The sequence below is a fragment of the Bacillus sp. NPDC093026 genome, from assembly GCF_044754665.1.
In the GTDB taxonomy this organism is placed as follows: domain Bacteria; phylum Bacillota; class Bacilli; order Bacillales; family Bacillaceae; genus Bacillus; species Bacillus maqinnsis.
Genome location: NZ_JBIVPN010000003.1, coordinates 227338 through 284249 on the forward strand (window position 1 = coordinate 227338; position 56912 = coordinate 284249).

The 56912-nt window shown below is 39.9% G+C and carries 66 protein-coding genes (2 of these 66 only partly in view); 63 read left to right on the top strand and 3 right to left on the bottom strand.

The window, feature by feature from the left end; translation table 11 throughout:
• Nucleotides 1–4, bottom strand: the 5' end (the start) of a protein-coding gene (locus ACIQCE_RS10225) for a ferredoxin (protein ID WP_008361239.1). 245 nt of this gene lie to the left of the window's left edge; the window shows 4 of its 249 coding nt (coding positions 1–4); it begins with the start codon at nucleotides 2–4; the stop codon falls past the left edge of the window.
• 269 nt (nucleotides 5–273) lie between these two features.
• On the opposite strand from ACIQCE_RS10225, the gene ACIQCE_RS10230 reads away from it, so the two are divergent.
• The 17 genes from ACIQCE_RS10230 (at nucleotide 274) to fni (ending at nucleotide 16265) form a co-directional block, all read left to right on the top strand.
• Nucleotides 274–1323, top strand: a complete 1050-nt coding sequence (locus ACIQCE_RS10230) for a YpbB family protein (protein WP_400494783.1) — start codon at nucleotides 274–276, stop codon at nucleotides 1321–1323.
• Entirely contained in the window at nucleotides 1316–2824 is a 1509-nt protein-coding gene (locus tag ACIQCE_RS10235) for a RecQ family ATP-dependent DNA helicase (protein WP_400494785.1), read from the top strand. Before ACIQCE_RS10230 ends, ACIQCE_RS10235 begins: the two co-directional genes overlap by 8 nt.
• A complete protein-coding gene (locus tag ACIQCE_RS10240; protein WP_400494787.1) occupies nucleotides 2821–3462 on the top strand; it encodes a CPBP family intramembrane glutamic endopeptidase in 642 nt (213 codons plus the stop codon). The genes ACIQCE_RS10235 and ACIQCE_RS10240 overlap by 4 nt, the downstream gene beginning before the upstream one ends.
• Nucleotides 3407–4162: a LysM peptidoglycan-binding domain-containing protein gene (locus tag ACIQCE_RS10245; protein WP_400494789.1), complete on the top strand. Its 756-nt coding sequence runs from the start codon at nucleotides 3407–3409 to the stop codon at nucleotides 4160–4162. The genes ACIQCE_RS10240 and ACIQCE_RS10245 overlap by 56 nt, the downstream gene beginning before the upstream one ends.
• 64 nt (nucleotides 4163–4226) lie before the next feature.
• Nucleotides 4227–4679: a DUF2663 family protein gene (locus tag ACIQCE_RS10250; protein ID WP_400494792.1), complete on the top strand. Its 453-nt coding sequence runs from the start codon at nucleotides 4227–4229 to the stop codon at nucleotides 4677–4679.
• An 84-nt stretch (nucleotides 4680–4763) separates the two neighbouring features.
• On the top strand, nucleotides 4764–5552 hold the full coding sequence (locus ACIQCE_RS10255) for a metallophosphoesterase (RefSeq protein ID WP_400494794.1): 789 nt from the start codon (nucleotides 4764–4766) through the stop codon (nucleotides 5550–5552).
• Between the two features lie 164 nt (nucleotides 5553–5716).
• Nucleotides 5717–6295, top strand: a complete 579-nt coding sequence (locus ACIQCE_RS10260; RefSeq protein ID WP_353855391.1) for a genetic competence negative regulator — start codon at nucleotides 5717–5719, stop codon at nucleotides 6293–6295.
• A gap of 195 nt (nucleotides 6296–6490) precedes the next feature.
• Entirely contained in the window at nucleotides 6491–7765 is a 1275-nt protein-coding gene (locus tag ACIQCE_RS10265; RefSeq protein WP_353855392.1) for a Glu/Leu/Phe/Val family dehydrogenase, read from the top strand.
• 114 nt (nucleotides 7766–7879) lie between these two features.
• Nucleotides 7880–8851: a YpdA family putative bacillithiol disulfide reductase gene (locus ACIQCE_RS10270; protein WP_400494797.1), complete on the top strand. Its 972-nt coding sequence runs from the start codon at nucleotides 7880–7882 to the stop codon at nucleotides 8849–8851.
• Between the two features lie 151 nt (nucleotides 8852–9002).
• On the top strand, nucleotides 9003–9659 hold the full coding sequence (prsW, locus tag ACIQCE_RS10275) for a glutamic-type intramembrane protease PrsW (protein WP_400494799.1): 657 nt from the start codon (nucleotides 9003–9005) through the stop codon (nucleotides 9657–9659).
• Nucleotides 9660–9854: 195 nt separating this feature from the next.
• Nucleotides 9855–10697 (top strand): spore cortex-lytic enzyme, encoded by an 843-nt coding sequence (sleB, locus tag ACIQCE_RS10280; RefSeq protein ID WP_400494992.1) that lies wholly within the window; start codon nucleotides 9855–9857, stop codon nucleotides 10695–10697.
• Nucleotides 10698–10713: 16 nt separating this feature from the next.
• Nucleotides 10714–12063 (top strand): germination protein YpeB, encoded by a 1350-nt coding sequence (ypeB, locus tag ACIQCE_RS10285; protein WP_400494801.1) that lies wholly within the window; start codon nucleotides 10714–10716, stop codon nucleotides 12061–12063.
• A gap of 102 nt (nucleotides 12064–12165) precedes the next feature.
• Complete coding sequence (locus tag ACIQCE_RS10290; protein WP_400494803.1) at nucleotides 12166–12813, top strand: flagellar brake protein; 648 nt, start codon at nucleotides 12166–12168, stop codon at nucleotides 12811–12813.
• A gap of 63 nt (nucleotides 12814–12876) precedes the next feature.
• Entirely contained in the window at nucleotides 12877–13059 is a 183-nt protein-coding gene (locus tag ACIQCE_RS10295; protein ID WP_400494805.1) for a DUF5359 family protein, read from the top strand.
• Between the two features lie 71 nt (nucleotides 13060–13130).
• Nucleotides 13131–13808: a (d)CMP kinase gene (gene cmk / locus ACIQCE_RS10300; protein ID WP_400494807.1), complete on the top strand. Its 678-nt coding sequence runs from the start codon at nucleotides 13131–13133 to the stop codon at nucleotides 13806–13808.
• 223 nt (nucleotides 13809–14031) lie between these two features.
• A complete protein-coding gene (gene rpsA, locus ACIQCE_RS10305; RefSeq protein WP_353855401.1) occupies nucleotides 14032–15183 on the top strand; it encodes a 30S ribosomal protein S1 in 1152 nt (383 codons plus the stop codon).
• A gap of 14 nt (nucleotides 15184–15197) precedes the next feature.
• Complete coding sequence (gene fni, locus ACIQCE_RS10310; RefSeq protein ID WP_400494809.1) at nucleotides 15198–16265, top strand: type 2 isopentenyl-diphosphate Delta-isomerase; 1068 nt, start codon at nucleotides 15198–15200, stop codon at nucleotides 16263–16265.
• Between the two features lie 15 nt (nucleotides 16266–16280).
• Here the strand turns inward: fni and ACIQCE_RS10315 are convergent, their stop codons facing one another.
• Nucleotides 16281–16412 (bottom strand): YpzI family protein, encoded by a 132-nt coding sequence (locus ACIQCE_RS10315; protein ID WP_400494811.1) that lies wholly within the window; start codon nucleotides 16410–16412, stop codon nucleotides 16281–16283.
• A 127-nt stretch (nucleotides 16413–16539) separates the two neighbouring features.
• On the opposite strand from ACIQCE_RS10315, the gene ACIQCE_RS10320 reads away from it, so the two are divergent.
• The 36 genes from ACIQCE_RS10320 to ypjB all read left to right on the top strand — a co-directional run bounded on the left by ACIQCE_RS10320 (nucleotide 16540) and on the right by ypjB (nucleotide 48295).
• Nucleotides 16540–17133, top strand: a complete 594-nt coding sequence (locus ACIQCE_RS10320) for a YphA family membrane protein (protein WP_400494994.1) — start codon at nucleotides 16540–16542, stop codon at nucleotides 17131–17133.
• Nucleotides 17130–18014 (top strand): YIEGIA family protein, encoded by an 885-nt coding sequence (locus ACIQCE_RS10325; protein ID WP_353855404.1) that lies wholly within the window; start codon nucleotides 17130–17132, stop codon nucleotides 18012–18014. Before ACIQCE_RS10320 ends, ACIQCE_RS10325 begins: the two co-directional genes overlap by 4 nt.
• Nucleotides 18015–18020: 6 nt before the next feature.
• A complete protein-coding gene (locus tag ACIQCE_RS10330; RefSeq protein WP_353855405.1) occupies nucleotides 18021–18215 on the top strand; it encodes a capping complex subunit for YIEGIA in 195 nt (64 codons plus the stop codon).
• Between the two features lie 161 nt (nucleotides 18216–18376).
• Nucleotides 18377–19687: a ribosome biogenesis GTPase Der gene (der, locus tag ACIQCE_RS10335; protein WP_400494814.1), complete on the top strand. Its 1311-nt coding sequence runs from the start codon at nucleotides 18377–18379 to the stop codon at nucleotides 19685–19687.
• Nucleotides 19688–19701: 14 nt separating this feature from the next.
• Nucleotides 19702–20739: an NAD(P)H-dependent glycerol-3-phosphate dehydrogenase gene (locus ACIQCE_RS10340; protein ID WP_353855406.1), complete on the top strand. Its 1038-nt coding sequence runs from the start codon at nucleotides 19702–19704 to the stop codon at nucleotides 20737–20739.
• 268 nt (nucleotides 20740–21007) lie between these two features.
• Nucleotides 21008–21211 (top strand): DUF2768 domain-containing protein, encoded by a 204-nt coding sequence (locus ACIQCE_RS10345; protein ID WP_400494816.1) that lies wholly within the window; start codon nucleotides 21008–21010, stop codon nucleotides 21209–21211.
• Nucleotides 21212–21229: 18 nt separating this feature from the next.
• Entirely contained in the window at nucleotides 21230–21955 is a 726-nt protein-coding gene (locus ACIQCE_RS10350) for a hypothetical protein (RefSeq protein WP_400494818.1), read from the top strand.
• Nucleotides 21956–22161: 206 nt separating this feature from the next.
• A complete protein-coding gene (spoIVA, locus tag ACIQCE_RS10355; protein WP_353855409.1) occupies nucleotides 22162–23640 on the top strand; it encodes a stage IV sporulation protein A in 1479 nt (492 codons plus the stop codon).
• Between the two features lie 374 nt (nucleotides 23641–24014).
• Complete coding sequence (gene hbs / locus ACIQCE_RS10360) at nucleotides 24015–24293, top strand: non-specific DNA-binding protein Hbs (protein WP_400494821.1); 279 nt, start codon at nucleotides 24015–24017, stop codon at nucleotides 24291–24293.
• A gap of 193 nt (nucleotides 24294–24486) precedes the next feature.
• A complete protein-coding gene (gene folE / locus ACIQCE_RS10365; protein WP_400494823.1) occupies nucleotides 24487–25056 on the top strand; it encodes a GTP cyclohydrolase I FolE in 570 nt (189 codons plus the stop codon).
• A gap of 24 nt (nucleotides 25057–25080) precedes the next feature.
• Complete coding sequence (gene mtrB, locus ACIQCE_RS10370; protein ID WP_353855411.1) at nucleotides 25081–25311, top strand: trp RNA-binding attenuation protein MtrB; 231 nt, start codon at nucleotides 25081–25083, stop codon at nucleotides 25309–25311.
• Between the two features lie 119 nt (nucleotides 25312–25430).
• Entirely contained in the window at nucleotides 25431–26198 is a 768-nt protein-coding gene (locus ACIQCE_RS10375; protein ID WP_400494825.1) for a heptaprenyl diphosphate synthase component 1, read from the top strand.
• A gap of 3 nt (nucleotides 26199–26201) precedes the next feature.
• A complete protein-coding gene (locus ACIQCE_RS10380; protein ID WP_400494828.1) occupies nucleotides 26202–26906 on the top strand; it encodes a demethylmenaquinone methyltransferase in 705 nt (234 codons plus the stop codon).
• 24 nt (nucleotides 26907–26930) lie between these two features.
• Nucleotides 26931–27893 carry a heptaprenyl diphosphate synthase component II gene (gene hepT, locus ACIQCE_RS10385; protein WP_400494830.1) on the top strand — a complete coding sequence of 321 codons (963 nt, stop codon included), beginning with the start codon at nucleotides 26931–26933 and terminating at the stop codon, nucleotides 27891–27893.
• A gap of 124 nt (nucleotides 27894–28017) precedes the next feature.
• Nucleotides 28018–28464, top strand: coding sequence for a nucleoside-diphosphate kinase (ndk, locus tag ACIQCE_RS10390; protein ID WP_400494832.1), 447 nt, complete (start codon nucleotides 28018–28020; stop codon nucleotides 28462–28464).
• 147 nt (nucleotides 28465–28611) lie between these two features.
• Nucleotides 28612–29385, top strand: a complete 774-nt coding sequence (locus ACIQCE_RS10395) for a CheR family methyltransferase (protein WP_400494834.1) — start codon at nucleotides 28612–28614, stop codon at nucleotides 29383–29385.
• A gap of 75 nt (nucleotides 29386–29460) precedes the next feature.
• Nucleotides 29461–30633 carry a chorismate synthase gene (gene aroC, locus ACIQCE_RS10400; protein WP_400494836.1) on the top strand — a complete coding sequence of 391 codons (1173 nt, stop codon included), beginning with the start codon at nucleotides 29461–29463 and terminating at the stop codon, nucleotides 30631–30633.
• Nucleotides 30633–31724, top strand: a complete 1092-nt coding sequence (gene aroB, locus ACIQCE_RS10405; protein WP_400494838.1) for a 3-dehydroquinate synthase — start codon at nucleotides 30633–30635, stop codon at nucleotides 31722–31724. The genes aroC and aroB overlap by 1 nt, the downstream gene beginning before the upstream one ends.
• Nucleotides 31721–32104: a chorismate mutase gene (gene aroH, locus ACIQCE_RS10410; protein WP_400494841.1), complete on the top strand. Its 384-nt coding sequence runs from the start codon at nucleotides 31721–31723 to the stop codon at nucleotides 32102–32104. Before aroB ends, aroH begins: the two co-directional genes overlap by 4 nt.
• Before the next feature lie 234 nt (nucleotides 32105–32338).
• A complete protein-coding gene (gene trpE, locus ACIQCE_RS10415; protein ID WP_400494843.1) occupies nucleotides 32339–33886 on the top strand; it encodes an anthranilate synthase component I in 1548 nt (515 codons plus the stop codon).
• A complete protein-coding gene (gene trpD, locus ACIQCE_RS10420) occupies nucleotides 33858–34880 on the top strand; it encodes an anthranilate phosphoribosyltransferase (RefSeq protein WP_400494845.1) in 1023 nt (340 codons plus the stop codon). Before trpE ends, trpD begins: the two co-directional genes overlap by 29 nt.
• Nucleotides 34873–35625, top strand: coding sequence for an indole-3-glycerol phosphate synthase TrpC (trpC, locus tag ACIQCE_RS10425; protein ID WP_400494847.1), 753 nt, complete (start codon nucleotides 34873–34875; stop codon nucleotides 35623–35625). Before trpD ends, trpC begins: the two co-directional genes overlap by 8 nt.
• Nucleotides 35622–36290 (top strand): phosphoribosylanthranilate isomerase, encoded by a 669-nt coding sequence (locus tag ACIQCE_RS10430; RefSeq protein ID WP_400494850.1) that lies wholly within the window; start codon nucleotides 35622–35624, stop codon nucleotides 36288–36290. Before trpC ends, ACIQCE_RS10430 begins: the two co-directional genes overlap by 4 nt.
• Nucleotides 36271–37479, top strand: coding sequence for a tryptophan synthase subunit beta (gene trpB, locus ACIQCE_RS10435; RefSeq protein ID WP_400494852.1), 1209 nt, complete (start codon nucleotides 36271–36273; stop codon nucleotides 37477–37479). The genes ACIQCE_RS10430 and trpB overlap by 20 nt, the downstream gene beginning before the upstream one ends.
• Nucleotides 37466–38269 carry a tryptophan synthase subunit alpha gene (gene trpA, locus ACIQCE_RS10440; protein ID WP_400494855.1) on the top strand — a complete coding sequence of 268 codons (804 nt, stop codon included), beginning with the start codon at nucleotides 37466–37468 and terminating at the stop codon, nucleotides 38267–38269. The genes trpB and trpA overlap by 14 nt, the downstream gene beginning before the upstream one ends.
• Before the next feature lie 11 nt (nucleotides 38270–38280).
• Nucleotides 38281–39378, top strand: coding sequence for a histidinol-phosphate transaminase (gene hisC / locus ACIQCE_RS10445; RefSeq protein ID WP_400494858.1), 1098 nt, complete (start codon nucleotides 38281–38283; stop codon nucleotides 39376–39378).
• 116 nt (nucleotides 39379–39494) lie between these two features.
• Nucleotides 39495–40610, top strand: coding sequence for a prephenate dehydrogenase (locus ACIQCE_RS10450; protein ID WP_353855427.1), 1116 nt, complete (start codon nucleotides 39495–39497; stop codon nucleotides 40608–40610).
• An 11-nt stretch (nucleotides 40611–40621) separates the two neighbouring features.
• On the top strand, nucleotides 40622–41908 hold the full coding sequence (aroA, locus tag ACIQCE_RS10455; RefSeq protein ID WP_400494861.1) for a 3-phosphoshikimate 1-carboxyvinyltransferase: 1287 nt from the start codon (nucleotides 40622–40624) through the stop codon (nucleotides 41906–41908).
• 291 nt (nucleotides 41909–42199) lie between these two features.
• Nucleotides 42200–43471 (top strand): tetratricopeptide repeat protein, encoded by a 1272-nt coding sequence (locus tag ACIQCE_RS10460; protein ID WP_400494863.1) that lies wholly within the window; start codon nucleotides 42200–42202, stop codon nucleotides 43469–43471.
• Nucleotides 43472–43545: 74 nt separating this feature from the next.
• Complete coding sequence (locus tag ACIQCE_RS10465) at nucleotides 43546–44085, top strand: ReoY family proteolytic degradation factor (protein WP_400494865.1); 540 nt, start codon at nucleotides 43546–43548, stop codon at nucleotides 44083–44085.
• A gap of 61 nt (nucleotides 44086–44146) precedes the next feature.
• A complete protein-coding gene (locus ACIQCE_RS10470) occupies nucleotides 44147–44593 on the top strand; it encodes a YpiF family protein (protein ID WP_400494867.1) in 447 nt (148 codons plus the stop codon).
• Nucleotides 44594–44737: 144 nt separating this feature from the next.
• Nucleotides 44738–45244 carry a ubiquinol-cytochrome c reductase iron-sulfur subunit gene (locus ACIQCE_RS10475; protein ID WP_191095835.1) on the top strand — a complete coding sequence of 169 codons (507 nt, stop codon included), beginning with the start codon at nucleotides 44738–44740 and terminating at the stop codon, nucleotides 45242–45244.
• A gap of 2 nt (nucleotides 45245–45246) precedes the next feature.
• Nucleotides 45247–45921, top strand: a complete 675-nt coding sequence (gene qcrB / locus ACIQCE_RS10480) for a menaquinol-cytochrome c reductase cytochrome b subunit (RefSeq protein WP_353855432.1) — start codon at nucleotides 45247–45249, stop codon at nucleotides 45919–45921.
• 40 nt (nucleotides 45922–45961) lie between these two features.
• Nucleotides 45962–46729 carry a menaquinol-cytochrome c reductase cytochrome b/c subunit gene (locus tag ACIQCE_RS10485; RefSeq protein ID WP_353855433.1) on the top strand — a complete coding sequence of 256 codons (768 nt, stop codon included), beginning with the start codon at nucleotides 45962–45964 and terminating at the stop codon, nucleotides 46727–46729.
• A 103-nt stretch (nucleotides 46730–46832) separates the two neighbouring features.
• Nucleotides 46833–47426: a lipoprotein heptaprenylglyceryl N-acetyltransferase LhaT gene (gene lhaT, locus ACIQCE_RS10490; protein WP_400494871.1), complete on the top strand. Its 594-nt coding sequence runs from the start codon at nucleotides 46833–46835 to the stop codon at nucleotides 47424–47426.
• 65 nt (nucleotides 47427–47491) lie between these two features.
• On the top strand, nucleotides 47492–48295 hold the full coding sequence (gene ypjB, locus ACIQCE_RS10495; RefSeq protein WP_400494873.1) for a sporulation protein YpjB: 804 nt from the start codon (nucleotides 47492–47494) through the stop codon (nucleotides 48293–48295).
• 30 nt (nucleotides 48296–48325) lie between these two features.
• Here ypjB and ACIQCE_RS10500 read toward each other — a convergent pair whose 3' ends face one another.
• Nucleotides 48326–49198, bottom strand: coding sequence for a YitT family protein (locus tag ACIQCE_RS10500; protein ID WP_400494875.1), 873 nt, complete (start codon nucleotides 49196–49198; stop codon nucleotides 48326–48328).
• 137 nt (nucleotides 49199–49335) lie between these two features.
• Between ACIQCE_RS10500 and ACIQCE_RS10505 the strand changes: the two genes are divergently transcribed.
• From ACIQCE_RS10505 to panD, 10 genes are all read left to right on the top strand, one after another.
• Entirely contained in the window at nucleotides 49336–49671 is a 336-nt protein-coding gene (locus tag ACIQCE_RS10505; RefSeq protein ID WP_353855437.1) for a nucleotide pyrophosphohydrolase, read from the top strand.
• Between the two features lie 5 nt (nucleotides 49672–49676).
• Nucleotides 49677–50480, top strand: coding sequence for a 4-hydroxy-tetrahydrodipicolinate reductase (dapB, locus tag ACIQCE_RS10510; protein ID WP_400494877.1), 804 nt, complete (start codon nucleotides 49677–49679; stop codon nucleotides 50478–50480).
• Nucleotides 50481–50497: 17 nt separating this feature from the next.
• Nucleotides 50498–50917: a methylglyoxal synthase gene (gene mgsA, locus ACIQCE_RS10515; RefSeq protein ID WP_353855439.1), complete on the top strand. Its 420-nt coding sequence runs from the start codon at nucleotides 50498–50500 to the stop codon at nucleotides 50915–50917.
• A complete protein-coding gene (gene bshB1 / locus ACIQCE_RS10520; RefSeq protein WP_400494879.1) occupies nucleotides 50904–51608 on the top strand; it encodes a bacillithiol biosynthesis deacetylase BshB1 in 705 nt (234 codons plus the stop codon). Before mgsA ends, bshB1 begins: the two co-directional genes overlap by 14 nt.
• Before the next feature lie 2 nt (nucleotides 51609–51610).
• Nucleotides 51611–52756, top strand: a complete 1146-nt coding sequence (gene bshA / locus ACIQCE_RS10525; RefSeq protein ID WP_353855441.1) for an N-acetyl-alpha-D-glucosaminyl L-malate synthase BshA — start codon at nucleotides 51611–51613, stop codon at nucleotides 52754–52756.
• Complete coding sequence (locus ACIQCE_RS10530; protein ID WP_400494882.1) at nucleotides 52749–53936, top strand: CCA tRNA nucleotidyltransferase; 1188 nt, start codon at nucleotides 52749–52751, stop codon at nucleotides 53934–53936. The genes bshA and ACIQCE_RS10530 overlap by 8 nt, the downstream gene beginning before the upstream one ends.
• Complete coding sequence (locus ACIQCE_RS10535) at nucleotides 53924–54907, top strand: biotin--[acetyl-CoA-carboxylase] ligase (protein WP_400494884.1); 984 nt, start codon at nucleotides 53924–53926, stop codon at nucleotides 54905–54907. The genes ACIQCE_RS10530 and ACIQCE_RS10535 overlap by 13 nt, the downstream gene beginning before the upstream one ends.
• Nucleotides 54908–55102: 195 nt before the next feature.
• Nucleotides 55103–55942: a 3-methyl-2-oxobutanoate hydroxymethyltransferase gene (panB, locus tag ACIQCE_RS10540; RefSeq protein ID WP_400494886.1), complete on the top strand. Its 840-nt coding sequence runs from the start codon at nucleotides 55103–55105 to the stop codon at nucleotides 55940–55942.
• Nucleotides 55939–56805: a pantoate--beta-alanine ligase gene (gene panC, locus ACIQCE_RS10545; RefSeq protein ID WP_400494888.1), complete on the top strand. Its 867-nt coding sequence runs from the start codon at nucleotides 55939–55941 to the stop codon at nucleotides 56803–56805. Before panB ends, panC begins: the two co-directional genes overlap by 4 nt.
• Nucleotides 56798–56912: the beginning of an aspartate 1-decarboxylase gene (panD, locus tag ACIQCE_RS10550; RefSeq protein WP_400494891.1), read on the top strand. It continues 269 nt past the right edge of the window; the window shows 115 of its 384 coding nt (coding positions 1–115); the start codon lies at nucleotides 56798–56800; the stop codon falls past the right edge of the window. Before panC ends, panD begins: the two co-directional genes overlap by 8 nt.

A 56912-nucleotide genomic window follows, 5' to 3' on the forward strand; every position in this document is an offset into this window, starting at 1 on the left:
CCATGTTAAAAAAATACCTCCCAGATTGTTCGATGGAACAAATGGTTTAACCTTTTTAAGTTTCAACGATAAAAAACCAATTTCCTCAAACCTTATTGTAATGATTTTAAATTCACATTTCAACTGTAAAGTGATTGAGAATGCTTATCACATAAGGGTTTGTTCATAACTTTCCCCGATAAATGGAGTTTAAACATTTCTTCTTCTTTGAAATCTGTTAAAATAAAGGGAGAAAATATTCGATTTTTGTCAGGAAGACAGGTGCTTTGATGAATGACGATTCATTACTTGGATGTCATGTTGATGGACAGCGTACATAAATTGAACGGTGAACGCTCCATTAGTGCTGTCTACCACCTTTTTAAAGGAAAAAAATCATCACAAACGATACAGGATGCAAGTTTGTTTCAGCTTTCCAACTATTTTGGCTGGTATCCTCATTTTACACGTGATCAGCTTGAGCACTCAGTTCGTAAACTCGAAGATGAACACTTCATATGCAAAACAGGAGATACGTACAGCGTAACAGATGCAGGGAAAATGATGTTAAGCCAGCAGTTTTTAAATAAACCTATGCCTGCTTATTTTCACGGTGCTCATTATCAAGACAAGGCGAAAACGCTATGGATGAGACTGTCTTTACTTGTACAGGTGCTCTCACACCATGCAGCAGGCTCTTATCAATATGTGCCGATTCAAAGAGATGTATCGGTTCAAAGCTGGACCAAAACATTCTTAAAACAATATCATAAGAAAAAGCTTTCGCAAGATCTGCATCATGAACTGGAAAGACTTCTCATGCGTTTGAGTGATCAAGAAGCACTGATTTTTGTGTATTCTCTGACATCAAATGAAAGAATCGGACGGACGTATCAGCAAATAGCCGAATGGATGAACGAAGATGTGTGGTACGTATACGTTCTTTTTTGGAATGTGCTCCACTATTTTATTCAATCTGCACAAAAAGGTGAGGCAGCGATCATGAAACGGATGTTGAGTGATCTTGAGAATAAGCGTGTTTTAACGAATTCTACACATAAAACCCTTGAACTTGTACAAAAAGGGTTCAGCATTGATCAAATTGCTCAAATTCGTTCATTGAAAAAGGCTACGATTGAGGACCATATTGTGGAACTGTCCATTCATGAGCCAAACTTCTCCATAGAACCCTATGTCAAACTAGATGAACAACAAGCGATCCATGATGTGGCGGATAGACTTCAAACGAACAAAATGAAGCTCATTAAAGAAAAACTTGAGCATAAATATTCTTATTTTCAAATACGGTTGGCGCTGACAAGGATGGTGAAAGCAAATGGATAAGCTTCATCAGACACTGGTTCGATATTTTGGTTATCATACGTTTAAAACTGGACAAAAAGACATTATTCAAAGTGTACTCGACCAAAAAGACACAGTGGCTATGCTGCCAACTGGTGGTGGTAAGTCGCTTTGCTATCAAATCCCAGGCTATATGACAGACGGGCTAGTTCTCATCATCTCGCCCCTTTTATCGCTTATGGAAGATCAAGTGGAACGAATGAAGATGCGGGGAGAAAAACGGGTTGCAGCTCTAAACAGTACACTGTCCTTTCATGAGAGACAGCATATTATTCGGCACCTCGCTTCTTATAAATTTTTATTTGTAGCACCAGAGGCACTCATGTCAGAGAAGTTGTTAGAACAACTTAAATCTATGCATATTGGTCTTTTTGTAGTAGATGAAGCCCACTGTATATCCGAATGGGGGCATGATTTTCGTCCAGAATACTCCAAATTGGGAGAATGGAGAGAGGCGTTAGGTCATCCGGTGGCACTAGCGCTAACGGCAACAGCGACAAAACAAACACTCATGGATACAGTGCAAACCCTGCGTTTACAGCACCCAGACTTTCATATTCATTCCGTAAATCGACCCAATATTGCACTGATAAAAGAAGCGTATGAAACAAAAGAAGCAAAAGAGAAACGAGCGATTGAGCTTGTTGATACCCTTCAAGGCCCAGGACTCATTTATTGCCCAACTCGCCAAATGACTGAAGATTTAGCCTCGTTAGTCAAAAATCAGACTCACGAGAAGGTAGAGTTTTATCACGGCGGGATGGATGCAGGCGATCGTATGTTGATTCAACAGCAATTTATCAATGGACAAATTGATCTCATTTGCTGTACAAGTGCTTTTGGAATGGGAATTGACAAAGCGGATATCCGCTTTGTCATTCATATGAGCCCACCGCAATCAATTGAAGCCTTTATGCAGGAGATTGGAAGAGCGGGACGGGATGGACAGGAAAGTGTCAGCATTCTTTTATATACAGAAGAGGATGCAGATATTCAGAGCCATTTGATTCAATCAGAAGGTTTTGACGATTCAGAAATTGATTTTTTCTTAGATCAATTAAGACAATCGCCTACTATAGACGAAAGAAAATGGCGTGAACAATTAATGAAAGCAGGGCTTCAGGAGACACGTGCAAGGATGCTTACGCATTATTATATGATGCATCAAGACGATCTGCCTCATTTACTTGTGAAACGTGTGAAACAGAAGCTACAAGACAGACAAACAGAGAAGCGAAGAAAAGTGTGGCAATTTAAAGAACGAATCATTGATCGTGGCTGCTTTAGACAATCTTTGCTATCATACTTCTATGAACAGCAAGATCAGACCGACAGCAGCTCCTTACAAAACTGTTGCTCGTCTTGCGGCCTTGATCTCTCTGATTACGAAAAGAAAGATGAACAATTGGAGCTGAATGAAATGAAACATTGGAAAACGGTGCTCGATCGTATGTTTCATCCGACAAAAGAGGCGCAGCATTGATTGAACAACATCGCCAAATCATACAAAAATTAACCGATCGACAGGCAGTTGAACAGCTTTATTTTACACAGTTATTAATGCTGGTCGTTTCTTTCTTATTAGGTATTTTTATGTTTGAGCATTTCACTGACTTTACCGCACTATGGCAGCTAAATGATATAAAAATAGTCACATATGGAATTGGCGGCGCTTTAATTGTCATCGTTCTTGATGCAATTGTCATGAAGGTGTTTCCTCCGCATATGTATGATGATGGCGGTTTAAACGAAAAAATGTTCAAAAACCGTAGCATACCGCATATTGTTTGGTTAACGCTGCTTATTGCTTTTTCGGAGGAAATATTATTTCGCGGAATTGTTCAACAACAATTTGGACTGGAAATTGCGAGCATTGTGTTTGCACTCCTTCACTTTCGCTATTTGTCAAAAATACTGTTGTTTATCCTTGTTGTTTCAATTAGTATATTTTTAGGATTTTTATACGAGTGGACTGCAAATTTATTTGTTCCTGTCATGACCCATTTTGTTATTGACTTAGTCTTTGCATGTCAAATTCGTTTTAAATACAGGGGGAGGGATGAACATGGAAGAAATGTCGAGATTGAAGAGAAAAAAGGAGCGACTGACAAAAATCCATGATAATGTAGAGGAAAAACTTGAAGAAGAAGTGAATCCTTCAGATGACTCTCACTTTCCTACACGAGAAGATTTTCATGAATATAAAAAGCAGCGAACAAAAAAAGTACGTCATCCACTGTTTACGACATTGGCTATTATTTTTCCTATTATCGTCATTGGTGTTTTCTTCCTTTTATTTTACTACACATCAGAAGAAATCAAACATAATAATCAAGATGTATATAAAATTGATAAAACGTCAAGTGCTGACACAGATCCAGTCAAATCAGCACTTGTCGAAACCAATAATGACACTAGTGCTGGCAAAACTGATGCAAAAGATGGACAGAAAAAACAAGATGAAAAAAAAGTAAAAGAAAAAGAGCGCATGAAAGCAAAAACGGAACAAAAGAAAAAAGAAAAAGCGGCCAATGAGAAGCGTGAACAAGAAGCAGCAGCTAAAAAACGTGAACAGCAGCAAATAGCAGCGCAAAAACAGCAAGAAAAGGAAAAGCAAAGAGAAGCAGAAGAGAAAAAGAAGCAGGAAAACAAACCAATCCGTGTCGTGCAGCATACAGTTGGACCAGAGGAAACCCTTTATCGCATTTCCATGAAATATTACCAAAATCGTTCTGGTGAAGAGAAAATCAGGACATATAATCATTTAAATGGAAACAGTGTGTACAGTGGACAAGTACTGAATATCCCATTAGAAAACTAATTACATGACATGAATCAACTGAAAAGCACATACATATGTAGAAAAAAAGGACAGGGTGTATGTGATGACATTACACGCAATCAGCCGCTACATGGATCAGCCGACACAGAAAATGATTGAAACATTGGTGAAAAGAAAATACAAATATGAGGCCTATGCTAAACAATGCAAAAGGTGGCAATGGACAGCCCTTCTGTCTCTAGCCATTCTTCTTATTTATTTCGTCATATCATCCAATACGGGAGGCTCGCTGCAACCCGAAGCCATGATTGCAACACTTCTTGGTCATGAACTTTTTCTATTTTGGATCATGGCCGAAGTGTTTGCTTTTTATGCATCTTATTATTATAAGAAAAAAGAAGAAAAGGCTGAGGATGAATATCATAAGCTCAGATGTGAAATTATACAAAAAAGCACAGATTTATGGCCACAATCAAACCAGTGGAAAGAGCGTGAAGCGGTTTTTCGCTTCATGCAACAACAGTATGACATCAATTTGTATTATGAAAGTAAATAAAAGAAAAAGGCGTTTTACAGTTGAAACGTCTTTTTTCTTTCAAGCGTCTCATGAAAGAAAGATGATGTAAGGGAGCCGTTAATCATGAAATATGCCATTGGATTCACTGCCGCCATTGCGGCTGTTACAACAGGTGTGTATGTAACGGCAAAAATGGTGAAAACAGCAAAGCAAAATAATATCAAAAAGCATTACTTTACAATAGAAGCTCTTCAATCAGACAGACCAGCTGTCATTTTTTTTATTTCTGATACACATCGCCGGCTGATTAGCGAATCATTATTAGAAGAAGTGAGACAAGAAAAGCCTGATGTGATTATGATTGGTGGAGACCTAGCGGAAAAAGGTGTACCTTATGCAAGAATCGAAGAAAATATAAAACGACTGGCAAGAATTGCGCCGATCTATTTTGTTTGGGGAAATAATGACCATGAGCTGAATCAGCAAAAATTAAAAGATATTTTGCATTTCTATGATGTGACGACATTGCAAAATGAAACTTCTGTATGGAATTTCGAAGGCCAGCCGATTAAAATCGGTGGTATTGATGACATACGGCTTGAAAAAGCAGACTATGAGGCGATTCGTTCTGAGTTTGTGAAAGATGAAGTGAATATTCTTTTATCACACAACCCAGATGTTCATGGTCTTATGAGTGAAGAGGAAGGAATCGACTTAGTGTTAAGTGGTCATACCCATGGCGGACAAATCCGAATCGGAAAATTTGGACCCTATGAAAAAGGAAGAACGGGACAAATCAAAGGTGCTTTCTTTCTCATTAGTAATGGCTACGGAACAACGAAAGTTCCAATGCGTCTAGGGGCAAAACCAGAAACACATCTTATTTATTTAATGCCCGTTAAAAAGGGCTGAATAGCGGATCTTCCATATTTTCTATAAAAGTCACCATAAGGCATGGCTTCAGGCTTGTCTTCCGTCTTGACACAGTGTAAACTGAATACAAAATTAAGAACCTATGACTCATCATCTCATATACTACAGTATGATGTGTGTTAGAAGAGGCAGGAGGGAACGTTATGCGACTTGAGCGTCTGAATTATAATAAAATCAAAATTTTTCTTACACTAGATGATCTGACAGACCGAGGTCTTACGAAAGAAGACCTTTGGAAAGATTCGTTCAAAGTTCATCAGTTATTTAAAGATATGATGAACGAAGCGAATCAGGAGCTCGGTTTTGAAGCAAATGGACCGATTGCTGTTGAGGTATTTTCTCTTCAGGCGCAGGGGATGGTCGTCATTGTCACAAAGAGTCAGCAGGAAGATGCTGATGATGAGTTTGATGAAGATTACATTGAAATGCAAGTCAAACTGGACGAGAGCAAGCATGTGCTTTATCAATTTGCCTCGTTTGAAGATGTGATTCAACTGTCCCATAGTTTAAGTCGTATTGGACTTTTAGGGGGTACAGTTTACCATTATGAAGGTCAATATTTTCTCAGTCTAGATGATTTTGAAGACCTTTCTGCTGATACCGTCATTTCAATTTTAGCGGAGTTTGGTTCTCCTACAACGTTAACCATTCATCGGTTAAAAGAATATGGGAAAATCATCATACAAGAAGATGCGGTGAAAACGATTCAACTGTATTTTTAACCACTTTTTTCTATAATATTTAATGCTGTTGTGATGAAACAACAGTATTTTTTTATAACCTTTTTATATTTATAAACGCTGATATTTTATTTTGATAAAAAACGCTTTTTACCTTTGCTTTACTATTACGAAGGTGTATACTATTGCTTGAAAGGGAGCAGAAGATCATGAAAGATTTCTAGGGGGTTTATTTTAATGGCAGCCGATCAAAACGCCGCTCATAAAGCAGAAGATAAGCTAGATGTTTTAAAATCAACTCAAACCGTCATACATAAAGCGCTTGACAAATTGGGATATCCGCAAGAAGTGTATGAATTGCTTAAGGAGCCAATTCGTCTATTAACTGTCAAAATTCCAGTACGTATGGATGATGGATCAGTGAAGATTTTCACCGGTTATCGTGCACAGCATAATGATGCTGTCGGACCAACGAAAGGCGGAATTAGATTCCACCCGAACGTGACTGAAAATGAAGTAAAAGCGCTTTCAATTTGGATGAGTTTAAAATGTGGTATTGTGGATCTTCCTTATGGCGGAGGAAAAGGCGGTATTATCTGTGATCCAAGGGAAATGTCATTCCGAGAGCTTGAAAAGCTTAGTCGTGGCTATGTACGCGCGATTAGTCAAATCGTTGGACCAACAAAAGATGTTCCAGCGCCAGATGTTTTTACAAACTCTCAAATTATGGCTTGGATGATGGATGAATATTCTAGAATTGACGAGTTTAACTCACCAGGATTTATTACAGGAAAACCAATTGTTCTTGGAGGGTCACATGGACGTGACACTGCAACAGCAAAAGGTGTGACGATCTGTATCAAAGAAGCGGCGAAGAAAAAAGGAATTGACATCAATGGGGCTCGTGTTGTCGTACAGGGATTCGGAAATGCAGGAAGTTATTTGGCTAAATTCATGTATGATGCTGGAGCAAAAATTGTAGGGATTTCAGATGCTTACGGCGGATTGTATGATGAAGATGGTCTTGATATTGACTACTTGCTTGACCGACGTGACAGCTTTGGAACGGTTACTAAATTATTTAATGATACCATTACAAACCAAGAACTGCTTGAGCTAGATTGCGATATCTTAGTGCCTGCAGCAATTGAAAACCAAATCACAGAAGAGAATGCGGCTAATATTAAAGCCAAGATTGTCGTAGAAGCGGCAAATGGTCCGACCACGCTGGAAGGAACCAAGATTCTTTCAGACCGCGGTGTACTGCTTGTTCCAGACGTACTTGCGAGTGCAGGCGGCGTGACTGTTTCTTACTTTGAATGGGTTCAGAATAACCAAGGGTTCTACTGGACAGAAGAAGAAGTGGAGACTCGTTTAGAAGAAATGATGGTGAAATCATTTAATAATATTTATGAAATGGCGCAAAACCGCCGAATCGATATGCGTCTTGCAGCATATATGGTTGGTGTACGTAAAATGGCCGAAGCTTCTCGTTTCAGAGGCTGGATTTAAGCGGCTTATTTGCATCGCGCTCAAAAATCTCCTATCCTTAAATAGGAGATTTTTTTATGAAATGCGAATAGCCCAATCAATTGTTATTGCAGTGAAACGACAGGAGTGGAACAAATGAAACAAGAAGAAGCCATCATCATCGGAGGCGGCCCATGTGGTTTAGCAGCTGCCATCGCATTCAAGCAAATCGGTATCGATGCACTTGTGATCGAAAAAGGAAATGTAGTAAACAGTATTTATCATTACCCAACTCACCAAACCTTTTTCAGCACAAGTGAAAAGCTTGAGATTGGAGATGTCGCTTTTATTACTGAAAACCGAAAGCCAGTCCGCATTCAGGCGCTTTCCTATTATCGAGAGGTTGTCAAACGAAAAAATCTGCGTGTGCATGCTTTTGAAAAAGTAAATGCCGTGACAAAAACAGACGGACGTTTCACCGTTACTACATCCAAAGATGAGTATCAGTGCGACTACGTGGTCATCGCCACTGGGTATTATGATCATCCGAACTATATGAATGTCAAAGGAGAAAATCTTCCTCACGTGTATCATTACTTTAAAGAAGGACACCCGTACTTTGATAAGGATGTGACTGTCATCGGAGGGAAAAATTCAAGCGTTGATGCAGCACTTGAACTGGTGAAATCAGGGAGCAGGGTGACCGTTTTATATAGAGGAACAGCGTATTCATCAAGTATCAAACCTTGGATTTTACCTGAGTTTGAAGCCCTTGTTCGAAATGGAACCATCCGAATGGAGTTCGGTGCTGAGGTAAAAGAAATCACGGAACAAGAGGTGGTCTTTACGAATCAACAAGGTCAAGATACCCGTGTGAAAAGCGATTTTGTCTTCGCCATGACTGGCTATCATCCTGATCATTCTTTCTTAGAAAAAATGGGTGTGAACATTGATCAAGAAACAGGCCGTCCGATATATAATGAACACACGATGGAAACAAACGTAGAAGGCATCTTCATTGCTGGTGTCATTGCTGCTGGAAATAATGCCAATGAAATCTTTATTGAAAATGGGAGATTTCATGGTGGGCTTATCGCTGAAGAAATTAACAAAAGACGTAACAACTAAAAATGAACTGAATCCTTTAATAGAGGGTTCAGTTTTTTAGTATAAAATGGAATTATATAGAAGAATTTTGATAAAATGGGCTTGAGTCATATAAAAAAACGGTGAATCATGGTACGATAATAGAGGATAATGTAGGGAAAGAGGCTTGATTATGATCGCAATCATCTCAGCAGGTTTAGCTCCCGGCATCGCACTATTAAGTTATTTTTATTTGAAAGATCAGTACGACAATGAGCCGGTGCATATGGTCATCAAATCTTTTATGTTAGGTGCCATTCTTGTATTTCCAACCATGTTTATTCAATATGTACTTCAAGAAGAAAAGATCGCCACAAATCCAATCATAATCTCATTTGTCACATCGGGTTTTTTAGAGGAATCATTAAAATGGTTTATTTTAATGGTCAGTGTTTATGCGCATGCTCAGTTTGATGAGCATTATGATGGGATTGTATATGGTACAAGTGTCTCACTTGGTTTTGCCACACTTGAAAATATTCTTTACCTTGTTGGTCATGGTGTAGAATATGCTTTCACACGTGCATTACTGCCGGTGTCAAGTCATGCTTTATTCGGTGTTGTCATGGGATTTTATATAGGAAAGGCCCGTTTCTCTGCTAAAAAAGAGCAACGTAAATGGCTGCTACTTTCCTTGACGCTTCCTGTGCTTTTTCATGGATCGTATGATTTTATTCTTCTTGGAATGACCAACTGGGGATATATTATGCTGCCGTTTATGATCTTTTTATGGTGGTTCGGTTTACGGAAAGCAAAAAAAGCCCGTGCTGTAAAAATGGTCCACATGTAATCTGGAAAACGTCCTATAAAAAAAGGGCGTTTTTTGTCTTTTCCAACCAATTCCCTTCTGTGATGGATGTATAAAAATAGGGATCGGAAGAAACATATATTCAAACACAAAAGTACAGGAGGATCAAATATGGACAAAGCTCGTTTCGTAAAAATCGTCCTTCTCTTCTCCATTGTCCTACTCGTCTCTTCACTTATGACTGCTGAAAAAAGTGAAGCATTCACAAATCAAGTCATTCAGCGAGGAGCAACAGGAGAAGATGTAGTCGAGCTACAGGCAAGGCTCCAATACAATGGGTTTTATCATGGGAAAATTGATGGGGTGTATGGCTGGGGAACATACTGGGCCGTTCGCAATTTTCAAAGCCAGTTTGGTGTCAAGAATGTCGATGGACTAGTAGGGGAAAAAACAAAAAGCCTATTAGTTCAAAAGACAAAATACTATAAAGAGTTTGTACAGACACAACTGCAAAAAGGAAATCAATTTACACATTATGGCGGAAAACCTCTTGATCAGCAAATAAAGTCTAATGCTAAAAGAAGTTCGCAAAAAAATACAGCTCAAGGTGCAAAACAGAAGCAAAGTAATCAAAACGGAGGAAGCGGAAAATCCGTAGCTCAATCTCGGAATCAACAAGCAAAACAACCTCCGAAGCAAACGGCTGCCAATATGCCAGGTGGATTTTCTAGTAATGATATTCAGCTCTTGTCACAAGCTGTCTACAGTGAAGCGAGAGGTGAACCGTATGAAGGACAGGTTGCGATTGCTGCAGTCATTTTAAACCGTCTGAAAAACCCGACATTTCCAAATACCATTGCCGGTGTCATTTTTGAACCACTAGCATTTACATCGGTAGCAGATGGACAATTTTATATGACGCCAAATGAAACAGCAAAAAAGGCAGTCTTTGATGCAATCAATGGCTGGGATCCATCTGAAAGTGCCATCTATTACTTCAATCCTGATACAGCAACAAGTCCATGGATATGGGGGAGACCGCAAATTAAACGCATCGGGAAACATATTTTCTGTGAATAAAAAGAGGTGTAAATAAATGATCAGAGGAATATTAATTGCTATTTTAGGAATTGCTGTCATTTCAACAGGCTACTGGGGCTATAAAGAACACCAAGAAAAAGATGCTGTTTTGCTTCATGCGGAGAACAACTACCAAAGAGCGTTTCACGATTTGACCTATCAAGTGGATCAACTGCACGATAAGCTGGGAGCTACACTTGCGATGAACAGCCAAACATCAATATCACCAGCACTTGCAGATGTTTGGAGAATGTCAACGGAAGCACATAATAATGTCAGTCAGCTTCCACTTACATTGATGCCTTTTAACAAAACGGAAGAGTTTTTAGCGAATGTCGGTGACTTTAGCTACAAATCGTCCGTGAAATCTCTATCAGACGAACCGCTTAACAAAGATACACATCAAACCATTACTGCTTTATATAATCAAGCGGCAGATATTCAAAACGAGCTAAGACAGGTACAGCATTTGGTATTGAACAATAACTTAAAATGGATGGATGTTGAAATGGCACTGGCTGACGGTGACAAAAAAAATGATAACACCATCATTGACGGTTTAAAAACGGTTGAGAGAAATGCGGATGCATTTGCGGATGTTGATCTTGGACCAACCAATATGTCATCTAAATCAGAGGCAAGCGGTTACAGTCATTTAACAGGAAAAAACATTTCGAAAAAAGAAGCCATCCAAATTGCTCAGCAGTTTACGCCCGATCATAATCACAACTTTAAGGTGCGAAAAAGCGGAAGCAAGTCAAATCAAGATGTCTACAGCTTATCGATGTCAGATCCAGACAGTCGAGCGAATTTTTATTTAGACCTGACTGAAAAGGGCGGACACCCAGTGTACCTTCTCCAAAATAGGGACGTCAAGAAACAAAAAATCAGTTTAAATGAAGCCTCTAAAAAAGCACTAAGTTTCTTGAAAAAGCATGGATTTGACACAGAATCATTCCACTTAGATGAGAGTGCGCAATTTGACAATATTGGGGTATTCACCTATGTGCCTCTTCAAAAAAACGTATTACTTTATCCAGACAGTATTCGGATGAAAGTGGCGTTAGATGATGGAGAAGTCGTTGGATTTTCAGCAAAAGACTATTTAATGAACCATAAAAAGCGAGACATAAAAGCGCCTAAAATTTCTCAAAAAGAAGCTGAGAAGACGCTCAATCAACATGTGAAGATTCAGGATACTCATTTAGCGATCGTTCAAAATGATATGTCAGAGGAAGTTCTTTGCTATGAGTTTCTCGGAACGATTAAAAACGACACATATCGGATGTTTATCAATGCAGATACTGGAAAAGAAGAAAGAGTAGATAAATTAAAAAACGCAGAACCTATATATAAAGACCTATAGAAAATGAAACGAGGAAAAGGCTAATAAGTCTTTTCCTTTTGTTTTATACATGGTTTAATATAAGAGATGATATGATTTCACAGAGGAAAAGAGTGAAGATGAATGTTACAAATAGGGGATACAATTACAATTGAATATGTCAATGAGAACAAAGAATTAAAAAATGCAAAATCGAAAGTTTTGGAAAATAATGACGATACTATTTGCATTCATTATCCAGCCGATAAAGAAACAGGACGAACCATTTATTTAAATCAGCAAACAGAAATTACCATCCTCTTTCTCGATGAAAATCAAGTTCCATACAAATGTAAAAGCGAAGTGATTGGAAAAAGGAAAGAGGATATTCCAATGATTGTCATTTCTATTCCGCCAAAAGAAGAAATGATTCGCCTTCAGCGCCGAGAATATTTACGGGTTGATACGCTGGTCAAAGCAATTATTTCACCACCAGATGTTGAGCCTTTTGAAACATTTATTGTGAATATGAGTGCTGGCGGTGTTGCCATTGCTGTTCCAAAAGGCGTGTCTCTAAAAGAATACGGTAATGTCATCACTGAATTTGAACTTCCGTTAAAAGAACCAGTAAAAATTAAAGCGGTTGCAGAGATGAATCGTATCTATCAAGATGAAAAGACAGGCAAAACAAAAGCGGTCATGGAGTTTTGTGACATCACAACTGAACATCAGCAGCACATCATGAAGTACTGTTTCCAGCAACAACTTTTGTCGCGTGCAAAAAGAGCATAAGAATAAAGGGTGTAAAAAGCTTCCATACTAGTGGGTGAAGATTCTAGTATGGAGGCTTTTTATATGAAAACAATTGAGCGATGGTTATTCAAAGCAGTTATAGTTCAGCTTGTTCTTTTAATAGCAGTTCAAATCACACTCCATCTAACGAAAGGAGAACTGTTTTTGTCAAAAGTAGTGCAATATGAGGGTGTGAATAACATGAGTATTGAAGAGTGGATTGAGACGTTTAAGCAAAAGGATTGATAGAAAATCCCCCCGTTTTAGCGGTGTTCGTGTTACAATTCATTAGGGAGATTCAATCAAGGAGAGGTATTATGAAAAAGAAATTATCTATTGCAATTGATGGTCCTGCAGCAGCAGGAAAAAGCACTGTGGCAAAAATTGTCGCTGCAAAAAAATCATATATTTATATCGACACAGGTGCGATGTACCGCGCGATTACACTTGCGGCACTGAGCCAAGGTATTGACCTAGAAGATGAACAGGCGCTTGAGGCCTTATTAAAAAAGACAGTGATTGAACTTGTTTCAACTGATGAAGGTCAAAAAGTACACCTTAACAATACCGATGTCACAGAGGCCATTAGAACAGACCGTGTCAGCAATCAAGTATCTGTTGTGGCGAAACACAGAGCTGTTCGTGAAGAAATGGTTCGCCGGCAGCAGGAGCTTAGCAAACGAGGCGGGGTTGTCATGGATGGAAGAGACATCGGCACTCACGTTCTTCCGGATGCTGAAGTAAAAATTTTCTTGCTTGCTTCAGTTGAAGAGAGAGCAAAACGCCGTTTTGAAGAAAATAAGAAAAAGGGGTTTGATGTAAATTACGATCAATTGATCGAAGAGATTGCAAGACGTGACAAACTCGATTCAGAGCGGGAGGTATCACCGCTTAAGAAGGCAGACGATGCAATTGAAATTGACACAACTTCCCTATCCATTCAAGAGGTGGCAGGTAAAATTTTAGATGCTGCTGACCGTTTAGAAAAACAGTAAGAAATTTTAGAAAACTTCTATAAGTTAGAGGTTTATCTCTTGACAAACAAGGGCTTTTATTAGAAGTTTATACTAATACTATTTTTATTGATCATTCAAGCAATTAAGTTGATTTGAATGTTTCTATAATACATATTCGGCTGGCAATCATCATGCTTAAGACATATATTCGGCGAGCCGTTTTAACTAAGCTGTGTAGGTTTGGACCAAGGAGGTTATCAAAATGACAGAGGAAATGAATCAAATCGATGTTCAGGTACCAGAGGTTGGAGATGTTGTGAAAGGGATTGTTTCTCAAGTTGAGGACAAGCATGTAAATGTTGATATCGTCAACGTGAAACAACCTGGGATCATCCCAATCAGTGAATTATCAAGTCTTCACGTTGAAAAAGCATCAGATGTCGTGAAAGAAGGCGACGAGTTAGAGCTTAAAGTCACAAAGGTCGAAGACGATGCTTTGATTTTATCGAAACGTGCTGTTGATGCAGACCGCGCTTGGGAAGACCTAGAGAAAAAGTTTGAAACAAAAGAAGTATTTGAAGCTGAAGTAAAAGACGTTGTCAAAGGTGGTCTTGTTGTAGACATCGGTGTGCGAGGGTTTATTCCAGCATCTCTTGTAGAAGCACACTATGTGGAAGATTTCACAGATTACAAAGGCAAGACGTTGTCACTTGTAGTAGTTGAGCTTGACCGCGAAAAAAACCGCGTGATTCTCTCACATCGTGCAGTGGTTGAGCAAGAGCAATTAGATAAAAAGCAAGACTTCCTGCAAAAGCTTGAAGTAGGAAGTGTCATTGAAGGAAAAGTACAGCGCCTGACTGATTTTGGTGCATTTGTCGACATTGGCGGCATTGATGGATTAGTTCACATTTCTCAACTATCCCATGCTCATGTTGAAAAACCATCAGACGTTGTAGAAGAGGGACAAGAAGTGAAGGTCAAAGTACTTGCTGTTGATCGTGACAACGAACGCATTTCACTTTCTATTAAAGAAACATTACCAGGACCTTGGAGCCAAATTGGTGAAAAAGTGAAACAAGGTGATGTGCTTGAAGGAACCGTGCAGCGACTTGTGAGCTTTGGTGCGTTTGTCGAAATTCTGCCAGGTGTAGAAGGACTTGTGCATATTTCTCAAATTTCACATAAACATATCGGTACACCACAAGAAGTTCTTGAAGAAGGGCAGACGGTCAAAGTAAAAGTGCTTGATGTGAATGAAGAGGATGAACGCATTTCACTAAGCATTCGTGATTTAGAAGAAAATCCTGATAAACAAATAGAGGAAAATTATCGTCAATATCAGGCGAAAGAAGAAAACACAAGTGGATTTCAACTTGGTGATCTGATTGGTGATAAACTCAATAAACTAAAATAATTTGGTGATGAAATTTGACGCGAGCTGAAAGAAAGAAACAACACATTGAGCATGCCTTGTCGACTGGTCAGCATGCAGCAACAGGTTTAGAGGATATTTCCTTCGTTCACGTCGGTCTACCAGATCTTGCGACTTCACAAATTGATACACATACAACAATTGGCGGACTGAAATTCGGTTCGCCAATTTTTATCAATGCAATGACTGGTGGGGGAGGAGCGTCGACCTATGACATTAATCGCTCTTTGTCTAGAGCGGCGAAGGAAACCAACATCCCAGTGGCAGTAGGTTCACAAATGGCTGCACTTAAGGACAAGCAAGAAAGACAAACATATGAAATTGTCCGAAAAGTCAACCCAGATGGACTTGTATTTGCTAATTTAGGTAGTGAAGCATCGATTACACAGGCGCAAGAAGCTGTCGATATGCTAGAGGCGAATTTACTTCAGATTCACTTGAATGTGATTCAAGAAATCGTGATGCCGGAAGGAGATCGTGATTTTCGAGGTGCCATTGAACGAATTGAAGCGATCACTCAATCCGTAGGAGTACCTGTTGTCGTAAAAGAAGTCGGCTTTGGGATGAGCAAAGAGACGGCAAAGAAATTATATGATGCTGGTGTAGCTGCAGTAGATGTTGGAGGTTTTGGCGGAACCAATTTCTCTAAGATTGAAAACCTTCGGCGCCAGAAAGCACTTCGCTTTTTTGATCATTGGGGTATCACTACTGCAGCGAGTCTTGCTGAAGTGCATACAGCCTTTCAAGATCAAACGGTTTTAGCTTCTGGAGGTATTCAAGATGCACTTGATGTAACGAAATCACTTGCACTTGGCGCATCTGCTGCTGGTTTGGCGGGGGTTTTCTTGAAATCACTCATGAATGGAGGAGAAAGTGGTCTGATTTCTGACATCATTGATCTTCAAGAGGATTTGAAGATGCTTATGACTGTCCTTGGTACTAAAACCATTCAAGAACTTAGACAAACACCGATTGTGATCACAGGTGATACGAGTCATTGGCTGAAAGAAAGAGGCGTTGACACGACGTATTATAGCTTAAGATCACGATACAGAGGCATGTGATGATCACATGCCTTTTTATTGATTTCTTTTTCTAGCGTCCTTTGGACCTTCTAATGCTGTTGCCCCTTTATGATGAATCGACTGATCACGGTCAGATTCAACTTTTCTTGATGCCTTTAAACGTTTTTCTTGTCTATCTTTCCCCATAATAAATCCCTCCTTAACTTATAGGGTGTCACGCCTTGTGTATTTCATACAAATCCTGCTGATTGTCACATGTTTAAAAATTGGTGATTCTCCCATAATGTTATTGAGGTGAGTAGGCTTGGAGGCAATGTATTATTATTGGTCGATTTGGTTTATTTGGATTATGGTTACTTTCATGATGGAAAAGAGCACATTGCGTACAGTAATGGGAGTTTGTGTACTTGTTCATATCATCACCAGTCATTTGATGATATCGTTTTTAAGTGTGGAAATGAATGCGGGATTTTTGCTTACTTTTTTATATGCCTGTATTGCATTTCTTCAAATCCGTCCAACTTATCAGATCATAAGAATCATGCAATTATGTTCTATGACATGCGCTTATGCCTTTTTTATGATTTTTGCATTATATGACCCCGTTTGGTTCACGATAATAAAGGTGGACTGGGTTGTGTTTGTCCTGCTGATTTTGATGTGTTTGACATATGGTCATCAGTTGATTGAACGAGTCACCTTATTGATGATGTCCGTGTGTCTTGGGGAAGCTCTCTATGCGCTTACCATTCATCAGCTCACATCATCGTTTGTGATAGGAGACCTTGCTGTCCTTTCCTTCGTTGTACAAGGAGTGATTTTTCTATTAGGTGTAGATCAGCTCGAAAAGCTTTTGAGCACCCGTTCATCCAGAAAACCAGTAAAAGGGGCTGCAAAATCATCATGACAAATTACACGTTTCCTGTGATTATCGGTGTCATCTTTGGGATGGCAGCGAGGCTTTATATGTTAAGAACAGATTACCGGCAATATCCCACGTATATTCATGGACAAGTGATCCACATCGCGCTTGGTTTTATCGCGTCAGGGCTAGGTGCGATCATTATGCCTGCACTAATTCAGGAAGAGTTCACAGCGATTACTTTTCTGACACTAGCGGCCACGCAATTTCGTGATGTACGCAATATGGAAAGAAATACATTAACACAATTGGATTCGTATGAGCTTGTATCAAGAGGCAGTACATATATTGAAGGGATTGCCATCGCATTTGAAAGTCGAAATTATATTGCGATTCTCACTGCACTTATTACCACAACAGCTTGTATTTTCTTCTCGCTGTTTGTTGGAACAGTGGTCGGTATCATCTGTTTTTTCATGGCAAGGTTTTTAATGTCTGGTAGCCAAATGAAAGATATTGTCGATATCCAAAAAGGGGAACTGCATTTTGATGGAGCAGGGCTTTTTGTAGATGATATTTACATTATGAATATTGGTCTGCCAGAAAAGCAGAAAATGATTTTAGAGCATGGAATGGGTTTTATTTTGACTCCGAAAAACTTTAACGCAGCCACAACCATTGCGAACCTTGGGCAGCGGCAAGCGATTTTATTTGATTTATCCAATGTGCTTGGTGTGTATCGTGATTCTGGTGAACCATCGCTTTGTCCACTTGCAAAACGTGATCTGAATAATGGCACACTGGGGGTGTTCATTCTGCCGCAATGGAAACGTGAAGATTTGGCCGTTCGAGTATTAGAAGAGGTGCCGGTTTTAGAAAATGCCATTAGGATGCCGACAGATTTCATTAAAAAGGAAGCGAGGTAAATAAAAGTGGCGAATACAATAGAGCAATTTATTCTAGCTGTGGCGACTACAAATAAAGAGCGGGTCATGGGAGGAACGGCTGTCTTTTTCTGTGAAAACAAAGAAGAGCTTGATATGTTTGCGATGAATTTAGAGGCTATTTTAGACGGAATTGCACATGGAATTGGAGAAGATCTTTACTTGATTGTCAAACATTTTTAAGTTATTCATTGTGGTTCGATTAAAAATTGATATAATATATAAGTTGAGCCCTTCATGTTTGAAGGGTTTATTTCATAAAAAACTGATAGTAAATTTTAAATCCCGGTTGAAACATGATGATGAACAGAGTGAATCGCGGCTGGATTGAAAGGAAGGGTACTATGGGTAAACCTGTCGTAGCCATTGTTGGAAGGCCCAACGTTGGAAAATCTACAATTTTTAATCGAATTGCAGGCGAAAGAATATCGATTGTAGAAGACACACCTGGTGTAACAAGAGATCGAATCTATAGTTCTGCTGAATGGTTAAATTATGACTTTAATTTAATAGATACTGGTGGAATAGATATTGGAGATGAGCCATTTTTGGCGCAAATTCGCCATCAGGCTGAGATCGCAATGGATGAAGCGGATGTCATTATCTTTATGGTAAATGGTCGAGATGGCGTGACATCAGCAGATGAAGAAGTCGCAAAAATGTTGTATCGCACGAAAAAACCAGTCGTACTTGCAGTCAATAAACTGGACAACCCTGAAATGAGAACCGAAGTATATGACTTTTATGCACTAGGTTTTGGAGAGCCATATCCGGTTTCTGGAACTCACGGACTTGGCTTAGGGGATTTGCTTGATGCAGTAGCAGAGCATTTTAAAAATCTGCCCGATACACAATATGATGAAGAAGTTGTGCAGTTTTGCTTAATTGGGCGTCCAAATGTAGGGAAATCCTCTTTAGTCAATGCCATGCTTGGGGAAGAGCGGGTCATTGTGAGCAACATTGCTGGCACAACAAGAGATGCTGTTGATACGTTGTTTACGTACAATCAGCGTGACTTTGTCATTGTGGATACAGCGGGTATGAGAAAAAAAGGGAAAGTATACGAAACAACTGAGAAATACAGTGTACTCCGCGCTTTAAAAGCAATTGATCGTTCTGATGTTGTAGCCGTTGTACTTGACGGTGAAGAGGGCATTATTGAGCAGGATAAACGAATTGCAGGCTATGCACACGAAGCCGGTAAAGCTGTTGTGATCGTTGTGAATAAGTGGGATGCTGTTGAAAAAGATGAGCGTACAATGAAGGAGTTTGAGCAAAACATTCGTGAGCATTTTCAATTCCTTGATTATGCACCAGTCTTGTTCATGTCTGCTCTTACGAAAAAGAGAATCCATACCTTGATGCCGTCCATTATTACAGCAAGTGAGAATCATGCAATGCGTGTTCAAACAAATATTCTAAATGACATTATTATGGACGCAGTAGCAATGAATCCAACACCGACGCATAATGGACAACGTCTAAAAATCTACTATGCGACACAGGTAGCTATTAAGCCGCCATCATTTGTTGTGTTTGTCAACGATCCAGAGCTTATGCATTTTTCTTATGAGCGTTTCCTAGAAAACCGTATTCGAGATGCGTTTGGCTTTGAGGGTACACCAATTAAAATATTTGCGAGAGCGAGAAAATAAAAAGGGTGAGCAGGATGAAGAAAATTTCAGTACTTGGAGCAGGGAGCTGGGGAACAGCTCTTGCATTAGTATTAGCTGATAATCATCATGATGTACACATTTGGGGACATAGACAAGAGCTGATTGATCAAATCAATGAAAAAAATGAAAATCATGATTATTTACCAAATGTCAAACTACCAGCGTCTATCAAGGCTACAACAGATATGAAGCAAGCCTTAGAAGACACAGAGACTATCATTGTAGCTGTTCCAACAAAAGCGATACGTGAAGTATTGAAAAAGGCCATTGAGTTTATCCCATCAAAAGTGCCATTTGTTCATGTGAGCAAAGGGATCGAACCAGATACCCTACTCAGAATTTCACAAATGATTGAACAAGAAGTTCCAGCCTCTTTAAGAGAAGCGGTTGTCGTATTATCTGGACCGAGTCATGCAGAAGAAGTAGGCTTACGTCATCCGACAACAGTGACGGTCTCGTCAGAAAATATTGAAGCGGCACAATTTGTTCAAGATTTATTCATGAACAATCACTTTAGAGTGTATACAAACCCTGATGTGATTGGAGTCGAAATTGGCGGAGCACTGAAAAATATTATTGCCCTTGCGGCAGGTATTACAGACGGCCTTGGATACGGAGACAATGCGAAAGCGGCACTCATCACAAGAGGACTGGCTGAAATCGCACGTCTCGGGACGAAAATGGGAGGAAATCCCCTTACATTTGCCGGCTTAACAGGTGTTGGTGATTTAATTGTCACTTGTACAAGTGTTCACTCTCGGAACTGGCGCTGCGGGAATCTCCTCGGTAAAGGGTATAAGCTTGAAGAAGTACTAGAGAAAATGGGGATGGTTGTTGAAGGCGTTCGCACAACAAAAGGCGCATATCAGTTGTCCAAAGAATATCATGTGAGTATGCCAATCACAGAAGCTTTGTATCACGTCTTGTTTGAAGGGAAAAAAGTGGACGATGCTGTAGAATCTTTAATGGCTCGTGTGAAAACACATGAGATGGAAGACCTTGTGAACATGTTTGAAAACCAGTCAAAATAAACGAAAGACGAAACATAGGCATGTAGAGGATGCAAGAAGGGATAAACTTGCATAACATAGCAATGAAGTTTGAATAGAGCTTTTACTCTACAGAATGTGGAAAAAGTAGTCGACAATAAGACTGAAGCGGAGTCCCCCTCTTTGCTTCAGTTTTTTTATCCCCTTTTTCATGAATCGTTGGTAAAATGATTGATATTTACCTTATTTTTGGTTTAGAATGAAATACAAACGCTTACAATTTGTTCGTTATCAAGGGAGGACAGGCAGTATGAGTTTTGCTTTAATCAAGATGTGGTTTGCACTTGGCTCAATGGGGCTCATGTTTTTAGCCGTTGTGACCATTTACTTGAGCAGGTTTAAGCTAAAAAGTCGATTTCTTAAAATAACAGCCTCCACCATTGCATACAGCCTAATGCTCATATCAGGTATTATTGTGTTTTTAGTTGTGTTTAGCGGACCGGTCAATGAATAAAGAAAAAGGACGAATGTGATGATAAAAGCAAAAGTCAGTGTCACTTTGTTAACACTCATTTTACTGACAGGATGTCTTTATCCAGAGAATCGCAAAGTGGAAAATAAAGTGCCTTATCGGGAACAACTTCAAGGTGTGCAAACAGCTATTGAGGATTTTCAAAAAGCGACAAACGGTCTTTTGCCGATTGAAACAAAAGAAGCAGACACGCCAATTTATCAAAAGTACGTCATCGACTTTAAACGATTGTCACCAAGGTATTTACACGATATACCGTCTACATCATTTGAAGGCGGGGGCGAATATATCTATGTTCTCACAGATGTCGAAAAAAAACCAACAGTGAAATTGCTTGATGTAAAAATGACTCAAACCATCAGTGAATTGCGCCTGAGAATGAAGATGTACCAAGATGAACATACATACCCGCCATACGGCAAAGTTATTTCCAAAGATTTATATACCTTAAATGAAAAAAAGCTCGGGTTAAAACAGCCACCTACTGTCACGAGTCCTGTCACGGGAAATTCACTCCCACTTCTTATTTCTTCAAATGGTGAAATCTATGTTGACTATCGCAGTGACTTTGCATATATCTTGCAAAAAATGAAACAAAAGCCGAAGACAGGTGAAGACATCCGAGATTTATATTGGCAGGAAACCCCGTTCGTGCCCGCATTTTCCGTGCCATATACAATCAACAAAAAAGGGGAGCCTGCTTTTTTAGAAAAAAAGTCTTCATAAATCAAGAATGAACCTTTTTCCTCTGCATAGAAATGAGGAGAAAGGTTTTTTGATGGCTAAAACTTACTCTCAAAACAAAAAAGGTGTCATATTCAAATAGGACAACGTCATACACATATATTGTAATGACACCTTTCAAGCACAGTTTGATTGAAGTATAGAGTATTCATTTGAAAACGAGGATAGCAAGTCCGGGAGGGGATCACTTGGAAAAAGTCGATATTTTCAAGGATATCGCTGAACGAACAGGAGGCGATATATATTTAGGGGTCGTTGGAGCTGTTCGTACAGGGAAATCTACGTTTATTAAAAAGTTTATGGAGCTCGTGGTGCTCCCGAATATCAATAATGAGGCTGATCGTGCACGAGCACAAGATGAATTGCCGCAAAGCGCAGCAGGAAAAACGATTATGACCACAGAACCAAAATTTGTGCCCAATCAAGCAGCATCCATTCACGTCAGTGATGGCCTTGATGTGAACATCAGACTTGTAGATTGTGTAGGTTATACGGTTCCTGGTGCACGCGGATACGAAGATGAAAATGGCCCGAGAATGATCAACACGCCGTGGTATGAGGAGCCGATCCCGTTTCATGAAGCAGCGGAAATTGGTACACGCAAGGTCATTCAAGAGCATTCAACAATTGGTGTTGTCATTACAACAGATGGATCGATTGGGGAAATACCAAGACATGACTATATCGAATCTGAAGAACGAGTGATTGACGAGCTCAAAGAAGTTGGTAAACCGTTTATTATGGTGATCAACTCTGTAAGACCGTATCATCCAGAGACAGAAGCACTGCGTCAGGATTTAAGCGAGAAATATGATATACCTGTACTTGCCATGAGTGTGGAAAGTATGCGAGAGCAGGACGTACTAAGTGTCCTGCGTGAGGCATTATATGAATTCCCAGTGCTTGAGGTGAATGTGAATTTGCCAAGCTGGGTTATGGTTTTAAAAGAGGATCATTGGCTAAGAGAGAGTTATCAGGATTCAGTCAAGGAAACCGTAAAGGATATTAAAAGATTAAGAGATGTGGACCGGGTCGTTGGACAATTCAGTGAATTTGATTTCATTGAGAGAGCGGGCTTAGCTGGTATTGAAATGGGGCAGGGCATCGCAGAAATTGACCTGTACGCACCTGATGATCTATATGATCATATCTTAAAAGAAGTGGTTGGAGTGGAAATTAGGGGTAAAGACCATCTTCTTGAGCTCATGCAAGATTTTGCTCACGCAAAGACAGAATATGATCAAGTGTCCGATGCATTAAAAATGGTCAAACAAACTGGCTATGGAATTGCTGCGCCAGCCCTGTCAGACATGAGTTTAGATGAGCCGGAAATCATCCGCCAAGGATCAAGATTCGGCGTCAGATTAAAAGCAGTCGCACCGTCTATTCATATGATTAAGGTGGATGTAGAGAGCGAATTTGCACCGATTATCGGGACAGAAAAACAAAGTGAAGAGCTCGTACGCTACTTGATGCAAGATTTTGAAGATGACCCACTATCTATTTGGAATTCAGATATATTTGGCCGTTCCCTCAGCTCACTTGTACGAGAAGGCATTCAAGCGAAGCTATCTCTTATGCCGGAAAATGCAAGATATAAACTGAAGGAAACACTTGAAAGAATTATTAACGAAGGATCAGGCGGTTTAATCGCGATCATTCTATAAAATGTAAGACCTCTCATTGACAGGGGTCTTTTTTTGCGTTTAGACTGAGTCATAAAAAGACAAATGTATAAAGATTAGTCAGATTCAGGCTGAAATTAGGAATATTCGTTCGGAAAAGTGCCTTTAATCCTTGACGAATAAGGATTCTTCCCTTTAAAATGCTTGATATGGTATTTCATATGTGTTAATCTACTTACAGAAAATCCTCACTTTGTTGGACAAACATTCCTTCAAGGAGTCGTTTTCTACATGAAAAGCCATGAATAATGCTTTCTAGACGCTCTTTTTTTCAAAGAACGTGTATAGAAAGAAGATGAATTGTGAAGAAATGATAACAATCCACTGAATGCATATTTTGGGAGGAGGTGAAAGGCATGAACAAGACAGAACTTATTAACGCAGTTGCTGAAGCAAGCGAATTGTCTAAAAAAGATGCGACAAAAGCAGTTGATTCTGTTTTTGATACAATTTTAAATGCACTTAAAAATGGTGACAAAATCCAACTAATTGGTTTTGGTAACTTTGAAGTACGTGAGCGTTCAGCTCGTAAAGGACGTAACCCACAAACTGGTGCAGAGATCGAAATCCCTGCAAGCAAAGTACCTGCTTTCAAACCAGGAAAAGCACTTAAAGACGCAGTAGCAGGAAAATAATCGTTATGTGTAATGATCCTGATGCAGGAGTTATACATATACAGTTTCATGCTTGCACTAGAAAAGCCCCTTCCATAAGGGGCTTTTCCTTTTAATTCAACAGGTTCGTTAAAAACGCTCTCCTTTTGCTTTTAGGATCTGAAGTGTGCTAGAATCTGAAATGAAATGTAATCGCCTTTGGAGGATATAATACATGAGTGAAATAAATAAAGAACTAATAGAACGCGCTGTTCGCGATATATTAAAAGCAATCGGAGAGAATCCAGATCGTGAAGGACTTCTTGATACACCGAAACGAGTCGCAAAAATGTATGAGGAAGTGTTCTCTGGTTTAAATGAAGATCCAAAAGAACATTTTAAAACCATTTTTGGTGAGGATCATGAAGAACTTGTCCTTGTAAAAGATATTGCATTCCATTCTATGTGTGAACACCATCTTGTACCTTTCTACGGTAAAGCCCATGTCGCTTATATTCCGCGTGGTGGAAAAGTAACAGGACTGAGCAAGCTGGCAAGAGCAGTAGAAGCGGTTGCAAAGCGCCCACAGCTTCAGGAACGCATTACATCAACCATTGCAGATAGTATGGTGGAAACATTAAATCCGCATGGCGTCATGATTGTGGTTGAAGCAGAGCATATGTGCATGACGATGCGCGGAGTGAAAAAACCAGGTGCTAAAACAGTGACGTCGGCAGTGCGAGGGACATTTGCAAATGATGCGGCGGCAAGAGCAGAAGTGCTTTCCTTAATTAAAAACGACTAAGTATATGGATGGAAGGTGAAGAAGTTGAGTGAAAATAAATCATCTGATTTTGTGGTGATTAAAGCCATTGATAATGGCGTGAACGTCATCGGCTTAACAAGAGGCTCTGATACAAGATTTCACCATTCCGAAAAACTCGATAAAGGTGAAGTCATTATCGCACAATTCACTGAGCATACGTCAGCGATAAAAGTAAGAGGCGATGCAGTTATTCAAACGAGCTTTGGCGAAATTCAAAGTGAAGCAAAGAAATAAAAGCATAAGAGTGCACTTGAATAGCATAAAAGTGAATATTGATATGGTATAATAAATCTCTATACACAATGTGCAAATCTACATATGAAACTGTAATTCTGGGGACAAGGGTGATATCTTTGCAAGACATCTACGGAATTTTATCTAATTTAAATATAAAGTTAAATAAAAAGCTTTCTCATCCTTATTTGGCGAAGCATTTACGAGCGCCACTCATTGATGAAGATAAGCTCCTTCTTTTTCATGCAATGTTTGATGAAGCTCAAATGAATGCAGAGAAAAAAGAAAATTATATTTTAACGGCGATGCTTGTGCAAATTGCCCTTGATACCCATGACGAAGTCACAACTGCTGCAGCAATTAAACAAGACGAATTCAAAAATCGTCAGCTGACCATTTTAGCAGGGGACTATTTTAGTGGTCTCTATTATTCTCTTCTCTCAGACATGAAAGACATTTACATGATCCGCACACTCGCTACCGCAATCAAAGAAATTAATGAACATAAAATTAGACTTTATGATCGGTCAATTCAAGATGCAGCGCAATTTTATAAAAGTGTTGCTACAGTGGAGTCAGCACTGTTCCAAAGAATTTCTGAGCACGTTCAATTAACGCATTGGAACGAGATTGCAAGTCGATTTCTAGTTTATAAACGTTTTATGAAACAAGCAGAAGATGACAAACATTTAAAACTTTTTTTGAACGATCGCTATACGGACGCCTATAAGTGTTTTGAAAACTTTGAGGATAAAGGCTATGAACAAGCAAAACAGCCAATCAAGAAGTATCTTGTTTCATCTCCGGTCGTTCAAAAAGAGCTATTAACTCGCTTGGATCATATCAAAAATGAACCTGCGTACCATCAGAAAGTGGAAGAAGGGTAAGCTATGCAGCAATCAAAAGAACAGCGAGTACACGGTGTATTTGAAAAAATTTATAAAAACTATGATCAAATGAATTCCGTCATCAGCTTTAAGCAGCATAAAAAATGGCGCGGTAAAACAATGAAGCTCATGAATGTTCCAAAAGGAGCAAAAGCACTAGATGTTTGCTGCGGAACAGCTGATTGGACTATTGCGCTTGCAGAAGCTGCAGGAGAGCAAGGCGAGGTCAAAGGGCTTGATTTCAGTAAAAATATGCTGAGTGTCGGTGAAACGAAAGTGAAAGCAGGAGGTTATAGTCAAATCGAACTGCTTCACGGCAATGCAATGGAGCTTCCTTTTGAGAATGACTCATTTGATTATGTGACGATCGGTTTTGGTCTTCGAAACGTTCCTGATTACTTAACTGTATTAAAAGAAATGACAAGAGTGGTAAAGCCTGGCGGGATGGTTGTATGTCTAGAGACTTCACAGCCTGAAATGATTGGGTTCAAACAAGGATACTATGTCTATTTCAAATATATAATGCCGCTTTTTGGAAAGCTATTTGCCAAAAGCTATCAGGAATATTCATGGCTTCAAGAATCAGCAAAAACGTTCCCTGGCATGAAAGAGCTAGCTGCACTTTTTGAAAAAGCAGGATTGTCTGATGTCTCGTATCATCCATTTACAGGCGGTGTAGCAGCAACACATATCGGAAAGAAGCTTTGAATAAACGATATTTAGGTGAAGATAATGAAACTAAAAGCAATGATCTCTTTTTTAAATCATGATATAGATGTAATTGAAAAAGAGCTTGAACAAACAGTTCGCTCTGATTATGCATTATTAAGTGAAGCAGGACTTCATTTGCTGCAAGCGGGCGGAAAACGAATCCGCCCCGTTTTTGTTCTCCTTTCCGGCATGTTTGGCGACTATGATATTAATAAAATTAAGTATGTAGCCGTTGCCCTAGAGCTGATCCATATGGCTTCGCTTGTCCATGATGATGTCATTGATGATGCAGAACTAAGAAGAGGTAAACCCACCATTAAGGCAAAATGGGACAATCGAATTGCCATGTATACAGGGGATTACTTATTCGCAAGATCGCTTGAGTATATGACGAAAATCAATCATCCAATGGCACATGAAATTTTGTCAAAAATGGTCGTCGAACTCTGTCTCGGTGAAATTGAGCAAGTAAAAGACAAATACAACATGGATCAAAACCTTCGTACATATTTAAGACGAATTAAGCGAAAAACAGCTTTACTCATTGCAGGCAGTTGCCAATTAGGTGCTATTGCAGCAGGTACAGATGAAAAAACGCATAAGGCTCTCTACTGGTTTGGGTACTATGTTGGGATGTCTTATCAAATCATTGATGATGTCCTTGACTTTACTTCAACGGAAGAGGAGCTGGGCAAGCCTGTTGGCGGGGACCTTCTACAAGGAAATGTGACACTTCCAGTCCTATATGCTCTGAAAAATCCAACACTAGAAGGTCAATTGAAATTGATTAATAGTGAAACAACAGAAAAGCAACTAAAACCTGTAATTGAAAACCTAAAACAAACAGATGCTATTGATCGGTCTATTCGAGTGAGTGAAATGTATCTGAAAAAAGCATTTGAACAGCTTGAACAGCTCCCACGTGGACGAGCTAAAACATCATTAGCCTCCATTGCCCAATATATTGGTAAACGAAAATTCTAATCAACTTCGTGTTGATTGGTTTTTTGTGAAATTTTTTGTCAAAAATTGATTATGATCAAAAAAAATGATACGATCACTTTGTAACAATGTAAGCCTATACATAATGACGGGGTGGAAAACGTATATGGACAAAACATTTCTCATGGTAAAACCTGATGGTGTTGAAAGGCAATTAATCGGTGAAATTGTGTCAAGATTCGAAAAAAAGGGGCTTCAGCTTGTTGGTGCAAAACTGATGAGTATCCCAAAAGAAGTAGCAGAAACACATTATGGAGAACATAAGGAAAAACCATTTTTCGGAGAATTGGTTTCTTTTATTACGTCAGGACCTGTGTTTGCTATGGTATGGCAGGGGGAGCAGGTGATTGAAGTAACAAGACAAATAATCGGGAAAACAAACCCGAAAGAAGCGCTTCCAGGCACAATTAGAGGAGATTATGGATTAACAGTCGGAAAAAATATTATCCATGGATCAGACTCTCCAGAAAGTGCTGAAAGAGAAATTAACTTGTTCTTTAAACAAGAAGAACTTACAAACTGGAATCAAACCATTTCAAGCTGGATTTATTAGTCTTTAAAAAGCCAAGGTGTTCACCCCATGAACACCTTGGCTTTTTTATATCGACAATCTTTTCCTATATTTCGCACGAGATGATACAAATTTTTGATAAAAACAGATATACTAGGACAAAGATAGATAAGACAGGAGAGGACATTGATGGATCAATATCAAGTATTTGTTGAAAAATGGAAAAAACTAACCGGAGTTGATCTAAATTTATATAAAGAAGCACAAATGAAACGAAGATTGACTTCCCTTTATGATAAAAAAGGGTATAAAGATTTTGAAGCATTCGCCACTGCTCTTGAGAAAGATAGAGCCCTTTTAGAAGAAACGATGGATCGAATGACAATTAATGTTTCAGAATTTTATCGTAACTATCAGCGCTGGGAAGTGCTAGATCAAAAAATTCTGCCGCTACTTTCAAAAAACGGTAGAAGCCTAAAAATATGGAGTGCAGCGTGCTCTACGGGTGAAGAGCCATATACGCTCTCAATGCTACTCACAAGTCATCCTCTTGTGAAGGACTTCCAAATTATTGCAACGGATATTGATGATAAAGTTCTGCAATCAGCGCAAAAAGGGAGATACCATGAACGCTCTCTGCAAGAGGTTCCTGAAGAAATCAAACAAAAATATTTCACAAAAGAAGATTCATCCTTTTACACCGTCAAAGATGAGGTTCGAAAGCACATTCAATTTAAGAAACATAACCTTTTGGCTGACCCATATGAAAAACAGCTTGATCTCATTGTTTGCCGAAATGTGCTCATTTATTTCACAGAAGAAGCGAAAGAAGAGATTTACTTAAAAATGGGGAACAGTTTAAAGCCAAATGGAGTTTTATTCGTAGGTTCTACAGAACAAATCTTTCATCCTGAAAAGTTTGGACTGACTTCTGCAGATACTTTCTTTTATCAAAAAAGGTAATCTAGCTGACTTTTTACTAGCAAATATGATATAGTTTTACTTAAAAGCGTTAATGCGATGAAGGGAGATTGAGTCATGAGGTACTTAACAGCAGGTGAATCACATGGTCCACAACTGACCACAATCATTGAAGGAGTTCCAGCGGGACTTTACATAGAGAAAGAGGGCATTAATTACGAACTGGCTAGAAGACAAAAAGGTCATGGTCGCGGCAGAAGAATGCAGATTGAAAAAGATCAGGTGGAAGTGCTAAGCGGTGTCCGGCACGGGAAAACATTAGGTTCTCCAATTACACTTGTTGTTGAAAATAATGACTGGAAGCACTGGACGAAGGTGATGGGAGCAGAGCCGATTACCGAAGAAGAAGAGAGTGAAATGAAACGTCAAATCTCTCGTCCAAGACCGGGGCATGCTGATTTAATTGGTGCTATTAAATATGGTCATCGCGATATGCGTAACGTGTTAGAGCGTTCATCAGCCCGCGAGACAACAGTGCGTGTGGCAGCAGGAGCAGTGGCGAAACAAATTTTAGCTCATCTTGGAATCAAAGTAGCCGGTCACGTACTTGAAATTGGTGGAGTGAAAGCAACTGATACAAAATACGAGTCTATTGAAGATTTGCAAAAAGTAACAGAAGAATCGCCTGTACGCTGCTATGACAGCGAAGCAGCTCAAAAAATGATGGATGCCATCGACGAGGCAAAGAAAAACGGTGACTCGATCGGCGGCATTGTTGAAGTGATCGTTGAAGGCATGCCGGTTGGAGTAGGAAGCTATGTTCATTATGACCGTAAACTAGACAGTAAGCTTGCTGGCGCCGTACTAAGCATCAATGCTTTTAAAGGTGTCGAATTTGGTATTGGATTTGAGGCAGCATCTAAAAAAGGCAGTGAAGTTCATGATGAGATCATTTGGAACGAAGAAAAGGGATATACGAGGAAAACGAATCGATTAGGCGGTCTTGAAGGCGGAATGTCGACAGGCATGCCAATTGTCGTAAGAGGTGTGATGAAGCCAATTCCAACACTTTATAAGCCACTTCAGAGCGTTGACATTGAGACAAAAGAGCCATTTTCTGCAAGCATTGAACGATCAGATAGCTGTGCTGTACCAGCTGCAAGTGTTGTGGCAGAAGCAGTTATTGCTTGGGAGATTGCGAATGCGGTCGTTGAACAGTTCGGTCTTGACCAAATTGACCGTATAAAAGAAAATGTAGAAAAAATGCGTCAACTTCAGAGGGAGTTTTAATGAAAACTTTGGAAGTCAGTACGTCTTCATCGAATTACCCTGTATACATCGGTGATGGCATTAGACGGAACATCGTAGACCTGATTACTTCCACAAGATGCTCCTATACTAAACTGTTGATCGTAACAGATTCAGCAGTTGATGCCATTTACGGCAGCGAAATGGTTCGTTTCCTTGAACAAAAGTGGTCCGTTCAAAAAGTGGTCGTTCCAAATGGAGAACAATCGAAATCTTTCTCGCAGTTTGAGCATATCCATACCAAAGCTATTCAGTTTCAGCTCGACCGCTCTTCTTGCATCATTGCTCTAGGAGGCGGAGTGATTGGTGACTTGGCTGGTTTTGTTGCCGCCACTTATATGAGAGGCATTGATTTTATTCAGGTTCCGACAACTTTGCTAGCACATGATAGTGCGGTTGGCGGGAAAACAGGAATCAATCATCCGCTTGGTAAAAACTTAATTGGCGCTTTTCATCAGCCAAGGGCTGTAATCTATGATACAAGCATGCTTGATACACTATCTGACACAGAGCTTAGATCAGGCTTTGCTGAAGTCATTAAACATGCGCTGATTTCAAGTAACGACTTTTTATCAGAACTCATGAGCATTCGTTCTCTGACAGAATTATCAAAAGAACAGCTGGCACATATGCTGTATCAAGGAATTCAAGTGAAAGCGTCCATTGTACAAGAGGACGAAAAAGAACAAGGCGTTCGTGCATTTTTAAACTTAGGGCATACACTTGGGCATGCCATTGAAGCAGAGTATGGATATGGAGCCATCACTCATGGGGATGCAATCGCTATTGGGATGCAGTTCGCCTTATATGTGAGCGAGAAGCATTTAGGACTAAGTCTCAATCGTTCTGACCTTAAAGAGTGGATGAAAGGTTTGGGATTCCCAGTACAGATCAGACAAGATATATCCACAAATATTTTTGTGGACCGAATGGTTGGTGACAAAAAGGCAATAGGAGGTCGTGTTCAATTTGTTTTATTAAAGCAGGTTGGAGACGTTACTTTACAATCGTTCACAAAAGAAGAGCTACATGACTGGCTCGAAAAATGGAAACGGGAGGAGGGATGTCTATGATGTTTCGCGGAATACGTGGTGCTACAACTGTGACAGAAGATACAGAAGTAGAAGTTGTAAATAAAACGAAACAACTGTTAGAAGCGATGATTTCAAGAAACCAAGTGGAACCAGAACGTGTTGTGCAGATTTTAATTTCTGCTACTCAAGATATTCACTCCGTTTTCCCAGCAAAAGCACTTCGCCATTTTGAGGGCTGGACGTATGTCCCTGTTACTTGTATGCAGGAACTGGACATCAATGGAGGACTGAAGCATTGCATTCGTGTGTTAATGACAGTCCAAACGGATATGAAGCAGGAAGACATAGAGCACGTGTATTTGGAAGAAGCAGTGACGCTTCGCCCTGATTTACAGTTGACAAAAAACAAGGAATTATAATACGATATGTACAGCCGAAGTTTACGCATAGGTGTAAACGGCAAACGTAATTTTAGAGAAGATGAGAATGAGACTAGGGTAGTTGAGATGAGTAGAGTTGAGCAGAGATACGATACTTCTATTTAATCATACTGCCTAAAAGGGGAACCCTCTTTTAGGCTTATTTCGTATACTCAAACAAATGCCCCTATAATTTCCCCTCATTCTCCTTAACATTATTTAAGGAGTGTGTCTATGAATTTTCAATCAAATATTACCCAATTTTTACAAGATAGTCTATCTTACAAAACAATCCCCATTGTTGAAACCATTACAGTGGATACGATCTCACCGATTCAAATTGTTGAGAAGCTCAATCATGACATTGTGTATCTGTTAGAAAGCAAGGATGAGTCTTCTAGCTGGTCAAGATACTCTTTCATTGGTTTACATCCATTTTTAACATTACAAGAGAAACAGCACCAATATATTGCACTTGATGCAGCAGGGCAGGAGGTGATGCAAAAGTCAGAGCTGAAAGATTTACTAGACTGGATGAATGACCATTATCAAATCAAGACACCAGACGTTGACATTCCGTTTACGGGAGGAGCTGTCGGCTACTTAGGTTATGATCTCATCCCTAGCATTGAACCATCCGTCAGGTCGCATGCAAAAGCATCGACATCAGATAACTGTACATTGTTTGTCTGTCAAACCATGATTGCATTTGACCATAAAACCAACCATGTCTATTTTATTCAATATACTCACCTGACAGGGAATGAAACAGAGGACGAAAAAATACAAGCATACAACAAAAATCATGAGAAGCTCAAAAAAATGATTCAACAGCTCCACACGCAGATTGACATGAAAGAATTGATTTTATCAGGAAATCTAAATGAACCGCCGTCCTTTGATCAGGTCACCTCCACTTATGAAAAAGCGCAATTTTTAAACGATGTAGAAAAAATAAAGGAATACATTAGAGCCGGTGATATTTTTCAAGGGGTTCTCTCACAGCGTTTTGATATGCCCGTGACCGTGAGTTCATTTGAATTGTATCGTGTCCTTCGGATTGTGAATCCTTCACCGTATATGTATTTTATTAAATTGAAAGATCGTGACTTAGTAGGCAGCTCTCCAGAACGATTAATACATGCGAGAAATGGACATTTAGAAATTCATCCAATCGCCGGAACAAGAAGAAGAGGGGCGACAAAAGAAGAGGATGCTGCACTTGCAAAAGAGCTGCTCCATGATGAAAAAGAAAAAGCAGAGCATTACATGCTAGTAGATCTTGCAAGAAATGATGTAGGACGCGTCGCTGAATATGGGAGTGTATCAGTTCCAGTCTTCACAAAAGTGGTGAACTTTTCACATGTCATGCACATGATCTCAATTGTGACAGGAAAACTGAAGCAGGATACTCATCCAGTAGACGCATTAATGTCAGCCTTTCCGGCAGGGACATTAACAGGTGCACCTAAAATTAGAGCCATGCAATTATTAAATGAGATGGAGCCAGAGCCAAGAGAAACGTATGGCGGTTGTATTGCCTATATTGGGTTTGACGGTAATATTGATTCCTGTATCACCATTCGAACCATGAGTGTTCAAAACAATACCGCATCCATACAGGCAGGTGCAGGTATTGTAGCTGATTCTGTTCCTGAAAACGAGTGGGAAGAGACGTGCAACAAAGCTGGAGCGCTACTTAAAGCGATTCAACTTGCTGAACATATTTTCTCAGAAAAGGAGAGTGTGCAAGATGAATCAACGACTATTAGCTCTCGTTAATGGGGCTCTTTTAACTGAAAAAGAAGCAAGCTTGTTGATGCACGATATGATGAGCGGCTCTTTATCAGATGCTGAAGTTGCGGCAAGTCTATCCATCTTAGCTCATAGAGGAGAAACATCAGAAGAGATAACAGGTTTTGTGAGAGCGATGAGACAGAATGTAGCTCCAATGGATGAATCTCTTGATGTCGTTGATACGTGCGGCACTGGAGGAGATGGCTTATCGACGTTTAACATATCGACAGCCGCTGCCATTGTAGCCTCTGCTGCCGGTGCTAAAATTGCGAAACACGGAAATCGTTCTGTATCTTCTAAAAGCGGGAGTGCCGACGTACTAGAATGTCTTGGCATCCAAATACAATCAACACCTGAAGAAACAAGACGACAAATACAACAGAAAAATATGGGATTTTTATTTGCACCGCTCTATTATTCATCCATGAAACAGGTAACAACAGTTCGTAAGCAGCTCGGATTTCGGACGGTATTTAATCTTTTAGGTCCGCTTTGTCATCCAATGCAAGCCAAAAAGCAAATCATCGGTGTGTACTCAAAAGAAAAAGCAAAGTTAATGGCTAAAGCCCTTGCTCCTTTAGAGCCAGAACATGTCCTATTTGTTAGCGGAGAAGATGGGCTAGATGAATTAACCATTACAGCAAATTCGTATGTGATTGAACTGAAGAAACATGTGATGAAAGAGTATACGCTCAATCCAGACGACTTTGGATTGAAAAAAGGACAATTATCAGACATACAAGTAAATTCACCAGAGGAGAGCGCGGATATTATTCTGAATATATTGAATCGTCAAATAGAAGGGGCACCGCTTCATATTACAGCTCTTAATGCAGGTGCCGCTTTATATGTGGCAGGAAAGACAGAAAGTCTCATGGCAGGAACAGTAAAAGCCTTAGAAACCATCGAAAACGGTTCAGCGAAAGAACAATTAGACCGTTTAAAACAAAAAACGAAAGAGGGAAAAATCTATGCTTGATCAAATGATTGCTCGTAAAAAAGAACATGTCCAAACGCTACAATTACCTGTTGATGGAAAGTATGAAAGGCGGTCATTTAAAGAAGCACTGATGAATCCTCATCGCTTTATAGGGCTCATTGCTGAGGTGAAAAAAGCATCTCCTTCCAAAGGGATCATTCAGCCAAATTTCGATCCTCTTCAAATAGCGAAAGCATACGAAACATCAAAAGCAGATTGTTTATCTGTACTGACCGATGAGCCCTTTTTTCAAGGGAAAAATGAGTACCTATCTCTCATTAAGGAGCATGTCTCATTGCCGATTTTAAGAAAGGATTTTATCATTGATTCAATACAAGTAGAGGAGTCAAAACGTATAGGTGCAGACGCAATTTTATTGATTGGAGAAGTGCTTGAGCCGCAAAAGCTGTATGAGCTGTACACTGAAGCAAAAGAAAAAGACCTTGATGTTCTTGTTGAAGTTCATGCGGCAAAAACGCTAAGTAACATTTTAGATGTATTTACCCCAGAGATGATCGGAGTGAACAATCGGAATTTAAATACGTTTACGACGACGATCGAGCAAACAAAGGAGATTGCTCCTCTTGTGCCAGATGATGTCATGCTGGTGAGTGAAAGCGGCATCCAGACATTTGGTGATTTAACTTTTGTTAAAGAGCAAGGAGCTAGAGCGGTTCTTGTTGGCGAATCTTTCATGAGGGAAAGTTCACAAGAAAAAGCCGTCAGGACATTGTTTGGTGAATGACGGTGATGAAGCCATATATGAAATATTGCGGTGCTGCATCACGAGAAGATGTCGAGTGCATCTCACAATCTCGCGGAGATGCCATAGGATTTATCTTTGCACCAAGTAAAAGGCAAGTAGATCCAGATCAAGTGAAACACTGGTTAGAACAAACAAAGTGCAGTAAAGATGTTGTAGGTGTGTTTGTAAATGAAGAGATAAATAGAATCTGTGAGATCACAAGCAAAATCCCGCTCAGCATTGTGCAGCTTCACGGGGATGAAACACCAGAAGAAGCACAGGAAATAAAACAACAAACAGAGGCTATCGTATGGAAAGTGTTTCATCACGAACCTCATCTACTCGCTACACTTGAAAAAATGACGAACTACGCTCCTGTTGTAGATGGGTTTCTCATTGACGCTAAGGTAAAAGGAATAAGAGGCGGTTCTGGAACTGCTTTTGCATGGGAGGCAGTGCCAGCATACGTTCAGCATGCAAAGCGTCTTAAGAAGACATGCGCCATTGCAGGCGGGGTGACGCCGGCATCTATCACGAAGCTGCTCGACTATGGTCCAAAAGCCATTGATCTTTCAAGCGGAATAGAAGAAAACGGAAAGAAAAGCAGCGCAAAGATCAAGGCGCTTGAAGAAAGGATGTTCAGTTATGTACGCATATCCAAATGAGATTGGCAGATACGGAGAATTCGGGGGCAAATTTGTTCCCGAGACACTCATGCAGCCACTGGAGGAAATTGAAAGAGCTTTTCGTGAATTAAAAGAAAATCCATCTTTTCAAAAGGAGTATATAGACCTTTTACAAAACTATTCCGGCAGGCCGACTGCTCTCACATATGCTGATCAACTATCAAAACACCTCGGCGGTGCGAAAATTTACTTAAAAAGAGAAGATTTAAATCATACGGGAGCTCATAAAATTAACAATGCCCTTGGTCAAGCACTGCTTGCAAAGAAAATGGGAAAGTCAAAAATTATCGCTGAGACAGGAGCAGGTCAGCATGGTGTAGCAGCTGCAACAGTTGCCGCAAAGTTTGGACTATCCTGCATCGTTTTTATGGGAGAAGAAGATGTGGAAAGACAATCACTGAATGTTTTCCGAATGAAACTGCTTGGCGCTGATGTCATACCTGTCACCACCGGAAATGGCACACTGAAAGATGCGACAAATGAAGCCATTCGCTATTGGGTGCAGCATTGCAGTGACCATTTTTATATGATTGGATCAGTTGTTGGTCCTCATCCATATCCTCAAATCGTCAGCGAATTCCAGCGAATGATCGGTGATGAGGCGAGAGCTCAGCTTCTAGAAAAAGAAGGTCAGCTTCCTCATAAGGTCATTGCTTGTGTTGGCGGTGGAAGTAATGCAATTGGAATGTATCGAGCTTTCTTAGATGATGATGTTGATATCATTGGTGTAGAAGCGGCTGGGAAAGGAATAGATACACCGCTGCATGCAGCTACTATAACGAAAGGGACAAAAGGTGTCATTCATGGATCTTTGACATATTTGATTCAAGATGAATTTGGTCAAATCATTGAGCCATATTCAATCTCCGCTGGATTAGACTATCCAGGCATCGGACCAGAACACGCTTACTTACATGAGAGCGGAAGAGTTCAATATGTGAGTGTCACAGATCAAGAAGCGCTAGATGCTTTGAAATTGCTGACAGAAAAAGAAGGAATTTTGCCAGCGATTGAATCAGCACATGCCTTAGCGAAAGCATTTGATATGAGTCGTGACATGAATCAAGATGACATCATCCTTATCTGCTTGTCAGGAAGAGGGGATAAAGATGTCCAGACTTTGATGAATGTGATTGAAAGTGAGGATGAAACAAATGATCACATTTAATCTAACGCAAGAAGAAAAATTATTTATCCCATTTATCACTGCAGGAGATCCGGCTGCACACATCACAATAGATCTAGCAATAGCCCTTCAATCAGCTGGTGCACATGCGATAGAACTAGGGGTTCCTTATTCCGATCCGTTAGCAGATGGGCCTGTCATTCAAAGAGCTTCAAAGAGAGCTTTAAATCATGGCATGAATATCGTAAAAGCGATAGAATTAGCAGGAGAGATGAAAAAAAACGGGGTGAAAATTCCTGTAATACTATTTACGTATTATAATCCTGTGTTACAATTAGATACAGAATACTTTTTCGCTTTACTGCGCAAAAATCATATTTCGGGACTCTTGACACCCGACTTACCGTTTGAAGAGAGCAGCGAGTTACAGGCGAACTGTCGAATACATGACATCTCATATATTTCACTCGTTGCACCAACAAGCAAAGAACGACTGGAAAAAATCGTAGAGAAGGCAGAAGGTTTTGTGTATTGTGTTTCATCTCTTGGTGTAACAGGTGTCAGACAATCCTTTGACGCATCCATTTATGATTTTATTCAACAAGTGAAACAGTTAAGTCAAATCCCGGTTGCTGTAGGTTTTGGCATTTCAACAAGAGACCAAGTAGAGTCAATGAATGAAATTAGTGACGGTGTGGTTGTGGGTAGCGCACTTGTGAAAAAAATTGAAGAGCTTCAAGGGCAGTTGCAGTCAATCAATACACGTCAAGAAGCTTTAAGAGAATTTGAAACATATGCAAAAACATTTAGTCCCCTCTATTCATTCAAATGAGGTGAAACATATTGCAAATTAAGGAACAATTAAAACAGCTCAAACCGTATCAACCTGGGAAACCAATCGAAGAAGTAAAAAAAGAATATCAATTAGAAAAAATTGTGAAACTGGCTTCAAATGAAAACCCTTTTGGCTGTTCAGAACTTGCAAAAGAGGCCATTCAAGCCGAGCTTGAACAATTAGCAATTTATCCTGATGGGTATAGTGCGAGTCTAAGAGCTGAACTGGCTGAATTTCTTCATATAAATGAAAAACAATTAATATTTGGGAATGGCTCTGATGAACTTGTGCAAATTATTGCGAGAGCATTTCTTGACCAACATACAAATACAGTTATCCCTTCTCCATCATTTCCACAATATCGTCACAATGCAGTGATTGAGAATGCAGAAATTCGTGAAGTGCCTCTTTTAGAAGGTGGCGACCACGATCTACAAGGGATGTTAGATGCTATTGATGCTAATACGAAGGTAGTTTGGGTATGTAATCCAAATAACCCGACTGGTAATCATTTATCAGAAAAAGAACTTGTGACGTTTTTAGATCAAGTACCGGCACATGTACTTGTTGTATTAGATGAAGCGTATTTTGAGTATGTTCGAGCGGACGATTTTCCAAATAGTGTATCATTATTAAACTCATATCAAAATGTCATCGTACTTCGTACGTTTTCTAAAGCATATGGACTTGCTGCACTTCGAGTAGGTTATGGGATTGCGTCAGAGGAGCTTATTTCCTCAATTGAACCTACTAGAGAGCCGTTTAATACAAGCCGTATTGCACAGGCAGCTGCGCGTGCAGCAATAACCGATCAAGACTTTATTCAATCATGCAGACAGAAAAACGAAGCAGGTCTTATGCAATATCATGAATTTGCTGAACGTTTTGGTTTGTTTATTTATCCATCTCAAACCAACTTTGTCTTAATTGATTTTAAAAGAGATGCGGATGAATTGTTCAATGCATTATTGAAAAAAGGATATATAGTTCGTTCTGGTAAAGCGCTTGGTTTCCCAACATCTCTGCGTATTACCGTTGGCACAAAAGAGCAAAATGAAGAAATCCTAAGTACGCTTGCAGATTTATTACAAGGTATTCGAGCGTAGAATCACAATGAAGTCATATCCTGCTTTAGGATATGGCTTTCATTGTACCAATATCAACATACATAGAACCCATTGAATGGGCTTGTTTAATTTTTGTGAAAAATCAGGTGATGAATATGAACGATGCAAATGAAACAATATTAATCGCTGGACTAGGTTTAATTGGTGGTTCAATTGCACTGTCTATCAAAAAAGAATACCCCCATAAAAAAATTGTAGGCTACGATGTTTCTGATGAGCAAATGGTTGCTGGTACAAAACTTGGGATTATTGATGAAACAACAGCTTCATTTATGGAAGGCCTAAAAAAAGCGACAACCATTATTTTAGCAACACCGGTACAACAAACCATCAAAATGCTAAATGATATTGCAGCATCTGGTATTGAGAGAGAACTTACAATTACTGATGTCGGGAGCACGAAGCAAAAGGTAGTTCATTTTGCTGAAAAAACAATGCCTCCTCATTATCAATTTATTGGTGGGCATCCAATGGCAGGTTCTCATAAATCAGGTGTTATTGCAGCCAAAGATTTCTTATTTGAGAACGCATTTTATATTTTAACGCCAACAAATAGAACGAGTCGTGAAGCTGTTGATCGTTTGAAGGATCTATTAAAAGGAACAAATGCCCACTTTATTGAAATGACTCCAGAAGAACATGATGCCGTTACAAGTGTCATTAGTCACTTCCCGCACATAGTGGCTGCAAGTCTTGTTCATCAAGCGCATCATTTTGAAGAACAATTTCCGCTTGTGAAACGTTTTGCAGCTGGAGGCTTTCGAGATATTACTCGTATTGCTTCAAGTAATCCTGCGATGTGGCGAGATATTCTCATACACAACAAAAACAAAATTTTGGATCGCTTTCATGAATGGAAAAAAGAAATTGACCGCATTGAATCCTTTGTTCAAAAAGAAGATGCCGAAGGTCTATACTCCTATTTTCAAGATGCAAAGGAATATCGTGACGGGCTTCCTTTGAGGAAAAAAGGAGCAATTCCTGCTTTTTATGATCTTTACGTTGATGTTCCTGATCATCCCGGTGTCATTTCGGAGATTACGGGTCATTTAGCTAGTGAAAATATTAGTATTACAAATATACGCATTATTGAAACGCGCGAAGACATTAATGGTATTTTAAGAATTAGTTTTCAAACAGATGATGATCGCAAGCGGGCAGAAATCTGTATAAAAAATAGAGCGAATTACGATACATTTTATGCTGACTGAGGTGACAAAACATGAAAATTCATAAAACCGCTCCAATGAATGGAGAAATTCATATTCCAGGTGACAAATCCATCTCTCACAGATCGGTGATGTTCGGTGCAATTGCTGAAGGGACAACAGTGGTGAAAAACTTTCTCCCTGGAGCAGATTGTTTAAGTACGATTGATTGTTTTAGAAAGATGGGCGTAGATATTCAGCAAAATGGTACGGATGTTGTCATTCATGGGAAGGGTCTTGATAAACTTAAGGAACCAAGCGAAATTCTCGACGTTGGCAATTCCGGCACAACCATTCGATTAATGATGGGTATTTTAGCTGGCTGTGAGTTTCACAGTACACTCATCGGTGACGAGAGTATTGCCAAAAGGCCAATGAAACGTGTTACTGCCCCACTTAAACAATTTGGCGCCAAGATTGATGGCAGGGCCAATGGCGAGTTTACACCACTTTCCATCCGTGGAGGGAATTTAAAGGCAATTTCCTATGAATCTCCAGTTGCAAGTGCGCAAATTAAATCGGCTGTCCTTTTAGCTGGACTTCAAGCAAAAGGAACGACAACGTTAACTGAACCACACAAATCAAGAGATCATACGGAAAGAATGCTCTCAATGTTTGGTGTGACATTACATGAAGATGCGCAAAGTGTTTCGATTGAAGGTGGACAAACGTTAAAATCAACTGAAGTTTTTGTACCTGGAGACATTTCTTCTGCTGCATTTTTCCTAGTTGCTGGCTCAATTGTTCCAAATAGCCGTATTGTATTAAAGAATGTCGGTTTAAACCATACAAGAACTGGCATACTTGACGTGCTTAAACAAATGGGTGCAAACTTAGAAATCAATGAAGTCGATACCAAGGGTGGAGAGCCTTATGGTGATTTGACGGTTTCTACTTCGTCATTAAAGGGCATTGAAATTTCTGGAGATATGATCTCTAGGCTCATTGATGAAATTCCAGTCATTGCGCTCCTTGCTACTCAAGCGGAAGGGACTACAATAATAAAAGATGCTGCAGAGTTAAAAGTAAAAGAAACAAATAGAATTGATACGGTTGTTTCAGAATTGAAAAAGCTTGGTGCTGATATTGAAGCTACGGATGATGGAATGCGAATTCATGGGAAAACCAACCTTAAAGGCGGTGTGGTTGTCTCAAGTTACGGTGATCATCGAATTGGGATGATGTTAGGTATTGCAGCATGCATAACAGATCAAGAGATTGACATTGAAGATACTGAAGCAGTCCGTGTATCTTACCCGAATTTCTTTGAACACATTGAATATTTAACGAAAACAGTCTGAGGATGCCCTCAGGCTTTTTTCTTTCCTTTTGCATATTTGAGAGAAATATAGCATAGCTTGTCTCAAGATGAAACCTTGAAAAAAATCATTTTATTGGTTTAAAAATGATTTTTGTACATCACGCAGTTTACAAAACGTCAATTTAGTAAAGTATTTAATGAAAAAGAGTCCCTAAAACAACAAAATGGCTTCATTTCCAAAGAGCAACATATTTGCTGGAAGTTCGGCTGTGGATTATGATATGAAGTAATAACAGTTTAGATTTGTGGAAACAGAAAGGATCGGTTTGATTTGAATAGTTCATTACAAGAAGCCATAAAATTAGTTGAGGCAGGTGAGACTGAAAAAGGACTCAAAACACTTGCGCAGGCTGAAAAGCATTTGCATGATGAAGAAAAAGCGCAAGCAGCTCAGTTATATTATGACTGGGGGGATATCGACAAAGCGCGCAAGCTGATCAGTGATTTACATGATTTATATCCAGAAGAAACCGGATTAACCTGTTTTTATGCAGAACTGTTAATTGATTCAGACGAAGAGGAAAAGGCGATCTCTGTATTAGAAACGATTCCTGAAGATGATGATGCATATCCAGAAAGTCTATTATTAATGGCTGATTTGTATCAAATGCAAGGACTATTTGAAGTCAGTGAACAAAAACTCCTGAAAGCGAAAGAACTACTTCCGAATGAAGCTGTCATTGATTTTGCTCTAGGGGAACTGTATTTTTCCCAAGGTCTTTCGAAGAAAGCAGCTGACTATTTCTATAAAGTTGCGAAACAAAGGGATGAGATTGGTGGCGTCAATGTATATCAGCGGCTAGCCGAATCGTTAAGTACAGCAGGAGAATTTGAAGATGCACTTGAATGGTACGAAAAGGCAGTGCAAGACCAAGCAGACCCGAATACACTATTCGGATATGGGTTAACTGCTATGAGGGCTGGCAGGACGAAAACTGCCATTCAACAGCTTTCTGAGTTAAAAGACATTGATCCGTCTTATTCTACGCTTTACATGCCTTTAGCGAAAAGTTATGAGGAAGAAGGACTGTATCACGAGGCATTAGAGGTAGTAAAAGCGGGTATTAAAATTGATGAGTATAACAAAGAACTATACTTATACGGTGCAAAGATTGATTTGAAAAATGGAAATGCAGAAGATGCTAAAAAACTTCTTCAGGAAGCACTTGCGCTTGACCCTGGATATATTGAAGCGGTTCACACTTTGCTTGCTATTTATTTAAATGAAGAGCTTTTTGATGAGATTCTTGACTTGATCAAAGAAGTAAAAAGTTTTGGGGAAGATGATCCGAAGTTTAATTGGTATGCAGCTTCTGCTTCTGTCGGACGAGAAGAGTACAAAGAAGCCGCCGAGTACTTTAAGCTTGCTCTGCCTGATTTTGATGAGGAACGAGACTTTTTATATGAATACGCTTCGTTCCTTTTAGAAGAAGGCAGACAAAAAGAAGCATTGCCGTTATTGCGTAAAGTTCTTCAAAAAGATGGCACGAATGAAGAAATTGAAGAAACGATTTTAAGAATTGAAGACGAAATTTCCTTGTAGTTTGCAGGAATGAAGAGCTGTTTGTTGAATAATTCATGTATAGCAATTTATTTTACGATAGAGGAGGGAATAACATGCAGACCCCTGTTTCTGTCAATGAAAAAAAGGAATTTATCCGATGGTTCTTAAACCATTATCAACTAAAGCGAAGAGAGTGTGTTTGGATATTAAATTATTTAATGAGTCACGACTCTTTGATGGAAAAGGTCCATTTCGTAGAGCAAGCAGACTTCTGCCCAAGGGGAATCATTATGTCAACACATTGTGTGGATGAAGTTCCCTTTAGATTTTATAAAGAAAATATCATGACGACAGATGCAGAAAAGTCATTTCATGACATTCGGCTGAATAAACAGCAAGATTTGTTTATTCAATTGAATTTCCGTTCTGCTTATCGTTCGCCGGAATACGCAGCTGTTCTTGAAACAAACCCGCATATTCCAAAGGATCTTTACGAAAATGAAAAGGATAAGGATCTGGCTGAGAAAGTGCTCGATCATTCAATTGCCACTTTTCAAAAGGAACGTTTAATGAAGGAAATAGATGATGCTCTTGACCGTCATGATCAAGAGACATTTGCTAAGCTAGCAAAAGAATTAAATCTATTATCATAACCTGAACCATAAGCCTTGCCCTATCAGGCAGGGCTTATGTCAATGAAAGAGGGGGAAATGAATGAAGTGGAAGGCGGAGGACGCAGACAGCTTTTTGCAATCTCGAGATTACATTGATACCGCTATCATTCCATTAGTTGGGATTGATGTAGGGCAAATCAAACAAACAGTGTCATTGGGGGAGTTTACAACACTTGTAGTGGAGGAACTTGAAAGGCAGTTAAAAGGGAGAGTATTTCTTTTCCCTCCTTATACATATTTAGAAGCAAATGAAAGTAAAAAAATAGAACTTCTCACGATGGAAAAATCATTACAAGATCATTTTCAGCATGTGGTGTTTGTCACATCTGATCGCATTTGGCGACAGCATACAGAGATAAGTGATTCACTCTATATGTTGAAGCCGGTTCCGCTTGAGCATTTAAAAGTAGATCTTAAGCAAAAAATTATTCAGGACAGTGTAGAACAAATATTGAACTTTTTGTTACAAAAATGGAACCCTTCATAAAAACCCTTACATTTGCATTGTACATAGCTTTTTAGGCTGTTGACCTTGTGAATAGATTGATATATTATGAGGGTGTCCTAGTTTTTATGAAATTTTTTCTAATTCAGTTATAAAGTAGCTGACGACCTGAGGGGGGAGAAAAAAATGAGCGAGAAGAGACATGGAGTGTCCAGGCGTCAATTTTTGAATTACACGTTGACCGGCGTGGGGGGATTTATGGCCGCTGGAATGCTCATGCCTATGGTTCGCTTTGCACTTGACCCTGTACTAAAAGGAACAGAGGAGCAAGATATGGTTCAAGTTGTTAGTGTTGATGAACTGACAAAGGAACCAAAGCGCTTTGACTTTAAAATTGATCAAGTGGATGCGTGGTACGAGTCAAAGGAATCTAGGTCAGCGTGGGTGTACAAAGAAGGGGATGAAATTGTCGCTTTATCGCCAATCTGTAAACATTTAGGATGTACAGTGAACTGGAACAGTGATCCGAAAAATCCTAACAAATTTTTCTGCCCGTGTCACTATGGGCTGTACGACAAGGATGGTACAAACGTACCCGGAACTCCGCCGCTTGCACCGCTTGATCACTATAAGCAGCAAGTGAAGGACGGATACCTCTATCTTGGAAAAGCTGTGCCGAAAGGGGAAGGGTAACGATGCTTAACAAGATTTATGATTGGGTAGATGAGCGGCTAGACATCACACCGATATGGAGAGATATTGCGGATCATGAAGTGCCAGAGCATGTCAATCCAGCACACCACTTTTCTGCTTTTGTGTATTGTTTTGGCGGTTTAACGTTTTTTGTGACAGTCATTCAAGTCCTTTCGGGCATGTTTTTAACAATGTATTACGTGCCGGATATTAAAAATGCATGGGAATCTGTCTATTATTTGCAAAATGAAGTGGCATTTGGACAGATTGTCAGAGGGATGCACCATTGGGGTGCGAGTCTAGTTATTGTCATGATGTTTTTACATACGCTAAGGGTCTTTTTCCAAGGGGCGTATAAGAAGCCAAGAGAGCTCAACTGGATTGTTGGAGTATTGATTTTCTTTGTGATGCTCGGGCTCGGTTTCACAGGTTACCTTTTACCATGGGATATGAAGGCGCTGTTTGCGACGAAGGTAGGTCTTCAAATTGCAGAGGCGACGCCTTTCATTGGAAAAGAGATTAAAATCCTGCTTGCAGGTCATCCAGACATTGTAGGAGCACAAACGCTGACGAGATTTTTCGCTATCCATGTCTTTTTCTTGCCAGCGGCATTATTTGGGCTGATGGCCGCCCACTTTATCATGATTCGTAAGCAAGGAATTTCTGGACCGCTATAAAATATGCGTTTGATGAATGTTCAATGAGGAGGGGATGACTTTGCATAGGGGAAAAGGGATGAAATTTGTCGGAGATTCCAGGGTTCCGGCGGAAAGAAAACCAAACATACCTAAAGACTATTCCGAATATCCGGGAAAAACAGAAGCCTTTTGGCCAAACTTTCTTTTAAAGGAATGGCTTGTCGGTTCCGTTTTTTTAATTGGATTTCTTGTCCTGACTGTTGTTCATGCACCTCCGCTTGAGCGGATGGCTGATCCAACAGATACTGGCTATATTCCGTTGCCGGACTGGTATTTCCTTTTTTTATACCAGTTATTAAAATATGAATTTGCTGCTGGAAGCTATACCGTGGTTGGTGCAATGATTATGCCAGGAATTGCGTTTGGTGCACTCTTGCTCGCACCATTTCTTGATTCTGGTCCTGAACGTAGACCGTATAGAAGACCAATTGCTGTAGGGATGATGCTTCTTGCAATTGGTGCAGCGACATATTTAACGTGGGAGTCTGTAGCAACTCATGATTGGGAAGCAGCTGCAAAACAAGGTGAAATCAAGAAAGAAGCGGAAATTGATACCTCAGCCGAAGAGTATAAAATTTATCAAGAGCAAACGTGTATTTCCTGTCATGGAGACAATATGCAAGGCGGTGCAGCTGGACCGTCACTTGTTGACAACGGACTTGCGCCAGAGGAAATCGCTAAAATCGCTGTAGAAGGAAAAGGGAACATGCCAAAGGGCGTCTTTAAAGGCAGTGATGAAGAACTTAAAAAGCTCTCTAAATATTTATCTGAGATCAAATCCAAATAATTCAGTTGTGTATTTGCAGGTACAAGGATATACTCAAAATAGAAAAAAGCTGGCGCCTGTCAGCTTTTTTTCTGATTTTAACAGATCGTGAGTGAAGAGAAACATGAGATGGATTCAATATCTACTGGCAGAGCGTTACATGTTAGTCCTTTTGTTGATTGTGAACTTTCTAGGTACTGTTTATGGCTACTATTGGTATATCCCGCAGTTGATAGATACACCGGCCATATTTTTACCTTTTGTTCCGGATAGTCCAACGGCTAGCTTTTTCTTTTTATTTGTATTACTAGCGTTTATGATGAAGGGCCATGCCCCTTATTTTGAAGCACTTGCTCTTGTTACCTTGATGAAATATGGATTATGGGCCGTGGGTATGAATATTCTAGTGCTCTTATCTATTGATGATTTTCCGTGGGAAGGATACATGCTGATTGCTTCTCACTTTGCGATGGCGGTTCAAGCTGTCCTTTTTGCACCGTATTATCGTTTTAACATGCGTCATTTGGTTGTAGCAGGTATTTGGACTTTACATAATGATGTGATTGATTATGTATTTGGGATGATGCCAAGGTACTCTATGCTTTCTGCATATTCGAATGAAATTGGCTATGTTACGTTTTGGTTAAGTATCGCTGTTCTTCTTTTTTCATATTATCTCGTCTTATCCAAAAAAGCGGTCAAGCTCGAACTCCCTTAACAATGTTGGTCTAACCTTGTCCTTTTCTTCATACGCTGTATGGAGAAGGGCTAGGAGGGACTTGCATGAAACGAAAGCCAATCGTGATGATTCTATTACTTTTTCTCGTAATACATCCAACTGTTGCAAAAGGTGAGGAAACGGCTGCTAAAGCGCTGAATGAACTAACGGAACTATCAGATTCTATCTTTCAATTAACGAGACAAGCTAAATATGATGAGGCGTTACAAGTCGCATTATATGTTGAAAAGACATTTAAAGCTGGGAATTGGCGTGGAACTCTGTCTAATACGCAGGTGCGGCAAATTACACTTGGCTATCAAGATATAATTAAGGTGCTTCAGCAGAAAAATGTGGATGACCGGGAAAAGCTTCGTTATGCCTCTCAGTTTAGAATGTTGCTAGACGCTATTCAATCGGATTCTGAACCGCTTTGGGGATCATTAGAAAAGCCGATTATGGGGTCATTTCCTATTTTGAAAAAGGAAGTAAAGAATCCTGAATCGACAACATTCTATGAAACTTGGAATGAGTTTGTTTCTTTATACGATATGATTTATCCTAGTTTAACGATTGATATTCCGCTAGAAAGACTTCAAACGATTAAGCAGCACATTGAAGTGATTGAACAAGGGGAATTTCTAAAAGCATCAAGTGGGACAAAGCTTGAGCGTCTCACAAGACTGGAAGAGGAACTATCCAGTGTGTTTGCCAACGTCGATCAAGATGAAGCAGATCCTTCACTTCTATGGGTCATTTTAACAACAGGCAGTATGATTTTATTGACATTAACGTATGTAGGGTTTCGCAAATATCGTGCTGAAAAAGAGAAGAAGCAAAAGCGTCAAGCTGACTATCCGAAATCATAAAAAAGAAGCACCACTTGATGGGCTTCTTTTTTAATGAGGATTGAGCGGCTTTTTGTGTTCATCTAATGTGAAGCCTTCACCGAGAACGTCATGTACATCACTAACCGATACGAATGCATGAGGGTCAACAGAGGTCACCACACTCTTTAGGTGGACAAGCTCATTTTTAGGAACGACACAATAAAGGACATTGCGTTCCTGCTTCGTATATGAACCGACACCTTTTAAAATGGTCACACCGCGCTCCATTTCCTCTGTGATTTTCTTTTGAATGATGTCATCCTTTTCGGAAATAATCATGGCCCCCTTTGCAGCATAGGCTCCTTCTTGCATGACGTCAATGACTTTTGCCGCAACAAATACGGCGACGAGTGTATACATGGCTTCTTTGTAATTTAAATAGGTCAGAGAAATGGTAATCACGCATGCGTCGAATATAAACATCGTTCTTCCCATGGCAACCTGATAGTGCTTATTAATGAGTCTTGCGATGATATCGACGCCGCCTGTTGTACCGCCGTTTTTAAAGATGATTCCAAGGCCTGTTCCGATAAACACACCTGCAAAGAGTGACGCTAAGGCTAAATCGTGCTGAAGAGGCATATGTATTTGAAAGCGCTGGAATATGGCAAGAAATACAGATAGACTGACTGTTCCTACAATCGTATATGTGAACATTGTTCTGCCGAGCATTTTCCAACCGATAAAGAAGATGGGAATGTTTAAGACAAGGTTTGAAATGGACGGATCGATGTGAAATAGAAAATATAAAAGCAGTGTAATTCCTGTAAATCCGCCTTCTGCCAAGTTGTTTTGCATATTAAAATGAACAAGGCCGAAAGAAAAAATCGCAGATCCTATTAGAATAAACACGATATTTTTAAGACGAATTTCTTTTAGCAAAAGATCACTCCTTTTTTTGCTTAGACAGCGATAATATTATATGGTATGGGAGAGAAACAAGCAAACGGAGTTTTAAACATTTGTCAAATATTGATGATTTCGCTAACATGTAAGAGACAGATAGGAGGATGAGCTTCATGACGATTGAAAAAACGCTACGTCACGTGCAGCAAGAAGTAGATGATTACATAGGACAATTTAAAGAAGGCTACTTTAGCCCGCTTGCCATGATGGCTCGTCTGACAGAGGAGTTAGGTGAGCTGGCAAGAGAGGTCAACCATTACTATGGAGAAAAACCGAAAAAAACAACTGAAGCTGAAAAAAGTATGGAAGAAGAAATTGGCGATGTATTGTTTGTTTTAACATGCCTTGCCAATTCACTTGATATTTCACTTGAAGAAGCTCACGATCGTGTGATGCATAAATTCAATACAAGAGACAAAGATCGCTGGACGAAAAAAGAAGGGAAGTAGATACGATGACGAATCAAACCATCAAAGTTGTGATCGCTGGAGCAAGAGGAAGAATGGGGATAGAGGCTGTCAAACTGGCAGAAGAAACTAGCCATTTTGAGCTAGTGGCTGCCCTTGATCATACACATGAAGGGAAAGCACTATCTGATGTGATTCATACAACATCAAACGCTCCTATTTATACGGATATTGATATTTGTCTTTCAGAAACAAAACCTGATGTATTAATTGATCTCACGACACCAGAAATCGGAAAAGTACATACAAAAAAAGCGCTTGAACATGGCGTGCGTCCAGTCGTTGGGACAACTGGTTTTTCAGAAACTGACTTGAAGGAACTACAGCAATTGACAGAAGAAAAGGGGATTGGCTGTATTATCGCACCAAACTTTGCCGTAGGTGCCGTTTTAATGATGAAGTTTGCAAAAATGGCGGCAAACTACTTTTCTGACGTTGAAATCATTGAGCTTCACCATGACAAAAAGCTGGATGCTCCGAGTGGTACAGGGTTAAAAACAGCAGAAATGATTGCAGAAGTGAGAGAAAGCAAAAAGCAGGGACATCCAGAAGAAAAAGAATTAATACAGGGAGCAAGAGGTGCAGATTATGACGGAATTCGTTTGCACAGCGTACGACTTCCGGGGATGATTGCTCACCAAGAAGTGCTGTTTGGTATGGATGGACAGACGTTAACCATTCGCCATGACTCTTATAACCGTGCATCATTTATGTCAGGTGTGAAGCTATCGGTGGAGCAGGTCATGCACATTGATCAGCTCGTATATGGCTTAGAACATATTATTGATTAAAAAGGAGTGGATGCCTGATGAAAATTGCTTTAATCGCTCATGATAAGAAAAAAAGTGACATGGTTCAGTTTGCAATTGCTTACCGTGATATTTTGGCGGATCATACACTTTATGCAACAGGGACAACAGGTCTGAGAGTGAAAGAGGCTACAGGGCTTCGCATTCATCGTTTTCAATCAGGACCACTGGGCGGAGATCAGCAAATTGGCGCTATGATTGCTGATAATGCCATGGATCTTGTGCTCTTTTTTAGAGATCCGCTAACCGCTCAGCCGCATGAACCGGATGTGTCTGCACTCATCCGGTTGTGCGATGTGTATTCCATTCCTTTAGCAACAAATATGGGAACAGCAGACATTTTAGTTAGAAATTTAAACAAAGGTGCTTTTGATTTTCGAAACGTAGTAAATAGTGGAGGAATAAATGAAACGACTTGATATACTTGCGTTTGGAGCCCATAGCGATGATGTAGAAATTGGGATGGGTGGAACGATTGCAAAATACGTAAAAAAAGGGGCTCATGTCGGTATTTGTGACTTGACCCAAGCTGAATTATCATCGAATGGAACGGTAGAAATCCGAAAAGAAGAAGCGAAAAAAGCAGCGGGCATTTTAGGTGTTACTACTCGAATCCAGCTCACATTACCAGATAGAGGACTTTATCGTAATGATGGAGCGATTAAAGAAATTGCTGCTGTGATCCGAACATACAAGCCGAGCATCATTTTTGCCCCGCATGACCAAGATCGACACCCAGATCATGGTCATGCGGGCTCGCTTGTAGAGGAGGCTGCATTTTCTGCAGGTATACATCAATTTGAAGATTCATTTAAGCAGCCAGCGCATAAAGTAAGCAAGATGTATTATTACATGATTAATGGTCACCATCGTCCAGACTTTGTGATTGATATATCTGAAGAGATGGACCAGAAAATGAATAGCTTGCATGCGTATGAAAGTCAATTCATTAAATCAAAACATTCAGTGGATACACCACTTGTGAATGGATATATTGATTTTGTCAAAATGAGAGAGTCTTTGTACGGAAGAGAAGTCAATAAGGCATATGCTGAAGGGTTTTTTACGAAGAAACCGCTCTTAGTTGATGATGACTTACTTGGGGGGTAAACATGAAAAAATTGAAGATCGGAATTACTTGTTATCCAAGTGTAGGTGGTTCAGGAATTATTGCCACAGAACTTGGAAAGCTTTTAGCTGAAAAAGGGCACGATGTTCATTTCATTACCTCAAGCATTCCGTTTAGACTGAATAAAGTGTATCCGAATATTTATTTCCATGAGGTTGATGTCAATCAATATGCCGTTTTTCAATACCCGCCCTATGATCTTGCGCTTGCAAGTAAATTAGCAGAGGTGGCAAAACGAGAAAAGCTGGATATTATCCATGCTCATTATGCTGTTCCGCATGCCGTCTGTGCTTTTTTAGCAAAACAAATGACGGGTCAGTCGGTAAAGGTGGTCACAACTCTTCACGGAACGGATATTACGGTTTTAGGATATGACCCCTCGTTAAAGGAAGTCATTCGTTTTGCGATTGAATCATCTGATCGCGTAACGGCTGTGTCTCATTCGTTAGTCGCACAGACGTACGATTTGATTAAACCAAATAAAAAGATCGACACCATCCATAACTTTCTTGATGAGCGTGTTTATATGCGTGAAGATCATGAGCTACTGAAGACACATTATGGTATTTTACCAGACGAAAAGGTCATCATCCATGTGTCTAATTTCCGAAAGGTGAAACGAGTACATGATGTCATTCATGTCTTTAAAAAAGTCTCAGAACAAGTGAATGTAAAGCTATTACTCATTGGAGATGGCCCTGAAAAATCGGTTGTCTGTGAACTTGTGAAAAAATTAGGGCTGACGGACCGTGTGTTGTTTTTAGGAAAGCAAGAGAAGGTAGAGGAGATTTATTCGATCAGTGATCTGAAGCTACTGCTTTCTGAGAAGGAGAGTTTTGGGCTTGTGCTTCTTGAAGCAATGGCATGTGGAGTGCCTTGTATTGGAACAAATGTTGGCGGTATTCCAGAGGTCATTACACACGGAGAAACAGGTTTTCTTGTTCCGCTCGGCGATATAGACGAGGCAGCAAAGTATGCCGTCGCTCTATTGAAAGATGAAAAGCTGCATCAACAAGTGTCTATGGCAGCCTGCTCAAGTGTTCATACCCGATTCTCCTCTGAAAAAATTGTCAGTGAATATGAAAAGCTATATCAAGAACTGGTCGAAGGTGATGATGAAGATGAATGAACCATTCACACATGCAGTTCCTATATTACATACATTGCATCAAAACGGGTATCAGGCTTATTTTGTCGGTGGAGCTGTGAGAGATGTTCTCATGGGCCGAGAAATTGGGGATATAGACATTGCGACTGATGCGACGCCTGACGCAGTGGAATCTCTATTTGATCAAACGATTAATGTTGGCAAAGAGCATGGCACGGTCATTGTGATACATGATGGAGTCAGCTATGAGGTCACAACTTTTCGAAGTGAATCAGAATATGAAGATTTTCGCAGACCTAAAGAGGTGCAATTTATCTCATCACTTAAGGAAGATCTTTTCAGAAGAGATTTAACGATCAATGCGATTGCCATGGATGTAAATGGTGAGATCATTGACCATGTGGGAGGCAAAAAGGATATTCAGCGGAAACGAATCCAGACCGTTGGCGATCCGGCGTGCCGTTTTCAAGAAGATGCACTTCGGATGATGAGAGCCGTGCGTTTTATAAGTCAGCTAGGTTTTCAGCTTTCAGATGCAACCGCTGATGCAATGAAAAAAGATAAACATCTGCTTGCAAATATATCTGTTGAGCGTAAAAAGATTGAAATGGAGAAACTTTTAAAAGGTCGCTACTATGAACAAGCCATTCGAATACTCATTGAAACAAAATTATATGAAGAATTGCCCTGCCTAAGAAAGTATGGAATTAACGAACAACTGCAAACGTTCCCGTTTTATTTGTTAGATGGGTTAGAAGAAGTATGGGGTGCATTCATTCATTTACTTGGCCTTCATGAAAAAGAGGCTGTGTCCTTTTTAAAAGAATGGAAGCTGTCGACTAAACTTTTGAAAGAAGCCATCGCTATCAGCAAGTACGTTGATTGTAACTGGAATGCTGAGAAGATGTTTGAAGCTGGTGAAAGCGTGCTGTTATCCAGTCTTAAAGTGACGCAGTTGAAACATGAGCGCCGCATTTTCTTTGATGAGCTAGAAGCGGCAAAACGTTCATATGATGCGTTACCTATTAAGAATTTGCAGGACCTTGCTATTTCAGGGAAAGATTTAATGGCCATTCGGCAAAAAAAGGCAGGTAAATGGATTGCAGAGGAGCTAGACTTCGTGAAGAAAGCGGTGCTGCAAAACCGGCTGGAAAACCGAAAAGAAGCCATAGAGGAGTGGCTCATTGCATGCGATCAATGATTAGAAAACGATTAATCGAATTATTTACCTCTGCGCCACAAGACTTTGTCTCGAGCCAGCAAATTTGTGATGAGTTGGGCTGCTCCCGAACGGCAGTATGGAAACACATAGAGGACTTACGAAAAGAGGGCTATGAGTTAGAAGCTGTTAGAAGAAAAGGATACAGACTTCTTCGCAAGCCGGATAAAATTAGTGAGGATGAAATTCTTTTTGGTCTGGAAACAGAGACGTTCGGTAGACATATTTATTTCCAAGAGGAAGTAACATCTACTCAGCTCATCGCTCATGATCTTGTAAATGAAGGTGCTCCTCATGGAACGCTTGTTGTGAGTGATCACCAGACGAAAGGAAAAGGTCGTCTGCAAAGAAATTGGCATTCCCCAAATGGTACAGGAATTTGGATGAGCTTGATCGTACGGCCTGATATTCCTCTGCACAGAGCGCCGCAAATGACCTTGCTTGCATCTGTAGTGATTACAGAAGCGATTGAAGCACTGACGGGTTTGACGCCATCTATTAAATGGCCTAATGATATTTTGTTAAACGGAAAAAAGGTCGTTGGCATTCTGACTGAATTAAGAGCAGAAGCTGACCAGGTTCATGCTGTGATTATTGGTCCAGGCATTAATGTCAACCAAACGGCAAGTGACTTTCCAGAGGAATTAAAGGATGTAGCCACAAGTGTGCGAATGGAACTTGGTGAAAAGGTAGACAGAGCTGCGCTGATTCAAAAAATCATGTACATCTTTGAGAAAAGGTACGATGATTATATGACACATGGATTTGCACCGATTAAACATCTATGGGAAGCGTATACGATAACACTGGGCGAGCGCATCATTGCCCGCACCGTCAACGGACAATTTACTGGAAAAGCACTTGGGATTAATGATGAAGGCGTCCTTTTACTTGAGACAGCGGAAGGAATTCAAAAGATATATTCAGCAGACATAGAGATCAAGTCAACTTAAGTGGAACACCCGGCGCATTTTTGTTATACTTCGTGTGGACAGTATCTGAAGAACTGTACCTGTTAGATGATCAAAATATCAATTTCTGCCTTGATCCTAAGGGACTTGGACAGAGGGATGATTCGCCTGCACATGAATGAAAAGAAGCATGTGGTTTAAAGGCAAGCATTTCCTCTCCAGAATGAGGAGGAACAAATGAAGACAAAACTAGATTTTCTCAAAATGAAAAAAGAAAACGAACCCATTGTGATGCTAACAGCATACGACTATCCTTCTGCGTTGCAAGCAGAAAAAGCGGAAGTTGACATGATCTTAGTTGGTGATTCACTTGGGATGGTTGTACTTGGACTTGATTCAACGGTACAAGTCACAATGGATGATATGATCCATCATACGAAAGCGGTGAAAAGAGGCGCAAAAAACACCTTTATTGTGACCGATATGCCATTTATGTCTTATCATTATTCACTGCAAGAGACGATGAAGAATGCAACACGAATCATGCAAGAAAGTGGTGCTGATGCGCTTAAGCTGGAAGGTGGAGACGGAGTATTCGAATCCATTCAGGCATTAACAAGAGGCGGTATTCCAGTGGTCAGTCATTTAGGTCTCACACCTCAATCAGTAGGTGTACTTGGTGGGTATAAAGTGCAAGGGAAAGACCTACAAAGTGCACAAAAATTAATTGATGATAGTCTGAAATGTGAGGAAGCGGGTGCAATCGCACTTGTTTTAGAATGTGTACCTGGTGAACTGACTAAACGAATTGCAGGCATGCTGACCATCCCAGTAATCGGGATTGGTGCAGGAGTGGAGGCAGATGGACAAGTACTCGTTTACCATGATGTGGTAGGGTACGGGGTGGCTAGAACACCTAAATTTGTGAAACAATACGCGCACATTGATTCAGTGCTAGAAGATGCGCTTATTCAATATACAAAAGAAGTAAAAGCTCGCCAATTCCCAGAAGCAGCACATACGTTTCATGTGAAAGAAGAAGTTCTCGACGGTTTATATGGAGGAATGAAGAAATGAAAGTTGTCACACATATTCGCGAGCTAAAAGAACTAATTCGAATGAATCAAAGGAAGCAGCGTTCAGTTGGTTTTGTGCCTACAATGGGGTTCCTTCATGAAGGTCATCTCCAGCTAGCAAAAGAGGCAAGAGAGCAAAATGACGTTGTGGTGATGAGTATTTTTGTCAATCCTTTGCAGTTTGGACCGAATGAAGACTTCGAGTCGTATCCTAGAGATATGAAAAGAGACCAGCGTCTAGCAGAGGCAATAGGAGTGGATATTTTATTTACGCCTGATGTAAAGGAAATGTATAAAGAGAAACCATCCGTTACCGTGTCTGTTCAAAAAAGAACGGATGTATTATGCGGGAAGAAGCGTCCAGGACATTTTGATGGGGTTGCGACAGTATTGACAAAGTTATTTCATCTTGTTGAACCTACGAATGTGTACTTTGGTCTAAAGGATGCACAACAAGTCGCTGTGATCGATGCCATGATGGAAGACTTCTTCTTTGACATTCAACTCGTGTCTGTACCAACAGTGCGTGAAGAGGACGGTTTAGCGAAGAGTTCAAGAAATGTTTATTTGTCTGAAGCAGAAAGACAGGAAGCACCAACTCTTTATCAGGCATTAAAGCGAGGACAAACTGCTGTTGAAAATGGCGAACGAGATCCAAAGCGAGTTCATCAACTCATAGAGAAAGAGCTCCTAAAAACAAGTGGTGAGATTGATTACATTGGCATTTATTCATATCCTCACCTTGAACCACTTCAAAGCCTGACGGGTCAAGTCATTATTGCGATTGCAGTTAAATTCTCTAAGGCAAGACTGATTGATAATGTGATTTTCCATGTTCCTGAAAGCGGTGAAAAACATGTATAGAACCTTTATGACTTCGAAGCTCCATAAAGCGATTGTGACAGAAGCGAATTTGCATTATGTAGGAAGTATTACAATTGACGAAGATTTGCTTGATGCAGCAGGCATGA

What these genes read in the sequence shown, in the direction of transcription:
- ACIQCE_RS10230 (WP_400494783.1), top strand. Translation starts at nt 274, where the DNA reads ATGACGATTCATTACTTGGATGTCATGTTGATGGACAGCGTACATAAA.
- ACIQCE_RS10235 (WP_400494785.1), top strand. Translation starts at nt 1,316, where the DNA reads ATGGATAAGCTTCATCAGACACTGGTTCGATATTTTGGTTATCATACG.
- ACIQCE_RS10245 (WP_400494789.1), top strand. Translation starts at nt 3,407, where the DNA reads ATGGAAGAAATGTCGAGATTGAAGAGAAAAAAGGAGCGACTGACAAAA.
- ACIQCE_RS10250 (WP_400494792.1), top strand. Translation starts at nt 4,227, where the DNA reads ATGACATTACACGCAATCAGCCGCTACATGGATCAGCCGACACAGAAA.
- ACIQCE_RS10255 (WP_400494794.1), top strand. Translation starts at nt 4,764, where the DNA reads ATGAAATATGCCATTGGATTCACTGCCGCCATTGCGGCTGTTACAACA.
- ACIQCE_RS10260 (WP_353855391.1), top strand. Translation starts at nt 5,717, where the DNA reads ATGCGACTTGAGCGTCTGAATTATAATAAAATCAAAATTTTTCTTACA.
- ACIQCE_RS10265 (WP_353855392.1), top strand. Translation starts at nt 6,491, where the DNA reads ATGGCAGCCGATCAAAACGCCGCTCATAAAGCAGAAGATAAGCTAGAT.
- ACIQCE_RS10270 (WP_400494797.1), top strand. Translation starts at nt 7,880, where the DNA reads ATGAAACAAGAAGAAGCCATCATCATCGGAGGCGGCCCATGTGGTTTA.
- prsW (WP_400494799.1), top strand. Translation starts at nt 9,003, where the DNA reads ATGATCGCAATCATCTCAGCAGGTTTAGCTCCCGGCATCGCACTATTA.
- sleB (WP_400494992.1), top strand. Translation starts at nt 9,855, where the DNA reads ATGACTGCTGAAAAAAGTGAAGCATTCACAAATCAAGTCATTCAGCGA.
- ypeB (WP_400494801.1), top strand. Translation starts at nt 10,714, where the DNA reads ATGATCAGAGGAATATTAATTGCTATTTTAGGAATTGCTGTCATTTCA.
- ACIQCE_RS10290 (WP_400494803.1), top strand. Translation starts at nt 12,166, where the DNA reads ATGTTACAAATAGGGGATACAATTACAATTGAATATGTCAATGAGAAC.
- ACIQCE_RS10295 (WP_400494805.1), top strand. Translation starts at nt 12,877, where the DNA reads ATGAAAACAATTGAGCGATGGTTATTCAAAGCAGTTATAGTTCAGCTT.
- cmk (WP_400494807.1), top strand. Translation starts at nt 13,131, where the DNA reads ATGAAAAAGAAATTATCTATTGCAATTGATGGTCCTGCAGCAGCAGGA.
- rpsA (WP_353855401.1), top strand. Translation starts at nt 14,032, where the DNA reads ATGACAGAGGAAATGAATCAAATCGATGTTCAGGTACCAGAGGTTGGA.
- ACIQCE_RS10315 (WP_400494811.1), bottom strand. Translation starts at nt 16,412, where the DNA reads ATGGGGAAAGATAGACAAGAAAAACGTTTAAAGGCATCAAGAAAAGTT.
- ACIQCE_RS10320 (WP_400494994.1), top strand. Translation starts at nt 16,540, where the DNA reads ATGTATTATTATTGGTCGATTTGGTTTATTTGGATTATGGTTACTTTC.
- ACIQCE_RS10325 (WP_353855404.1), top strand. Translation starts at nt 17,130, where the DNA reads ATGACAAATTACACGTTTCCTGTGATTATCGGTGTCATCTTTGGGATG.
- der (WP_400494814.1), top strand. Translation starts at nt 18,377, where the DNA reads ATGGGTAAACCTGTCGTAGCCATTGTTGGAAGGCCCAACGTTGGAAAA.
- ACIQCE_RS10340 (WP_353855406.1), top strand. Translation starts at nt 19,702, where the DNA reads ATGAAGAAAATTTCAGTACTTGGAGCAGGGAGCTGGGGAACAGCTCTT.
- ACIQCE_RS10345 (WP_400494816.1), top strand. Translation starts at nt 21,008, where the DNA reads ATGAGTTTTGCTTTAATCAAGATGTGGTTTGCACTTGGCTCAATGGGG.
- ACIQCE_RS10350 (WP_400494818.1), top strand. Translation starts at nt 21,230, where the DNA reads ATGATAAAAGCAAAAGTCAGTGTCACTTTGTTAACACTCATTTTACTG.
- hbs (WP_400494821.1), top strand. Translation starts at nt 24,015, where the DNA reads ATGAACAAGACAGAACTTATTAACGCAGTTGCTGAAGCAAGCGAATTG.
- folE (WP_400494823.1), top strand. Translation starts at nt 24,487, where the DNA reads ATGAGTGAAATAAATAAAGAACTAATAGAACGCGCTGTTCGCGATATA.
- ACIQCE_RS10380 (WP_400494828.1), top strand. Translation starts at nt 26,202, where the DNA reads ATGCAGCAATCAAAAGAACAGCGAGTACACGGTGTATTTGAAAAAATT.
- hepT (WP_400494830.1), top strand. Translation starts at nt 26,931, where the DNA reads ATGAAACTAAAAGCAATGATCTCTTTTTTAAATCATGATATAGATGTA.
- ndk (WP_400494832.1), top strand. Translation starts at nt 28,018, where the DNA reads ATGGACAAAACATTTCTCATGGTAAAACCTGATGGTGTTGAAAGGCAA.
- ACIQCE_RS10395 (WP_400494834.1), top strand. Translation starts at nt 28,612, where the DNA reads ATGGATCAATATCAAGTATTTGTTGAAAAATGGAAAAAACTAACCGGA.
- aroC (WP_400494836.1), top strand. Translation starts at nt 29,461, where the DNA reads ATGAGGTACTTAACAGCAGGTGAATCACATGGTCCACAACTGACCACA.
- aroB (WP_400494838.1), top strand. Translation starts at nt 30,633, where the DNA reads ATGAAAACTTTGGAAGTCAGTACGTCTTCATCGAATTACCCTGTATAC.
- aroH (WP_400494841.1), top strand. Translation starts at nt 31,721, where the DNA reads ATGATGTTTCGCGGAATACGTGGTGCTACAACTGTGACAGAAGATACA.
- trpE (WP_400494843.1), top strand. Translation starts at nt 32,339, where the DNA reads ATGAATTTTCAATCAAATATTACCCAATTTTTACAAGATAGTCTATCT.
- trpD (WP_400494845.1), top strand. Translation starts at nt 33,858, where the DNA reads ATGAATCAACGACTATTAGCTCTCGTTAATGGGGCTCTTTTAACTGAA.
- trpC (WP_400494847.1), top strand. Translation starts at nt 34,873, where the DNA reads ATGCTTGATCAAATGATTGCTCGTAAAAAAGAACATGTCCAAACGCTA.
- ACIQCE_RS10430 (WP_400494850.1), top strand. Translation starts at nt 35,622, where the DNA reads ATGACGGTGATGAAGCCATATATGAAATATTGCGGTGCTGCATCACGA.
- trpB (WP_400494852.1), top strand. Translation starts at nt 36,271, where the DNA reads ATGTACGCATATCCAAATGAGATTGGCAGATACGGAGAATTCGGGGGC.
- trpA (WP_400494855.1), top strand. Translation starts at nt 37,466, where the DNA reads ATGATCACATTTAATCTAACGCAAGAAGAAAAATTATTTATCCCATTT.
- ACIQCE_RS10450 (WP_353855427.1), top strand. Translation starts at nt 39,495, where the DNA reads ATGAACGATGCAAATGAAACAATATTAATCGCTGGACTAGGTTTAATT.
- aroA (WP_400494861.1), top strand. Translation starts at nt 40,622, where the DNA reads ATGAAAATTCATAAAACCGCTCCAATGAATGGAGAAATTCATATTCCA.
- ACIQCE_RS10465 (WP_400494865.1), top strand. Translation starts at nt 43,546, where the DNA reads ATGCAGACCCCTGTTTCTGTCAATGAAAAAAAGGAATTTATCCGATGG.
- ACIQCE_RS10470 (WP_400494867.1), top strand. Translation starts at nt 44,147, where the DNA reads ATGAAGTGGAAGGCGGAGGACGCAGACAGCTTTTTGCAATCTCGAGAT.
- ACIQCE_RS10475 (WP_191095835.1), top strand. Translation starts at nt 44,738, where the DNA reads ATGAGCGAGAAGAGACATGGAGTGTCCAGGCGTCAATTTTTGAATTAC.
- qcrB (WP_353855432.1), top strand. Translation starts at nt 45,247, where the DNA reads ATGCTTAACAAGATTTATGATTGGGTAGATGAGCGGCTAGACATCACA.
- lhaT (WP_400494871.1), top strand. Translation starts at nt 46,833, where the DNA reads ATGAGATGGATTCAATATCTACTGGCAGAGCGTTACATGTTAGTCCTT.
- ypjB (WP_400494873.1), top strand. Translation starts at nt 47,492, where the DNA reads ATGAAACGAAAGCCAATCGTGATGATTCTATTACTTTTTCTCGTAATA.
- ACIQCE_RS10505 (WP_353855437.1), top strand. Translation starts at nt 49,336, where the DNA reads ATGACGATTGAAAAAACGCTACGTCACGTGCAGCAAGAAGTAGATGAT.
- dapB (WP_400494877.1), top strand. Translation starts at nt 49,677, where the DNA reads ATGACGAATCAAACCATCAAAGTTGTGATCGCTGGAGCAAGAGGAAGA.
- mgsA (WP_353855439.1), top strand. Translation starts at nt 50,498, where the DNA reads ATGAAAATTGCTTTAATCGCTCATGATAAGAAAAAAAGTGACATGGTT.
- bshB1 (WP_400494879.1), top strand. Translation starts at nt 50,904, where the DNA reads ATGAAACGACTTGATATACTTGCGTTTGGAGCCCATAGCGATGATGTA.
- bshA (WP_353855441.1), top strand. Translation starts at nt 51,611, where the DNA reads ATGAAAAAATTGAAGATCGGAATTACTTGTTATCCAAGTGTAGGTGGT.
- ACIQCE_RS10530 (WP_400494882.1), top strand. Translation starts at nt 52,749, where the DNA reads ATGAATGAACCATTCACACATGCAGTTCCTATATTACATACATTGCAT.
- ACIQCE_RS10535 (WP_400494884.1), top strand. Translation starts at nt 53,924, where the DNA reads ATGCGATCAATGATTAGAAAACGATTAATCGAATTATTTACCTCTGCG.
- panB (WP_400494886.1), top strand. Translation starts at nt 55,103, where the DNA reads ATGAAGACAAAACTAGATTTTCTCAAAATGAAAAAAGAAAACGAACCC.
- panC (WP_400494888.1), top strand. Translation starts at nt 55,939, where the DNA reads ATGAAAGTTGTCACACATATTCGCGAGCTAAAAGAACTAATTCGAATG.